This is a genomic window from Falsiroseomonas sp., assembly GCF_051860665.1.
GTDB lineage: Bacteria > Pseudomonadota > Alphaproteobacteria > Acetobacterales > Acetobacteraceae > Falsiroseomonas.
Genome location: NZ_JBHYDM010000014.1, coordinates 1 through 54198 on the forward strand (window position 1 = coordinate 1; position 54198 = coordinate 54198).

Sequence of the window (54198 nt, forward strand, 5' to 3'; positions counted from 1 at the left end):
TGGCGCCCGGCCTGCTGGCCGGCGTCGCGCTCGCCCAGGCCTGGCAGGCCGGCGCCACGCCCATGGGTGGCCTCGCGGCGCTGGCGGGCCTCGCCTCGGCCCTGGCCGGCGGCGCGCTGGCCCTGCGCCAGCTGCGGCGGGCCGCGGCGGCGGAGGCGGCGCGCCGGGCGATCTTCGAACGCGCCGGCATCTCCCTGTGGCTGGAGGACTGGACCGCGGTCGGCGAGGCCGTGCTGGCGCTGAAGCAGGCCGGCATCCACGACATGCGCGCGCATTTCACCCAGCATCCCGAACAGGCGCGCGCGCTGCGCCAGCAGGTGCAGGTGCGCGACGTGAATGCCTTCACCGTGGAGATGATGGGCGCGCCGGGGAAGGAGGCCTTCATCGGCCCGCTCGCCCGCATCCTGCCCAATACCGACAGCACCTTCATCGAATGGCTGGTCGCCTTCGCCGCCGATGCGCCCTTCTTCCGCTCCCAGGCGCATATCATCCGGCCCGACGGCAGCGCGCTGGATACGCTGTTCGTCGCGGAGCTGCCGGACAGCCTGGAGGGATTCCGGGACATCATCGTCTCCTGCATCGACATCACCTCCTTCAAGGCGGCGCAGGCGCGCCTGGTGGCGGCGGAGACCGAGATCGCGCGCGCCGCCCGCATCACCACCATCGGCGCGCTGACCGCCACCATCTCGCATGAGATCAACTCCCCCCTCTCGGCCATCGTCAGCAATGCGGAGGCCAGCCTGCGCTGGCTGCGCCGGCCGGTGCCGGACCTGGCCGAGGCGCAGGCGGCGGTGGCCGATGTCATCGCCGATGCGACGCGCGCCCGCGACGTGGTGGCCCGCACCCGCGCCTTCCTGAGCAATTCGCCGCGCCGTGGCGACCCGATCGACCTGGCGGAGACGGCGCGCCAGGCCATCCTGCTGGTGGAGCGAGAGTTGCGCAGCCTCGGCACCTCGCTGCATTTCAATGCCGAGGCGGGCCTGCCGAAGGTGCTGGCGGATCCCATCCAGATGCAGCAGGTGCTGGTCAACCTCATGGTCAACGGCGCCCAGGCGATGGTGGACTGCGCGGGACCGCGCGACCTGACCGTGACCCTGCGCCGGCAGGCGGGGCATATCCTGGCGGAGGTGCACGACCACGGCATCGGCATCGAGCCGGAGCGCCTGCCGCGCATCTTCGATCCCTTCCACTCGACCAGGGCCGGCGGCATGGGCATGGGCCTCGCCATCTGCCGGAACTGCATCGAGGGCCATGGCGGACGGCTCTGGGCCACCAGCACGCCGGGGGCCGGCACCACCTTCCATTTCACCTTGCCGGCGCCCGGACCCTAGCGCATTGCCCATCCCTCCCCCTTCCGGCGCCAGCGGCGCCCCGCTGGTCGCCATCGTGGACGACGACGATGCCATCCGCGTCGCGCTGTCCCGGCTGCTGCGGTCGCTCGACTACCAGGTGCGCGCCTTCGACAGCGCCGAGGCCTTCCTCTCCGAAGGCGGCGGCACCGCCGCCGGCTGCCTGGTCACCGATGTGCAGATGCCGGGCATGAGCGGGCTGGAATTGCAGCGCGCCGTGCGGCTGCGCTGGCCGGCCCTGCCCGTCATCGTCATCACCGCCTTCCCCGAGGAGGCGGTGCGGGAACAGGCGATGGCCGCCGGCGCGCGGCATTTCCTGAGCAAGCCCTTCGATGCCGGCACCATCGCCCATTGCCTGCAGGAGGTCATGGGCCATGGAGGGTAGCCTGGGCGCGCCGCGACGTGGCACCGGGGCCTGGGGCGGCTGGCCTGGCCGCGCCGGGGAAGGGCTGCGCCGCGCCGCGCCCCTGCTCGGCCTGGCCTGCGCGCCGCCCGGCCTGCTGCTGCTGCAGGACGGGCAGGCGGCGGCCGGCGGCGCGGTGCTGGCGGCGGGCATCGCCCTGAGCTCGGCCGCCGCGCTCTGGGCCGGCGGGCCGAAGGCGAAGTGGCCCAGCTCGAACGGGCCGGAGCCGGACAGCGCTGGCATCTCGATCTGGATCGAGGACTGGACGGAGGTGGGCCGCAGCCTGGCCGAGCTGCACCGCGCCGGGCTCGATATCCCCGCCCATTGCGCCGCGCATCCGGAGCTGGTGGAGCGCCTGCACGCCACCATCCGCATCATCGACGTGAACGATGCGACGCTCGGGCTGATGGGTCTGGCCGACAAGCGCCTGCTGATCGGGCCGCTGCAGCAGGTGGTGCCGGCCTCGGCGCAGACCGTGCCGCGCTGGATCGCGGCCATGGCGCGCGGGGAGCGGGTGTATCGTTCGGAAAGCCGCATCACGCGGGCGGACGGGGAGCAGCGGGACTGCCTGGTCACCGCGCTGCTGCCGCAGCGGCCGGAGGACTGGGCGCGCATCGCGGTCAGCGTGGTCGATATCTCCGACTACAAGGCGGACCAGGCGCGGCTGGCGCGGGTGGAGCGCGAGCTGGCGCGGGCGACGCATGCCGCGACGGTCGGCGTGGTCACCGCCTCCATCGCGCATGAGGTGAAGAACCCGCTGGCGGCGGTGGTGACCAATGGCGAGGCGGCGCTGCGCTGGCTGCGGCGGCCGGAGCCGGATCTCGCCGAGGCCGAGCAGGCGATCGGCGCCGTGGTGGCCGATGCGCTGCGGGCGCGGGACGTGGTGGACCGCACGCGGCTGCTGCTGAGCAATGCGCCGCTGGCGCCGCTGCGCCTGCACCTGGCCGAGGTGGTCCGCGATTCCGCCGCGCTGGTCGATGCCGAACTGCGCGCGGCCGGCGCCCGGCTGTCCATCCACATCGCGCCGGAGACGCCGCATGTGCGGGCGGACCTGTCGCGGCTGCGGCAGATCGTCACCAACCTGCTGGTCAATGCCGCGCAGGCGATGAGCCAGGCGCCGGAGCCGCGCGAGATCACCGTGCGGGCCATGGCGCAGGAAGGCTGGGTGCGGGTGGAGGTCGCCGATACCGGCGCCGGCATCGCCAGCGAATCGCTGGGCCGCATCTTCGAGCCCTTCTACACCACCAAGACCGGCGGCATCGGCGTCGGCCTCGCCATCTGCCGCGCCTCGGTCGAGGCGCATGGCGGGCGGATCTGGGCGACCAATGCGGACCAGGGCGGCGCCGTGATCCACTTCACCCTGCCGGTCGCGCCGTGAGCCAGGGCCTGATCCACCTGGTGGAGGATGACGCCTCGCTCTCTGCGGCGCTGCGCAGCCTGTTCCGCTCCACGGGCCTCGAGGTCCGCAGCTATGCCTCCGGCCGCGCCTTCCTGGCCGCGGTGCCGGCGCCGGAAGTGCCGAGCTGCATCGTGCTGGACGTGCGCCTGCCGGATATGAGCGGGCTCGACCTGCAGGAACAGCTGCAGACGCTGGGCATCCGCCTGCCGGCGATCCTGATGAGCGGGCATGGCGACATCCCGATGTCGGTGCGCGCGATGAAGGCGGGCGCGGTGGACTTCCTGACCAAGCCCTTCCGTGACCACGAGATGCTGGCCGCCGTGGAGCTGGCGCTGGAGCGCGACCGGACGCGGCGGACGACGGAGCACGACCTGGATGCGCTGCGCCTGCGCTACGCCAGCCTGTCGCTGCGGGAGCGGGAGGTGATGGCGCTGGTCGCCGCCGGGCGCATGAACAAGGAAGTGGCTTTCCAGCTCGGCCTCAGCGAGATCACGGTGAAGATCCACCGCGCGGGCGCGATGCGGAAGATGGGCGCGCGGTCGCTGGCGGAGCTGGTGCGCCTGGCCGCGGCGCTGGACGCGCCGCCGGCCGAATGACGCCGCCGCCCTGCGCGGGCGGCGGCGCCATGCCGGATCCCCTGCGAATCAGCCCTTCACGAAGGCCAGCAGGTCGCGGTTCAGGACATCGGCATTCACGGTGAGCATGCCGTGCGAGAAGCCCGGATAGGTCTTCAGCGTGCCGTTCCGCAGCAGCCTGACGCTCAGCCGCGCCGAATTGTCGATCGGCACGATCTGGTCATCCTCGCCATGCAGCACCAGCGTCGGCACGGTGATGGCCTTCAGGTCCTCCGTCTGGTCGGTCTCGGAGAAGGCCTTGATGCCCTCGTAATGCGCCTTGGCGCTGCCCATCATGCCCTGCCGCCACCAGTTCTGGATGACGCCCTGGTGCACGGTGGCGCCCGGCCGGTTGAAGCCGTAGAAGGGGCCTGCGGGCACATCGAGGAACATCTGCGCCCGGTTGTCGGCGACGCCCTTGCGGAAGCCGTCGAAGACCTCGATCGGCAGGCCGCCGGGATAGGCCGCCGTCTTCAGCATGATGGGCGGCACCGCGCTGACCAGCACCGCCTTGGCGACGCGGCCGGCCGGCTGGCCGTGCTTCGCGACATAGCGCGTCACCTCGCCACCGCCGGTGGAATGGCCGATATGCACGGCATTGCGCAGGTCCAGATGCTCCGCGACCGCGAAGGCATCCGCCGCGTAGTGGTCCATGTCATGGCCTTCGCTGACCTGGGCGGAACGGCCATGGCCGCGGCGGTCATGCGCCACAACGCGGAAGCCCTGGCCCAGGAAGAACAGCATCTGCGTGTCCCAGTCGTCGCTGGACAGCGGCCAGCCGTGATGGAACACGATCGGCTGGGCATCCCTGGGGCCCCAGTCCTTGAAGAAGATGTCGACGCCGTCGCGGGTGGTGACATAGGGCATGCTGGTCGGTCCTTCTGGGTTGGGTCTGGTGGTGGCGGCTTCGGGGCTGCGCGGCAGGCCGGCGGAGAGCGCGAGCGCGGCCACGCCCAGGCCGATCGCGTCCCGCCGGGTCGGCAGGAAGACGCTGCCCGGCAGCGGGTCTTCGGCAGGCATTCCGGGTCCTTTCAGTGTCCCCCGGCCAGGCGGGACACCTTCGCGGTGGCGCCTGCCGGGGATCACGCTGCGACCCTAGGCGCCCGCCGCGGGTGCCAACCATTATGCGTGGAGATAGGGGGACCGACCCGAAAGTGAGACGCAGGCCCGCGCCCGCCGGCTTGGCGCGGCACCGCGGCGGCGCATGCGGAAGGCGCGACCCCGCCCTGTGGCGAGGCCGCGCCATCCCGCCAGGTCCCGCGCCGCCGCGAGAGCCGCGGTCAGCCCACCCTGATCTGCTCGATGCCGAAGAAGCGCATGGTCTCGCCGCCCACCGTGATGCTGCCGGAGAAGGTGGCCGGATTGCCCTGCGCATCCGTGAAGGTGACCACGTTGTTGGTCACCACCATCTGCAGGCCGGATCCCTCGACCGTCAGCGCGCCGAGCAGCGCCTCCATCCCCATATTGGCCACGCTCAGGCTGTCGCGGCCCTCGCCGCCCTGGAACTGGTCGTTGCCGTCGCCCGGCGCCCAGATGAAGCTGTCGTCGCCCGCGCCGCCGAAGGCCAGGTCCGCCGCGCCGTCATGCGCGCCGCCATCGAGGAAGTCGTTGCCCTCCTCGCCCTGCAGCTGGTCCGCGCCGGACCCGCCGTTCAGCGTATCCTGGCCGGCGCCGCCGAAGGCCAGGTCGTTGCCCGCGCCGGTGTGGATGAAGTCGTTCCCTTCGCCGCCATAGCCCTGGTCGTCACCTTGGCCGGTGCCGATCACGTCATGGCCGCCCTGGCCGAAGATGACATCGGCCTCCGCCGTGCCCGCCAGGGTATCCGCGCCCTCGCTGCCCTGGGTGAAGGCCCCGCCCACCACCTTGTTCAGCGTGGCCTCGTCGATCTTGCTGGAAGACAGCTTGCCGGAAGACATGACCAATTCCCTCCTCTGGTTTCACCTGGAGGGATTTAGCCATGCGGAGGATCGTTAAGGAAGCAAGATGAGCCTTTCGGCCGCATAGGCCCCGCCTATGCGCGGGCCGGACGCGGGGGTGGCGCAGGGCCCTGCGCATTGCACCCGTAGCCCAGGGCGCGGCGCCGGAAACCTGCGCGTCATCGCGGGGCGGCATCACGGCTCTCCACCGAGGAGCCCGCCCATGCCCCCCATCCCCACCAGCCCGAAGACCGCGGCGCAATACGAGACCGAGCTGGCAGCGCTGCCGGTCGAGGCGCTGGACGTGGCGCAGCCCGGGCTTTTCGAGCTCGGCCTGGCGCCGCGCTACCTGGAACGCCTGCGGCGGGAGGCGCCGGTGCATCGCTGCGCCCAGGGCCTCTACGGCACCTACTGGTCCATCACCCGGGCACGCGACATCGAGGCGGTGGAGCTGGATCACGAGACCTTCTCCTCGGAGCATGCCCATGGCGGCATCACCATCCTCTCGCATCCGGAGGATCCGCAATTCCTGCCCTCCTTCCTCGCCATGGACCCGCCGCGGCACACGGCGCAGCGCCAGGCCGTCGCGCCAGCCTTCACGCCGGATCGCCTGGCCGCCATGGCGCCGCGGCTGCAGGCCTGGGCGGCGGAGATCCTGGACGGGCTGCCGATCGGCGAGACCTTCGACTGGGTCGACCGCGTCTCGGTCGAGCTGACGGCACGCGCCCTCGCCCTGCTGCTGGGCTTCCCTGAGGCGCGGTGCCGCGAGCTGATCCGCTGGTCGCAGGCCATCGTGGCGCTGCCCGGCAGCCCGGGCTTCCCGACGCTGGCGGAGAAGATGCGCGTGCTGCAGGACTGCCTCGACAGCTTCGATGCGATCTGGGAGCAGCGGCTGCGCGCGCCGGAGGGGGAGGACCTGCTGTCCCTGCTCGCCCGCTGCCCGCGGACCCGCGCCATGCCGCGGGCCGAAGTGCAGGGCAATATCCTGCTGCTGATCGTGGCCGGCAACGACACCACGCGCCACAGCCTCAGCGCCAGCGTGCTCGCCTTCGATCGCTTCCCGGGCGAATGGGCGAAGCTGCGCCGGCAGCCCGCGCTCCTCACCGGCCTGGCGCCCGAGATCCTGCGCTGGCAGACGCCGGTCGCCCATATGCGCCGCACCGCCATGCGGGATGTCACGCTCGGTGGCCAGCGGATCCCGAAGGGCGGGAAGGTGATCCTCTGGTATCTCTCGGCCAATCGCGACGCGGCCCTGTTCGCGCAGGCCGATGACTTCATCCTGGATCGCGCCAATGCCCGCCGCCACTTCGCCTTCGGCGCCGGCATCCATCGCTGCCTCGGCGCCCGCCTGGCCGATCTGCAGATCCGCACGCTGTGGCAGGCGGTGCTGGACCGCTTTCCAAGGATCGAGGTGGTGCATCCGCCAGTGCGAACCGCCTCCACCTTCATGCACGGCTTTGCCGAATTGCGCGTCCGCATCGCGGCACGGCACGCGGCATGAGGAATGCGACGGCGGCGCGGCCGCAGCTCCGCGCTGCCGCGCGACGGCACAGGCGTGGATGCGGAAGCGCCCCCCTGGCGCGGGGCGGGCGGCCCCGCCCGCCCGCCTCCACCTCCCACCGCGTCAGCCCGATATCGGCCAGCATGTGGTCGCTGAGGCCCGCCAGTTCCTCCGCCGCCAGGCGCTGCCGGCGCCACTGTTCGATGCGGGCGCGGAGGAGCTGCCAGAGGGACCGGCGCGGGCTGGCGCGGGACAGGGAAAACGGCGCGGGATCGCGCTCGGGTCGACGCATGTGCATGCTGGTCCTGGCCTCATCCGATGGGGAGGAGGCCAGCCTGCGGCCCGGCGCTTGCCGCTTGATGTCAGGCGGCCGCCAAGCCGCTACGTCGGTAGCGGTCGGGCCGGCGTACCCGCGCGGCTCAGTCCCGCGGCGCGGCCTCGGCCCAGAGCAGCAGGGCATCCAGCGCCGGGCACAGCGCCTGGCCCCATTCGGTCAGCCGGTATTCCACCTTGGGCGGCACCTGCGGGTGGACGATGCGGGTCACCACGCCATCCGCCTCAAGTTGCCGCAACTGCTGGATCAGCATCTTCTGGGACACGCCAGGAATCGCGCGCTCCAGATCCGAGAAACGGCGGATCTGCCCGCCGAAAAGCTGAAACAGGATCAGCAGCTTCCAGCGGCCTTCCAGCACGCGGATCACGGTCTGTACGCCTTCCGCCGCGGATTCCGGCGTGTGGACGGGGCGCTTACCTTCGGGTGCGTGCCTTACCTTTTCGTCCGTTCTTGTCATTCCAGCGGCCCATGAACAGCTTGCCCGCACCACGACGAAGCCTGGAGAGAGCCCGTGATCGACGAACTGCCAGCCCCCATCGCCGCCTATATCCGCGCCAATGCCCGGCTGGATGCCGAGGCCATGCTGGCGCCCTTCGCCCCCGATGCCGTTGTGCGCGACGAAGGCGGCAGCCATTCCGGCCCGGCGGCGATCCGCGCCTGGATCGAGGCCGCGACCATCGCCAGCCGGGCGGTGTTTACGCCCGAGGCGTGGCATGCGGAAGGCGGCACCATCGTGGTGGAGGGGCCGACCGCCGGCGACTTCCCCGGCAGCCCGATCCGCTTCACCTTCCGCTTCGAACTGGCCGGCCGGGCGATCTCCGCGCTGGAGATCCGCTGATGGCCCGGGCCCCCGATCCGGCGGAGTTCGAGGGCCGCCGAATCCTGGTCACCGGCGGCAGCAAGGGCACCGGGCGGGCCACGGTGCGGCGCTTCCTGGCCGGCGGCGCCCGGGTGCTGACCGCAGCGCGCCGGCCGCCCGAGGCGGCCGAGGGCGCGCTCTGGGTCGCGGCCGACCTCAGCACCCCGGAAGGTGCGGCGACGCTGGCGGAGGCCGCGATCGCGCGCATGGGCGGCGTCGATGCCCTGGTGCACGTGCTGGGCGGTTCCTCCGCCCCCGGCGGCGGTTTCGCGCAGCTGGGCGAGGCGGAGTGGCGGGCCGAGCTGGAGCTGAACCTGATGCCCGCCGTGCGGCTCGATCGTGCGCTGCTGCCGGGCATGCTGGCGCAGCGACAGGGCGTGGTGATCCATGTCGCCTCCATCCAGAACCGCCTGCCCCTGCCCGAGTCCACCACCGCCTATGCCGCCGCCAAGGCGGCGCTGACCACCTACAGCAAGGCGCTGTCGAAGGAGGTGGGGCCGCAGGGCGTGCGGGTGAATGTCGTCTCCCCCGGCTGGATCCATACGGAGGCGGCAGAGGCGCTGCTGCAGCGCCTTGCCGCGCAGCATGGCGGCAGCATGGCGGCGGCGCGGGAGGGGGTGCTGCAGGCGCTGGGCGGCATCCCACTCGGTCGCCCGGCGGCGCCGGAGGAGGTCGCGGAGCTCATCGCCTTCCTGGCCTCCGACCGGGCCTCGGCGATCCATGGCGCGGACTATGTCATCGATGGCGGCACCATCCCGACGGTCTGATGCGCTGCATCGCCCCCGCCTCTCCCTGCATCGGCCAGCAATTCGCGCGCGCGGGCGCGCATGGGGTGCAGCAGGCGCCAAGCCGCGCCGGCCTCATCGTCCTCGCGAAGCAGAAGGGATTGCCCGGCCAGGCCGGCGATGCCGCCGATCACCGCCTCCTCCCCCAGGTCATCGCCCGCCAGGGACAGGGCCTCCTCCAGGGTGAAGCGGCCTGGGAAGACGCCGAGCCGGCGCAGCAGCCGCCGCTCCGGCTCAGCCAGCCGCGCGATGCTCCAGTCCAGCGCCGCCCGCAGGCTGCGGTGGCGGGGCGGGGCGCTGCGCTGGCCGCTGCCCAGCGACAGCAGATGCGCCGGCAGCCAGGCGCCGACCGCCGCGATGCCGAGGCGGGAGGCACGAAAGGCGGCCCATTCGATGGCCAGCGGCAGGCCATCCAGCTGCCCGCAGATCGCATCGATCATGCGGAGCTCCTCCGCCCCGGCGACCGGTGGCGCGCCCGCCTGGCGCATCCGGTCGAGGAACAACGCCCGGTCGGGGGCCTCGCCGGGCAGCCTCTCCAGCGCCGCGACGCGCCAGACCTGTTCGCCGTCGATGCGCAGGATGCCGCGCCCGGTCACCAGGACCCGGATGCCGGCACAGCGGGTCAGCAGCAGATGCACCAGCCGCGCCGTCTCGGCCACCACGGGGTCGCAGCCATCCAGCAGCAGCAGCGCGCGCCGGCCCGCCAGCGCCGCTGCCAGCGGCTCCGCCTGCCAGGCCGAGCCATCGCCGGCCGGCCGCAGCACCTCCGCCAGCGCCTGCGGCACCTGCCGCGCCTCCGCCAGCAGGGTCAGGTCCACCAGGAAGGGCGGCAGCCCGGCTTCCTGCGCGAAGCCGCGCGCCGCCTCGATCGCCAGGCGCGTCTTGCCGATGCCGGGCGCGCCGGTCAGCGTGACCAGCCGGTGCTGGCGCAGCAGGGCGATGACGCCGGGCAGCGCCTGCTGCCGGCCATGCAGCCCCCCCTCCGCCGGCGGCAGGTTGCCACCCTCAGCCGGCGCGGCCGCGGGACATGGCCGCCAATGCCCGTCGAGTTGGTAGCCGCGGCCGCGCAGGGTCCGCAGCAGCCCGCGCTCCGCGCCGAAGGCATTGCGCAGGGCCAGCACATGCACTTCCAGCGTATTCGCCTCCACGCGGATCCCAGGCCAGGCCGCGCGCATCAGCTCGGCGCGGGAGACGGGCGCGCCGGCGCGGTCCAGCAGCACTTCCAGGATGGCGAAGGCGCGCTGGCCGAGCAGGATGCGCCGGCCATTCGCCCGCAGCTCGCGCCGCGCCAGGTCGATCTCCCAGGGCCCATGCACATGGGTCGCCGGGCCCGACCGGCTCACGCGCCGGCCGTGGCGGCGGGCTGCTGGTGCGGCGCGGATCGCCCCGCGGGGCCCTGCTCCGCCGCGCGCAGCAGGGCGCGCGCCGCCTGCACCTCCGGCCAGTCCGCGCCGCCCTGGATGCGCGCCAGCGCCGCACGCAGCGCCGGCAGCGCCCGCTGCGGCTCGCGCCGATGCAGGCGGCCGAGGCTGCCCGCGATGCGCAATTCCCAGAAGGCCGAGCCCTGCCGCCGCGCCAGGTCGAGCGCCGCCTCCAGCCCGGCCTCCGCGGCGGGCGCCAGCGCGGGGCGCCGCTGCGCCATCAGGCATTCCGCCTGCAGCCGCAGCAGCTCCGGCAGCATCCATCGCTCGCCCTGGCGGTCGGCCGTCGCCGCGGCCTCGGTGAGCAGCATGGCCGCGCGCGCATGATCGCCGCAGGCCAGCAGCGCCGTCGCCTGATGCGCCTGGTAGTAGCCGAGGTAGCAGCAGCGGCCGATGCTGCGCAGCGTGCCCAGCGTCGCTTCCAGCAGCGCCGCGCCGCCCGCCGGGTCGCCGCAGGCGGCCTGCAGCACGGCGCGCAGGCAGCGGATCTGCGCCGAGCCGAAGACGAAGCCGCGCGCATGGCAGAAATCGTCGCCGAGATCGGCGGCGACGCGGGCGGCCTGATGATCGCCGGCATGGATCGCGATGGGCGCCACGCCCAGGATCGCGGCGAACATCACATCGCCGCCGGTGCCGCTGGCGCTCGCGATGTCGAGCGCGGCGCTCGCCGTCCGCCGCGCCTGGTCCAGCTCGCCCCGCTGCCACTGCACCGACGCCAGCATCGCCTCGGTGTAGCCGCGCTGTTCGTAATGCATCCAGGTCAGCGGCCGCCCCTGCGGGCCGCAGGCGGCCAGCCGCCGCGCCGCGTCGAGATGCCGCGCCGCCAAGTGGTAGCGGCCAAGATGCCGATGGACATAGCCCCGCATGTTCTGCGCGACGAGCTGGTGCAGCGGCTGCCCGGTCCGCCGCGCGAGCGCCGCGAAGCGCGCCGCGCTGGCCAGCGCCGCGTCGTGGCGGTCCGAATTGGCCTGCTGGTTCCAGATGGCCCAGATGCCGAAGAGCTGCGCCTCCGAGTCCGGCGCCTGGTCCACCAGCCGCGCGAGCTCCGCCAGCAGCCCGGCGCTGTCCTCCGCCGGGGCGGCGTGGCGCTGCAGGATCAGCGTCAGCGTCGCCAGCAGCCGGATGCGCGTCGCGATGCCGGCGGCCGCGTGATGCGCCAGGGCGCGCTCGACGCGGCGCTGGCAATCCAGCGTCAGGCCCAGATGCAGCCAGACCGGGACGAAATCCGCCACCAGGCGCGCGCCGCGATCCGGATCGCCCCCCGTCCCGAACAGGGTCGCGATCGCCAGGTGCACATTCTCCAGCTCCCGCGCGCCGGCGGCGAGTGGCTCGGGCTGCGGCGCGCCGGCATTCCAGACTGCCTGGATGGCCGCGGCGAACCAGTCGGCGTGGCGCGCGGCCAGCACCCCGGCCTCCCCGTCCTGCTGCAGCCTTTCCCGCGCGAAGGCGCGCGTCGTCTCCAGGAAATGCCAGCGGGACGCGGGGGCGGCGGTGAAGTTCAGCAGCGACTTGCCGACCAGCCCCGCCACCGCCTCCTCCACCGCCTCGGCATCGAAGTCCGCATCGGCGGCGATGGCGCGGGCGGCCTCCAGGGTGAAGCCGCCGGCGAAGGCGGCCAGGCGGCGGAACACCAGCTGTTCCACGGGCGTCAGGAGATCGTGGCTCCATTCCAGCGTGGCGCGCAGCGTGGCGTGGCGGGGCGGCATGCAGCGGCGGTCCGCCTCCAGCAGGTGCAGCCGGCCATCCAGCCGCGCCGCCACCTCCCGCACCTCCAGCGTGCCGGCGCGGGCCGCGGCCAGCTCGATCGCGAGTGGAATGCCGTCCAGCTGCCGGCAGATCCGCGCGATGGCGGGCATCTCCTCGTCCCGCGCCGCTGCGCCCAGCATCGCCATGCGCGCGAGGAACAGCGCCACCGCGCCATGCCGGCGGATCGCCGCCGCATCCTCCTCCGCCAGCCGCGGCACATCGAGCGAGGGGACCCGGAAGGCGCGCTCATCCCGCGCGCGCAGCACCTCGCGGCTGGTGGCCAGGATGCGCAGGCCGGGACAGCGGCGCAGCAGCGTCTCCGCCAGCTCCGTCGCGGCGCCGATGACATGCTCGCAATTGTCGAGCAGCAGCAGGCAGTCCCGCGACTCCAGCAGGGACGCAACGTCGCCTGCCGTCACCTCGTGGCCGGTGAAGCCCTGGCCGAGGCTGCGCGCCACGGCCTGCGGCACCAGCCCTTCGTCGCTCAGCGAGGCAAGCTCGACCAGCCAGCAGCCGTCGCGGAAGCCGGGCGCGACCTGGCGCGCCACTTCGATGGCGAGCCGCGTCTTGCCGATGCCGCCGGCACCGATGAGGGTGACAAGGCGATGCTCCGCCAGCAGCCGCGCCACCTGGTCCAGCGGCTCCTCCCGCGCGATCAGCCGCGAGGTGGCCAGGGGCAGGTTGCCGGGCGGCGCGGCCGGGCCGGGTGCCGCCTCGGCCGCCGCGGTGGCGGTCCAGTCGCCGAGCAGGCGGTAGCCGCGGCCATAGGTCGTCTCCAGCAGGGCACGCTGCGCGCCCAGCGCCTTGCGCAGCGCCGCCACATGGACCTGCAGCGTATTGTCGCTGATCGCGGCCGCGCCCCAAACGGCGGCCATCACCGCATCCTTGCCGACCAGCTGCCCGGCCTGCCGCGCCAGGACCAGAAGGATGTCGAAGGCCGGTGCCGGCATTGCCACGGCGCGACCATCGATGCGCAGCTGGCGGGCCGCCGCATCCACGAGGAGGTTGCCGAAGCGGAGCATCAGCCGCCTGTAGCGATGCGACGACCGCGACAAAAGCCCCGCCGCCCGGGATTGCTGCGCAAGCTCGTCTCTCCTTGCCCTGGGCCGCCACGGCAGCGGCAGGCCTCCGCCGCTATCCTGGCCGCGCCGGCGGCCGCGTGTCCTGGTGAGGGCGCCAAAAACATCCGAATCTCACGATTCCGCGACGCCTGGGCGGCCAGGGCCGGCGGGCCGCGGGAGCGGGCGGAACATGCGCGGCCGGCATTGCCGCGCCGAACAAAGAAATGCAAAATTTTCCAAAGGGAGAGGCCCCGCCATGGCGGAGACCGCGACAGCCTTGGCCTTCGGCCCCTTCCACCTGGACCCGTTCCACCGGGCCCTGAGCGAAGGCGGCCGCGCGCTGCCGATCCGCGGCCGAGCCTTCGACCTGCTGCTGGCGCTGGTGGAGCGGCGCGACCGCGTGGTCGGCAAGGACGAGCTGATGGCGCTGGTCTGGCCCGGCCGCGTGGTGGAGGAAGGCAACCTCACCGTCCATGTCGCGGCCCTGCGCAGGCTGCTGGGCCGTGACAGCATCGCGACCCTGTCCGGCCGCGGCTACCGCTTCGTCGCGCCCGTCACCCTGCTGCCGGCGTCAGCGCCGCAGACGCCGGCCGAGGCCGCCCTGGCCGCGCCGCCAAGGGCGGCCCTGCCGCAACCACTGACGCGGCTGGTCGGCCGGACGGCCGAGCTCGACCGGCTGGCGGCGCAGCTGGGCGAGGCGCGGCTGGTCACCGTGGTGGGGGCGGGCGGCGTGGGCAAGACGCGGCTGGCCCTCGCCGCCGCGGAGCGTGCCGCCGAGCAGGCGGCGGCCGATGCCTGGCTGGCCGATCTCGGTCCGCTGGAGGATCCGCGCATGGTTGCGCCCGCCATCGCCGCCGCGCTGGGCCTCGATCCCGGCGGCGGGGATGCGCTGGGCGCCGTGCTGGCCTGCCTCGGCAGCCGGCACGGGCTGCTCCTGCTCGATGGTTGCGAGCACCTGCTGCGCGCCGCGGCCGATGCCGCGGAGGCGATCCTGCGCGCCTGCCCCGGCATGGCGATCCTGGCCACGAGCCGGGAGCCGCTGCGCGCGGAGGGGGAGCGGCTGCACCGGCTGCAGCCGCTGGACACGGCGGCCGCCGACTGCGTCCTCACCGCAGCCGAACTCGCGGACTACCCGGCCAGCGCGCTGTTCCTGGACCGCGCCGCGGCGGCGCTCGGCGGCTTCGCGCCCGAGGATGCGGAGGCCGCCGAAGTGATGCGGATCTGCCGGCGGCTGGATGGTCTCCCGCTGGCCATCGAACTCGCCGCGCCGGCGCTGCGGGCGATGCCCCTGGCCGAACTCGGCGCGCGGCTCGACCGGCATTTCGGCCCGCTCACCGCCGGGCGGCGCACCGCCCTGGCGCGGCAGCAGACGCTGCGGGCCACCATCGGCTGGAGCCTCGGCCTGCTGGAGCCCGCGGAACGCGCGCTGCTGCTGCGCCTTTCGGTCTTCGCCGGCAACTGGACCGCGGAGGCTGCCGCCTTCGTCGCCGGCGACCTGGCCGGCCATGCGGAGGAGATCGCCGGCCTGATCGCCGCGCTGGTGGACAAGTCCCTGGTGCAGGCCGACCTCGGCGGGGCGCAGGCGCGCTACCGGCTGCTGGACGCGACGCGCTACTACGCCGCCGAGCAATTGCCCGCGCCCGAGCTGGCGGCGGCGCGCGCCAGCCTGCTGCACTGGCTGCTGCAGGCCTATGAAAGCGCCGAGGCCGATTGGCCCTTCCTGCCCGATGACGACTGGTTCGCGATCCATGCGCCGCAGATCGAGACCCTTCGCGCCGCCCTGGCCTGGGCCTTCGGGCCGGGCGGCGATGCGCGGCAGGGCGTGCTGCTGGCCAGCCTGACCGAGCATGTCTGGGGCGAGCTCTCGCTGAAGGGCGAGTTGCGCGACTGGTTCGACCTGGCGATCGCCCATATCGATGCGACGACGCCGCCCGATGTGGCGGGCCGGCTCTGGCTCGGCCGCTGCGGCTGGCTCGCCCTGCGCGGGTCGGAGGCGCTGGAGGCCGCGCGCCGTGCCGTCGCGCTGTTCCGCGCCGCCGGCAGCCGCATCGATCTGGGGCGGGCGCTGTGGCGCCAGGCCTGGCAGCATGTGCTGGCCGGCGATGTCGTGGACGCCACGCCGCTGCTGGAGGAGGCGGAGGCGCTGCTGCGCGGCGGCCGGCCGAACAAGGCGCTCGTCTCCTGCCTCCGCGTCCGCTCCACCGCCTGGCTGCGCGCCGGGCAGCCCGCCGCGGCCGCCGCCGCGCTGGAGGAGGCCTTGGCGCTGGCCCGGCAGCTGCGCAGCCCGCGCGACGTGGCGCTGACGCTGGGCGGCCTGGCGGAGCTGCATTGCGCCGCCGGACGCATGGCGGAGGCGATCGCGGTGGCGCAGGCGGCGCTGGCCTCGCTCGGGCCGGGCCAGGCGCGCTCCGCCTGGGTGCAGCATATCGGCGGGGCCGAGGCCTCCTACCGCCTCGCGCTGGGCGATGTCGCGCAGGCCCGCCCCATCGTGGCGGAACGCCTGGCGGTCGCGCGGATGATGGGCCTGCCGCATGAGGTCGCGGCCAATCTGGAAAGAGCGGCGCTGATCGCGGCGATGGAGGGGCGGCTGGACAGCGCCGCGCGGCTGCATGGCCATGTCGAGCGGAACCATGCGCCGCGCGGCATCCTGCGCAGCTTCGGCTCCCAGGCCGTGCAGGACCGGCTGCAGGCTCTGCTGCATGCGCGGCTGGCACCGGCGGAACTGGCGCGGCTTGCGGCGCAGGGTGCCAGCCTGGACGAGGCGGCGATGGTGGCGGAGGCCGGCGGCATCCTGCGGCCGGCCTGACGCGGCGCCCCCACCGCTTCAGAATTCTTCAGCTTCGCACCAAGGATTGCCGCGCCGGCCCCTGCCATCCTGCCTTCGTCGGAACCCTGCACGCCAACGAAGGAAAACCAGATGTTCGCACAGCTTCGCATCGCCCTCACGGGCACCCTGCTCGCCACCGGCCTGGCCGCCGCCGATGCCGCGGCGCAGTCCTATCCGATCAGCCGCTGCAGCGGCGAGAATTGCGAGATCGACTACGGCCCGATGGGCCAGGCCACGCTGGTCGGCGGCGGCCGCGTGATGGTCTCCATGCCGGACGGCATGTCCGTCCGCATCGTGCACCTGGACACGATCTTCTCGCAGCAGCCGCGCCCCGGCTTCATCCCGATGTCGCTCGGCTCGGGCGAGGAGAGCAGCATCATCTACGTGCCGGCCGCGATGCTCGAGATGGCGCGGCGCGCCATGGCCGGCCCCGCCGCGCGCTGACCGCCGCCTGCGTCACCCGCCCCACAGCCAAGGATCCCCGCCATGACCACCACACGCCGCGACGTGCTGGCCGCCAGCGCCGCCGCCAGCCTGACCACCGCCGCCCAGGCGCAGACCACCCGGACCGCCGCGATGCCGCCGGCGCGGAACGTGGTGCTGGTGCACGGCGCCTTCGCCGATGGCTCCGGCTGGCGCCCGGTGTATGAGATGCTGAGCGCGCGCGGCTATCGCGTCAGCATCGTGCAGAATCCGCTGACCTCGCTGGCCGATGACGTCGCCGCCACGCGCCGCGTGCTGGACCGGCAGGATGGCCCGACCGTGCTGGTCGGCCATTCCTGGGGCGGCACCGTCATCACCGAGGCGGGCGTGCATCCGCATGTCGCGAGCCTGGTCTATGTCTCCGCCCTTTCCCCCGATGCCGGGGAAACCACGGCCCAGCAATATGAGGGCTTCGCGCCGCAGGCTGACTTCGTCATCGACACCACGCCCGATGGCTTCGGCTTCATCCGCGCCGACAAGTTCAAGGCCGGCTTCGCGGCCGATACGACCGACGCCGACGCCGCCTTCCTGCGGGATTCGCAGGTGCCCATCGCCATGTCGGCCTTCGGCACGCGGCTGACCCAGGCCGCCTGGCGCAGCAAGCCGAGCTGGGCCCTGATCGCGACCGACGACAAGGCCTTCGACCTGCGCATGCTGCGCCACATGGCCAACCGCATCGGCGCGCGGGTGACCGAGGTGCCAGCCAGCCACGCCGTCTTCTACACCCAGGCGCAGGTCACCGCCGGCGTGATCGAGGCCGCGGCGCGGCAGGCGGCGCTCTGACGAAGCACGGCCGCGCGGCGCGCGCCGGGCGATGACGATGGCAATCATCGCGGCGGCTCCCTGAAACGCGCCGGTAACGCGGCCGCAGCATATGCCGCAGCCAGCCGCCCCGGCGCCGCCCATGGCGGCCGGAGAAGCCAGGTCAGGATCCCGATGATGCTGCAGATGTTCGACGATCCGCCCCCGGGCGCCCCTGCCGCCGCCTGGTCGCCGCGCGTCCTGGTGGTGGACGATGATCCGGACATGCGCCGGATGGTCATAAACTTCCTGCTCGACAACGGCCTGCGCGCGACAGCCACGGTCGACCGGCAGGAGGTGGAGCGCCAGGTGGCACGGGAGGACCTGGCGCTGGTCGTGCTCGACCTGCGGCTCGGCGCGCAGAGCGGCCTGACGCTGCTGCGCGAGATCCGGGCGCGTTCCGACATTCCCGTCATCATCATCACCGGGGAGCGGCGGGACGAGGTGGATCGCGTGATCGGCCTGGAGCTGGGCGCCGACGACTATGTCACCAAGCCCTTCAGCCCGCGCGAGCTGCTGGCCCGCATCCGTGCCGTGCTGCGCCGCCAGGCGGCACATCCGAGGCCGAGCCGCGAGGCGATCCGGCACCGTTTCGCGGGCTGGATGCTGGACCGCCGCCTGCGGCGCCTGACCGCGCCCCACGGGGCGGAGGTGCGCCTGACCAAGGGCGAATTCGCGCTGCTCTGCGCCTTCCTCGATGCACCCGGCCGCCCGCTGGCGCGTGAGCATCTGCTGCAGGCCACGCGCGTGCATGAGGATGTCTTCGACCGCAGCATCGATGTGCAGGTCCTGCGGCTGCGCCGCAAGCTGGATGCGGGACGCCCCGCCAGCATGATCCGGACGGAGCGCGGCGTCGGCTATACCTTCGATGTCGCGGTCGAGCGCATCTGATGGCCGCGCGGCCGGCGATCCTGGCTGGCCTGCTTGTCCTCTGCGCCCTGGTGAAGCTGGGCGCGGCGGTCCTTCCCGCGCCCCGGGACCATCCCATCGGCATCCTGCCGCCCCTGGCGCTGGTCGACGAAGGCCGGCGCGCCCTGGGCGAAAGGCTCTTCGCCGATCCGCGGCTTTCCGGCGACGGCACAAGGTCCTGCGCCGGCTGCCATGACCTGCGCAGCAATGGCGCCAGCGCAAGGCGGCGCGACCTGGCCCCGGACGGAACCGAACTGCCGCTGAACACGGCGACCGTCTTCAATGCCGCGCTCAACTTCCGCCTGGGCTGGGAGGGGCGCGCGCGCAGCCTGGAGGCGCAGACCGAGGCGCTGCTGCGCAACCCCGCCATCATGGGCGCGGATCCCGAGGTGGTGCTGCGCCGCCTTTCGGCCGACCCGGCACTGGCGGCCGAATTCCGCGCGATCTATCGCCGCGAGCCGGACGCGCCGGCGCTGATCGACGCCCTCTCCACCTTCCAGCGCAGCCTGGTGACGCCGCGCAGCCGCTTCGATCTCTGGCTCGGCGGCGTGGAAGAGGCGATCACGCCGGCGGAGCGCGAAGGCTATCTGCTGTTCCGCTCCATCGGCTGCGCCGCCTGCCACCAGGGCGTGAACATCGGCGGCAATCTGTTCCAGTACCACGGCATCTTCCACGCGCTGGCGGCGCCGGAGCCGCGGATGCTGCGCGTGCCGAGCCTGCGCAACGTGGCGGTGACCGCGCCCTACTTCCACGACGGCAGCGCCGCGACGCTGGAGGATGCGGTGCGCGGCATGGGGCTCGCCCAGCTCAACCTGGTCATGGAGGAGGCGCAGGTCGCCGCCATCGTCGCCTTCCTGCGCAGCCTGACCGGCAGCTATCGCGGCGCCCCGGTCACGGCGCCACCATGAGGCGCGGCGGCCTGCCCTGGATGGGCGCCGCGCTCGTGCTGCTCACCTGGCTGCTGGCGCGCGGCTTCGCGGTGGACCATCGCGCCTTCGACGCCGCCATGCAGGCGCTGGATGAGATCGAGATGGCGGAGAGCGCGATCCGGCGCGACCTGCTGGCGGCGCGCGCCGGGCTGCTGCGCGACTACGATCCGCTGGTCGCCGCCCTGCGCCGGGTCGAGGCGGCGCGGCGCGCCTTGCAGGACGGGACGGCACCAGGCCTGCTGGAGCGGCTGCAGGCCTGGCACGAACGGCAGGAGGAGCTGGTCGAATCGATCAAGAGCGCCAATGCCCTGCTGCAGAATTCGCTGGCGCAGTTCGGCCGCCTCTCCATCCTGCTCTCCGCCCCCACAGACGGCACCCTGCCCGTCCCGGGTGCCGGGCGGCTGGGCGCGGCCATGCTGCACCTGACGCTCGATACCTCCCCCGCCGTGCTGCAGGAGGTGCGGCGCAGCCTGACGGATCTGCATCACGCACCGGCCTCCGGTGCCACCGTGGTGCCGGTCGCCGCGCTGATTGCGCATGGCTGGCTGCTGCATGACCTGCTGCCGCGCATCGATGCCCTGCTGCGCGCGCTGCATGCCCATGCCGGGGCGCCGGTGCGCCAGGCCATCGCCGCGGCGGTCGCGGCGGACCGCGCCGCGGCGGAATCGCAGGCGCGGCGCTACCGGCTGCTGCTCTATGCCTGCGCTGTGCTGCTGCTGGCGGGACTCGTGCTGCTCGGCATGCGGCTGCGCGCGCGGGCCGAGGCGATGCGGCGCCATGCGGCATTCCAGCAGATGCTGGCCCGGCTCTCCACGCGGTTGATCGGCACGCGGGCCGAGGAGACCGGGGCCGGCCTCGACCAGGCGCTGGAGGAAATCGCCCGGCGGCTGGGCGCGCAGTGCGCCTATCTGCTCGTCGAAGCGCGCCCTGCCGTCACGCATCTCTGGGATGCGGAGGGCCTGACGCGGGCGGAGGGATGGCGGGCAGCCGTCCTCGCGCTTGCCGCCGGCCAGGCGGCCTCGCCCGACGGATTGCTGTGCCTGCATCCCGGGCATCCGGATCTGCGCCGGCTTCCCGGCCATCCGCAGGCTTGGCTCGCCGCGCTGCGCCGGACGGAGGATGGGGTCCTCGCGATCCTGGGCTGCGAGATGACCCGCCCGGGCCGGATGCCGACGGCGCCGGAGCTGGCGCCGCTCGGCCTCGCGCTCGACGCGCTGCTCAACCTCGTCACGCGCGGCAAGCTGGAGCAGGAACGCGCCAGGCTCGCGGCAAGGGAGGCGGAGTCGCGGCAGATGCGGATCCTCGGCACCTTCGCCAGCGGCATCGCGCACAACTTCAACAATATCATCGGCGCCATCCTGGGCTTTGCGGAACTGGCGATGGCCGAAGGCTCCGCGTCGCGCATCGCCGATATCCGGCGCGCAGCCGAACGCGCGCGCGACCTGGTCGCCGATATCCTTGCCTTCGGCGGACCATCGCAGACACCGCAACAGGCGATCGAGCTGCGCGCCCTGCTGCGGGAGACCGAGGCGCTGCTTCGCGCGATGCTGCCCGAGACGGTGCAGCTGGCCTTCGCACTGATGCCCGACGCGGCGATGGTCTGGGGCGATGCGGCGCGGCTGCAGCAGGTGGTGGTCAACCTGTGCCGCAATGCCGCCCAGGCGATGGAGGGGCGCGGCAGGGTGGGCGTGCAGCTGTCCGCGCAGACGTTGCACGAGGAGCGCAGGCTGACGCTGGGCTTGCTGCGGCCCGACCACTATCTCCTCATCCGCGTGCGGGACGAAGGCGCCGGCATGGATGCGGCAACGCGGTCGCGCATCTTCGAGCCTTTCTTCACCACGCGGCAGGCCGGCCACGGCCTCGGCCTCGCCACGGTGCGGGAGATCGTGCTGGGGCATGGCGGGGGCATCGCGGTGCACAGCGCGCCCGGGGCGGGAAGCTGCTTCGAGGTGTGGCTTCCGCGCGCGATCGCGGCGGAGATCGCCAGTCACGACCTGCCGCGCGGCGAGGGCGAGCCGGTGCTGCTGCTGCATGCCGATGACCGCCTGCCGCGCGAGGAGGAACTGCTCGCCGAGCTGGGGTATGAGCCGCATGGCGTCTCCAGCCTCGCCGCCGCGCTCGACGTCCTGCGCGGCGCCACCGATGGTTTCGCGGCCGCCCTTCTGCTCGAAGGGAAAGCCGAGATGGCGCGCAGCCTGCGCCGCGCCGCGCCCGGCCTGCCCATCCTCCTCGCCAGCGCATCGCCGGTGCCCGGCTTCGACGGCATCGGCTGGCCGCTGCAGCCCGAAGACCTCGCCCGCCGCCTGCAGCAGTCCCTGCGCCGGGCCGCCCCGCTGACGTGTTGCGACCGTAGGCAGCCAGGGTCGCCCTGACATCGGGCGATCATGCAGGGCGTGGAAAAGGGCCGGCGCCAGGATGAGGAGCTGACCATGAACAAGATCACCCGCCACATCGCCGCTGCCACGCCGGGGCTGTCGCTGCCTCACGGCCGGCGCCGCATCACGAGCGCGGGAATCCGGCGTGATGGGTTGCGCCCGTAACACGCGCGCTCGACGGCGTGGCGCGCCACCCATAGCTCACGCTTATCGCGATAAGCATCCGCCTTTCCCGATCGCCTTCCTGCCTGTGCGTTTCGACGGAACCAGATGGAGATCCAGATCATGAGTCATTCCACGGCACGCGAGGACGCCGATTCTGCGCGCCGCGCGCGCGACAACCAGGCCCGCCTGAAGGCCCAGCCGAAACCCCGCTACGACGTCATCGTCTGCGGCGCCGGCTCCTCCGGCGCCGTGATCGCACGGCGGCTGGCCGAGAATCCGGAGGTCGATGTGCTGCTGCTCGAGGCCGGCTTGCATGATGAGTCGGAATCGGTCCTGAACCCCGCCTTATGGCCAACCAATCTCGGCTCGGAGCGCGACTGGGGATTCCAGGCGCAGCCCAATCCGCACCTGGGCGGTCGGCAGCTGCCGCTGTCGATGGGCAAGGGCCTCGGCGGTGGCTCGAGCATCAATGTCACGGTCTGGGCGCGCGGGCATCGCAGCGACTGGGACCACTTCGCGGCGGAGGCCGGCGATGACGCATGGGGCTACGACAATGTCCTGAAGATCTATCGCCGGATCGAGGACTGGCAGGGCGCGCCGGACCCGCAGTATCGCGGCACCGGCGGTCCGGTCTGGGTGCAGCCCGCCGCGGATCCGAGCCCGATCGCGCTGGCCATGCTGCAGGCCGCGGGAGAGATCGGCGTGCCGGTCTACGAGCATCCCAACGGCCGCATGATGGAAAGCGAGGGCGGCGCCGCCATCAGTGACACGCTGGTCCGCGACGGTCGCCGGCAGTCCCTCTATCGCGCCTATCTGCATCCCTGGCTGGATCGGCCGAACCTGACCGTTCTGACGGGCGCCCTGGTGCGGCGCGTGCTGTTCGAAGGACGGCGTGCCACCGGCGTGGAATTCCTGCGCGGCGGGCAGGTGCTGACGGTGCAGGCGGGGCGCGAGGTCGTGCTCTCGATGGGCGCCATCCAGACGCCGAAGGTGCTGATGCATTCCGGCATCGGCGATCGGGCTGAGCTGGGGCGCGTCGGCATTCCCTTCCGCCAGCACCTGCCCGGCGTCGGCCGCAACTTCCAGGACCATGTCTCCTTCGGCTGCACCTGGGAATATGCGGAGCCGATCGCCCCGCGGAACAGCGGCAGCGAGGCCACCATGTACTGGAAGAGCCGGCCCGATCTGGAGGCGCCGGACCTGCTGTTCTGCCAGGTGGAGTTCCCGGTACCGAGCGAGGCGACGGCGGCGCGTGGGGTTCCGGCGCATGGCTGGACCATGTTCGCGGGCCTCGCCCATCCGGCCAGCCGTGGCCGCATGCGGCTGCAGGGCAGCGACCCGCAGGCGCCGCTGGCCATCGAGGCCGACTTCCTGTCCGAACCGGCGGATATGACGACGGCCAAGGCCTGCATCGAGCTGTGCCGCGCGCTGGGCAATGCACCCGCCTTCCGCCCCTTCGTGCGTGGGGAGGTGATGCCGGGCGCGCTGCAGGATGCGGCGCTGGAGCTCTATATCCGCGAGGCCGCCGTGACCTACTGGCACCAGAGCGGCACGGCTAAGATGGGGCGCGACGACATGGCGGTCGTCGATTCCGCGCTGCGGGTCCATGGCGTGGAAGGTCTGCGGGTCGCGGATGGGTCGGTCATGCCGCGGGTGACGACCGGCAATACGCAGGCGCCCTGCGCGATCATCGGCGAGATTGCGGCCGAGAAGATCAGGCAGGCGCACGGCATGTAGCGGCCCGGCGAGGGGCCAGCCTTCGCTCAGCCGTCGCCGTTATCGCCGATGGCGTCGCGCAACTGCTGCAGGCAACGGTTCAGGCGCGCGAGCTTCTCCGGCGCTGCGCCGGAGGCCGCCTGCAGCGCCGTGGTGAGGCCGACGGAGCGAGACTGCACACCGCGACCGCGCGGGGTCAGCGAGACGACCACCTGGCGCGCATTCGCGGCATCGCGGGCGCGACGCACCAGCCCGGCGGCTTTCCAGGCGTTGGAGCAGAGGTGTCAGCGTGCTCGATTCCAGGGAGAGCCGGTCCGCGATACCTCCCACCGTCTGGCGATCCTGCTGCCATAGAACGTTGAGCACCAGGTATTGCGGATAGGTGACGCCCAGCCTGTCCAGCAGCGGCTTGTAGAGGCGCTGGATCGCGAGGCCCAGCGAATAGACCGTGAAGCAGAGGTGGTCGTCCAGGGGCACCACCGCCCTCGCCTGCCTTTTCATATCCGCCGTCCTGCCCCGCATGATGCGACCCGGCGCCGGATGCTTATCGCGAAAGGCAAGCCTGGCCCAGGCTCGCGCAGCGGTGGGGGGGGGGGAGAATGGTGGGCGCTGTAGGGCTCGAACCTACGACCCGCTGATTAAGAGTCAGCTGCTCTACCAACTGAGCTAAGCGCCCGCGCCAGAACTTGGCGAGGACGGCCGTTTAAGCGGCGGCGGGGGGTTTGTCCAGCCCGCCCGGACCAAAAGCGCACACAAAGCCGCCATGTCCCCAGGTCATTGCTGGTCGCGGGCCGCCACCAGTTCCGCATCCCGGTGCACATGGGCGGACATCAGCAGCCCGAAGCCCACCATCGCCGTCAGCATCGCGGACCCGCCATGGCTGATCAGCGGCAGCGGCACGCCGCCGACAGGGATCGCCCCCGTCACCATGGCGATATTGACGAAGACATACATGAAGAAGTTGGTCGCCAGCCCCACCGCCAGCAGCCGCCCGAACTGATGCCGGCTGCGCAGCGCCACCAGGAAGCCGAAGGCGATGACGCAGGCCAGCAGGCCCAGCACGCTCAGTGCGCCGACCAGGCCGAATTCCTCGGCCAGCATGGTGAAGATGAAGTCCGTCTGCTTCTCCGGCAGGAAGTTCAGGTGGCCCTGCGTGCCCTGCAGGAAGCCCTTGCCCCAGAAGCCGCCCGATCCCAGCGCGATCTTGGACTGGATGATATTGTAGCCCGCCCCCAGCGGATCGCTCTCGGGGTCCAGGAAGGTGGTGATGCGGGCGCGCTGGTAGTCGTGCAGGTGGTCATAGGCGATGGGGGCGGCGACCGCGACGCCGCCCAGCACGATGGCGAATTTCCACAGCCGGACGCCGGCGGCGAAGAAGACGGCGCCGCCCACCATCATGGTGATCAGCGCCGTGCCCAGGTTCGGCTGCTTCAGGATCAGCCCCGCGGGCAGCAGTACCGCCAGGATGGGCGGAATCAGGAACAGCGGATTGCCCATCTGCTCCCAGGACGCCTTGTGGAACCAGGAGGCAAGTGCCACCACCAGCAGGATCTTCATCAACTCGGACGGCTGCAGTTGGAAGCCGCCCAGGTCCAGCCAACGCTGCGCCCCGCCGCCCACCTGGCCATGCAACGCCACCATCACCAGCAGGCCGATGCCGGCCGCATAGCCCAGCCAGGCGAAGCGCGCGATCAGCCGGATATCCACCAGCGCGATGGAGAGCATCAGCACCAGCCCGAAGCCGAAGCGGATCGCATGCTTGGCCGCATAGGGCTCCGGCCCGCCGCCGCCCGCCGAATAGAGCGCGACATAGCCCACCGCCCCCACGGCGCAGAGCATCAGGACGAAGATCCAGGGGATCTGCCACAGCTTCTCCAGCACCCCCGTGCCGCGTTCCCGCAGCAGCAGCCGCCGTTCGAATCTCACGGCCGTGACCCGCCGGGCGGCCGCGCTTCCGCAACGCGTGCCCCGAAATTGCCGCCCGGCCCCGGCCGCAATTGCTGGAAAGCCTCCACCAGCACGTCGCGCGCCAGCGGCGCCGCCGCGGCGGAGCCGGAACTGCCATGCTCGACGATCACGGAGACCGCGAAGACCGGGTTGTCATAGGGTGCGAAGGCCACGAAGAGCGCATGCGGGCGCCATTCTCGCGGCACCTGCTCCACCCGGAAGCCCCGCTCGCGCTGTTCGCGCGTCACGCGGCGCACCTGGGTCGTGCCGGTCTTGCCCGCCATGGCGCCGAATTCGGTCGGCAGGCGGGCTGCCCGCGCGGTGCCGCCCTGCTCGTTCACCACCGACCACATCGCCTCCCGCACCAGGCGCAGGTCGCGCTCGGGGATGCCGAGGCTCGGCCAGTCCTCCGCCCGTACGCCGCGCACCAGCCGCCCGCCGATGCTGCGCGTGAGGTGCGGCTGCACGGCGCGGCCGGTGGCCAGGCGGGCGGTCATGGTGGCCAGTTGCAGTGGCGTCAGCTGGTAGAAGCCCTGGCCGATGCCATGCACCACCGTATCGCCCAGCGCCCAGGGCCGGCCCTGCTGCTGCCGCCACTCGCGGGTCGGCATCAGCCCGGCGCGGATGCCCGGCAACTCGATATCCAGCGGCACGCCCAGGCCGAAGCGCCGGCCCATGGCTGCGATCTTGTCGATGCCGACCCGCTTGGCCATTTCGTAGAAATAGACGTCGCAGGACAGTTTCAGCGCGGTCCGCATGTCCATCGCGCCGTGGCCGGAGCGGTTCCAGCAATGGAAGCGGGTCTCGCCGAGGTCCATGTGCCCGGGGCAATAGACCCGCTCCCCCGGCGTCACCACCCGCGCCTCCAGCGCCGCGAGCGCCACCACCATCTTGAAGGTGGAGCCCGGGGCATAGAGGCCGTTGGTCGCCTTGTTGATCAGCGGCGTCGCGCGATTGCGGGTCCATTCCCGCCATTGGGCGGGGGAGACGCCGGAATTGAACAGGTTGGGGTCGAAGGAGGGCTGGGTGGCCATGGCCAGAACCTCCCCGTTCCGCGCATCCATCAGGACGACGGAGGTGCCCTCCTCGATCTTGCCGCGCAGCGTCTTGGTGAGGGCGGCATCCACCGAAAGCTGCACATCCTGGCCCTGCACGCCCTCCCGCCGGTCCAGCTCGCGGATGATGCGGCCGACCGCATTCACCTCCATCTGCACCGCCCCGGCGCGGCCGCGCAGCACAAGGTCGTGGTGCCGCTCGATGCCCGAGCGGCCGACGCGGATGCCCGGCAGTTCCAGCAGTGGGTCGCCATCCATGTCGCGCTCGGCCGGCGGCGCGACATAGCCCACGATATGCGCCAGGTGCTCCGCCTCGGGGTAGATGCGGGTGGTGCCGACATCGACGCTGATGCCCGGCAGGTCCGGCGCATTGAGCTCGATCCGCGCCATCTCCTCCCAGGTCAGGAAGTCCCGCACCGTCACCGGCACGAAGCGCCGGCGGCGGCGCACGTCGCGCTCGACGCGAGCGCGTTCCTGGTCGGTCATCGGCACGATGCGGCTGAAGGTCTCCAGCGTGGCGCCGACATCGGTGGTCTGCTCGGCGGTCAGCAGGGCGCGCCAGTTCAACTGGTTGCCGGCGATGACATGGCCGTTGCGGTCCAGCACACGTCCCCTCGGCGGGGCCAGGAGGCGGGCGGAGAGGCGGTTCTCCTCGGCCAGCGTCGCATAGCGCTCGCCCTCATCCACCTGCAGCCGGTGCAGCCGATGCGCCAGGAAGCCCAGCAGCCCCATCTGCCCCAGGCCGAGCGCCAGGGCACGCCGGCTGAAGATGCCGCGGACCCGCTCCTCCTCCCGCTGCTTGCGGCTCATCCTTTCAGGCCCTCAAACGGCGGGCGCGCGCTCCGCGCGCTTGCCTTCGCGCCGGTGCACTGGCGCGCCTGGCGGGACTGTCGGTCTGGGCGCGGGCCGCAGGTGGGCGCAACGGACCCTGGCGGTGAGCACGCCCAAAAGCCCTCCCCCCCACCTATGGGGGGGAGGGTTGGGTGGGGGGGGTGCGCCAGCACGGGACTGCCCTCGCCCGCCATCACGGCGTCTCCTCCGCCCGGCGCATCACGCCGTGGATGCGGCTGAGGACGAAGGCGAAGGCGGGGTAGAGCCCCGCGGTCAGCGCCGCCTGGTGCAGCGCGGGGGCCGCGGCCGGCAGGTTCCAGGCCAGCAGCGCGGTGAGCAGCCAGCCCAGCGCCGCGGCGGCCGCGGAGAAGGCGCAGAAGGCCAGCCAGACGAACATGAAGCTCTGCCGCACCAGGAAGCGCCGCCAGGCGACCGCCAGGGCATGCGCCACCAGCAGCGTCACCACCCCCGTGCCCAGCGGCGCCAGGGTCAGCAGGTCCTGCAGCAGGCCAAGCAGGAACACCGCCGGCGGCGGCATGGCGCCGGGGCGGAAGACGGACCAGAAGACGATGCAGGGCAGCGCCGCCGCCGGCACCAGCCCCGGCACGCCCGAAGGCCCCGCCGCCAGCACCAGCAGCAGCACCGTGCCCGTGGCCGGAAAGGCGGCCCGCGCGATATCGTCGAGCCGTCGCAGCAGCCCGGGCGATGGCTCTGGGCGTCCGACCACGGGGGCGCGGGCGTTCAGCGCCGCGGGCGCGGCTCGGGCCGCGCAATGGCCTCGGGCGGCAGGATCCCGCCCAGGCCGAAGTCGAACAGCCGCACCACGTCCAGCCGATCCGCCCGCGCAAAAAGCTCCACCTCCGCCACGCCGCCCTCGGTCCAGCGCACCACGCCGACCGGCAGCCCGGCCGGGAAGGCGACGCCCTCCGCGCTGGTCACCACCCGCTCGCCCTCCGCCGGGCGGCTGCCCTCGGACCAGTGCTGCAGCCGCGGCCGGGCGCCATTGGTGCCCACCATCATCGCCCGCACCCGGCTGCCCTCCAGAGTCACCGGGATACGGCTGTTCATGTCGGTGGCCAGCAGCACGCGGGCGGAGCGCGTGCCCACCTCCGTCACCCGCCCCACGAAGCCGCGCTCATCGAGCGCGATCTGGCCGCGGCGGACCTGCATCTCGGGCGGGATGGAGAGCAGCACCGCGCGGGCATAGACGCCGCCGCCATCGGCCACCACGCGGGCAGTGTGGAAGGCCGGCGCCCGTTCCGGCACGAAATCCAGGTGCCGGCGCAGCTGGGCATTCTCCGTCTCCAGCGCCAGGGCGGCGGCCTGCCAGCGGCGCAGCCGCTCATTCTCCTCGCGCAGCCGGGCATTCTCCTCCCGCAGCACCAGCAGCTGGTGGAAATCCTCCACCGCATCGCGCACCGCGCGGGCAGGCTCGGCGAAGGCGGCGTAGAAGGGGGCCAGGGCATCGGCCAGTGCGATGCGCGCGCGCTCCGCCAGCAGCGCATCCGCCTTGCCCAGAAGCATGGTGCCAAAGGCGGCCGCGATCAGCACCGGCAGGGAAAGCCGTGCCAGGGCCTGGCGGAGTGGAATGCTGAGTCGGATCAAGCGCCTCTCCCCCCGGCTGTTGGGCCTAAGCCCCTATCAGTACATGGAAGTCAGCACGTGGCGAAGCCGCTTCATTTCCTCAAGGGCCCGCCCGGTGCCGAGTGCGACGCAGGACAGCGCCTCCTCCGCCACCACCACCGGCAGCCCCGTCGCATCCCGCAGCACGCCGTCCAGACGGTGCAGAAGCGCGCCGCCGCCGGTCAGCACGATGCCCTTGTCGACGATATCGGCGGCGAGCTCGGGCGGCGTGTTCTCCAGCGCCACCCGCACCGCCTCGACGATCTGGATCACCGGCTCATACAGGCTTTCGGCGATCTGGCGCTGGCTGACGATGACCTCGCGCGGCACGCCGTTCATCAGGTCGCGGCCCTTCACCTCGGTCATCGGGCCTTCCTCGCCCTCCTCCGGGGCGGCGGCGGCGCCGATCTCCATCTTGATGCGCTCGGCCGTGCTCTCGCCGATCAGCAGGTTATGGTTGCGGCGGATATAGGAGATGATGGCCTCGTCCATCTTGTCGCCGCCGACGCGCACGCTGCGGGCATAAACGATGCCGCCGAGCGAGATCACCGCCACTTCCGTGGTGCCGCCGCCGATATCCACGACCATGGAGCCGGAGGGCTCCGTCACCGGCAGGCCGGCGCCGATCGCTGCCGCCATCGGCTCCTCGATCAGCAGCACCTTGCGGGCGCCGGCGCTCTCCGCCGATTCCTGGATGGCGCGGCGCTCGACGGCGGTCGATCCCGAGGGGACACAGACAATGATCATGGGGGAGGCGAAGGACCGCCGGTTATGCACCTTGCGGATGAAGTGCTTGATCATCTCCTCCGCCACCTCGAAGTCGGCGATCACGCCGTCCCGCAGCGGGCGGATGGCGGCGATATTGCCGGGGGTGCGGCCGAGCATGAGCTTGGCCTCCTCCCCCACCGCCAGGACCTGCTTCTTGCCGCGGTGGTCGGAGATGGCGACGACAGAGGGCTCGTTCAGCACGATGCCCCGACCCTTCACATAGACCAGCGTATTCGCGGTGCCGAGGTCGATGGCCATGTCGGCCGAGAGGAAGCCGAACAGGCGGGAGAACATGCAGCCGGAGCCTTCCGAAGGTCGAAGATGCCACCGCGCAGGCCCGGCCGTTCCGGGCCAGCACCAGGCGGAACCGCCTGGATCTGGCCCCGTCCGGTCCGACGCTTCCGCGGGGTGGCGCGAGGCGCTTCCGATACCCCTCCCCCGCCCCGACCTCAAGCCCCGTGACGCGAAGGGCGGTGCAGGGCGGCCATTCCCCTGGCGAAGACGGCGGGCCCGCCCCATCTGCCGAAGGATCCGGTCGCACGAAACCGGAATGGTGCCGTGAACCCGGATGCAGGATCCGCGTTAGGGCAGCAGGATCGAACCCCAGAGAGGAGCCCCCCATGCGCCACCTTCCCATGTTGCTGCTGGCCGCCGCCACCCTGGCCGCCTGCGGCCAGACCACCGGCGACCGTGCCGTCTCGGGCGGCCTGCTCGGCGCCGGTGCCGGCGCCGCCATCGGCTCGCTTTCGGGCAGCGCCGGCACCGGCGCGCTGATCGGTGGCGCCGCGGGCGCCGCGGGTGGCGCGCTGACCAGCCCGGGCACGGTGAACCTCGGCCGCCCGGCCTGGCGCTGAGGCGCCGCCGCGCCGGTCCACGCCTGCACCTGTGACCGGCACGGCTGATTGACGCGACCGCAGCCGCCCGCGAAGCTTCCGGCCCAGCCCGGAGGCCAAGCGGTGCGGCGATTCCTTCTTCTGTCCGGCCTTCTTATTCTGGGAGGCTGTGCGACCCAGTCCGGCACGCAGCCGGCTGCGACGGCCGGGCCGGCCGCCATGGGCACGCCCGATGCGGGCCGCGGACTCGCCAAGGACTCCACCGAGGCCGTGGCGCCGGCCGCCCGAAGCCCGGAATTCAGCAGCCTGGAGCGGCTGCCCATGGCCCTGGCGGAGCTGCCCCGGGTCTCGCTGGTCGAGGACCAGACGCCCGGCATCATGGGCGGCGCCATTGCCGCCTATCGCGGCCCGGCCTTCTCCATCACGGTCTTCCTGTTCCGCCGCAGTGCCGAGCCGGTACCGCCGGGCCCGGATTCGCTGCCCATCCTCTCCGAGCTCATCTCGTCCTCGGCCGCGGCCCGCCAGGCCGCGACCAGGGTCTTCGGCCCGACGCAGGAATCGCGCCTGGTGCGGATGCAGATCCGCGGCGGCGTCGTCCTCTGCCAGCAGCACACTTATCGAGCCGGCCCGAATGAGGTGCACGACTTCCATTGCGTCACCAGCCAGGACGGCCGCCTGCTGAAGCTGTGGATGACCTTCAGCCTGCAGCCCGGGGAACATGAGCGGGCGCAGCGCGGGGTGGCGGCGACGCTGGCCCTGATCCAGGGCCACCTGTCCGGCCCGCCCGCCGCCACGACGCGGACCTGACCCGCTCAGCTCCGCCGCAGCATCCGCCGCAGCGCGGCCCGGCCGCCACTGGCCTTCTGGCCCCGCTCCCGCCCCGGCTTTCGCCGAACCTCCAGCCGCGCCCCGTCCGGCGCGCGCAGCAATTGCAGCGTGCGGTCGTGATAGACATCGAGGCCCGGCCGGTGGCCGATCGAGATCAGCGCGCTGCCGTCCAGCTCCTCCCGGAACAGCCGCATCATCTGGTCCTGGTTCTCCTCGTCCAGCGCCGCCGTCGCCTCGTCCAGGAAGACCCAGCGCGGCTTGTGCAGCAGCAGGCGGGCGAAGGCCAGGCGCTGCTGCTCGCCGAGCGACAGAACGCGGTCCCAGCGCTCCTCCTCCTCCAGCCGCGCCACCAGGTGGGGCAGGCCGCAGCGCTCCAGCGCCGCCAGCTGCTCCGCCTCCGGGAAGTGGTCGGTGGCGGCCGGGTAGGTCAGCGCGGCGCGCAGCGTGCCGAGCGGGATATAGGGCCGCTGCGGCATGAACTGCATGTGCTCCCGCGGCGGAATCCGGATCTGGCCCGAGCCCCAGGGCCAGAGGCCGGCGATGGCGCGGAACAGGGTGGACTTGCCGGTGCCGCTCTCACCCACGATCAGCACCTTCTCCCCCGCCTTGATCTCCGCATTGGCGCCCTGGATCACGACATTGCCGTCGGAATGCGCAACCTGCAGATTCCGGAAGGACAGCAGCTCCGGCTCCTCACCCGGCTTCTGCTCCACCACGTCGATGCGGGTCTGGCTGGCCATGGCTTCCGCCATGTCGAAGGTATCCTCCAGGTCCACCACGCGCTCCACATGGCTGCGCCAATCGGCCAGCTTCGGGAAATTGTCGACGAACCAGTTCAGCCCGCGCGTCACCTCGAGGAAAGCGGAGGTGATCTGCATCAGAACGCCCAGCGTGATGGCCCCGGCGAAGTAGCGCGGGCTGGCGACCAGGATGGGGATGACGCCGGCGGCCATGCCATAGACGCTGGTCAGCCACATCAACCGCCGCTCCCGGTCATAAAGCTCCTTCATCACGGAGACGACGCGGCCGAAGGCGCGCTGCAGGCCGCGATCCTCATCGGCCTCGCCGCGGATCAGGGCGATGCCCTCGCTGTTCTCGCGCATGCGGATCAGGGCGAAGCGATGGTCGCTCTCGGCCTCGTTGCGGCGGATATTGATGCCGACCATCGGCCCGCCGATCCACATGGTGGCGATCGAGCCGAAGGTCGCATAGAGCAGCGCGCACCAGACCATGTAGCCCGGGATCTCGAACTCCGTGCCGCTATAGGACATCCGCAACGGGCCCGAGAGCGACCACAGGATGCCGAGGAAGCTGGCCAGGGTCAGGATGGCGCTGAGCAGGCCGATGGAAAGGTCCACGGCCATGGCCGTGGCCCAGCGCGTATTCTCGCTGATCCGCTGGTCCGGATTGTCCGCCGCGCCGGGCAGGAAGTTCAACTGGTAGTGCCGGCCATGCTCCAGCCAGCGGCGCTGCAGCCGGTGCACCAGCCAGCGCCGCCAGCCCAGCATCAGCGCCTGCCGCGCCCAGAGCTGGCCCACCGCGGCCACCATGGCCAGGCCGGTCAGCAGCGCGAACATCCACATCTGGCCGTAGAAGGCCGGGCTGTCGCGGTTCTCCAGCGCGTTGAAGAAATCGCGGTTCCAGAGGTTGAAGCGCACCTGCACGCCGATCTGGAAGATCGTCAGCGCCAGCACGGCGGCCGTGAGAAGCCAGGCCCGCCGGCGATCGCCGGGGGAGGTGTAGTAGCCACGGGCCAGGCGCCAGAAGCGGCGCATGAGGCCCTCCTGCGGCGGGAGGTCGATGGCCGCAGGGATCTGGTCGGACATGGCGGCTCAGCGTTGCGGCTGCGCGGCGGGCGCAGGCGGGGGGGAAGAGGCAGGGGTCTCGGCCGGCTGTACCGGGCGCAGCGCCTCGGCGGTCTCGCCGATCCGCTCGGCGGCCAGGGCCCGCCCGGCCTCACCCGCGAAGCCACGGCCCTCGGCGGCGAGGCGGGCGCCGGCGCGCAGCAGCGCGCGCAGCGGCTCCGCCGCGCCGGGCGGCAGCACCACCACCGTGCCATCCTCCAGCACCGCGCCGGCCAATTGGCCCTGCGGCGCGAAATAGGGCGCCTTCACGGTGCCGGAGACGGACAGGGCCTGGGATCGTTCGGAGGGCGCGCCGCCGAGGCGCCAGTAGAAGCGTTCGACCACGCCCGGCTCCGCCTCCTGGGATGCGGCGAAGGCGAGCATGGTGATGACCGGCGCCTGGCGGGCGCGGATGCCCCAGACGATCAGCGGTTGGCCGGGTTCCGCCGCGCGGCGGACCGCGGCGGCCATGTCGGGCGGAAAGACCACTTGCGGGCCCTCCCGGAACATCAGGGCATCCGTCTCTCCGGCCGGATTGACCAGGTAGCGTTCCACCGTGCCGGTGAAGGCTGGCAGCTGGGTCGGGTCGAACCAGAAATGCGCCCGTGGCGGCGGGCTGGCGGGCGCGGCCGGCGCCGGCACCTGCGCCAGGGCGGGCCCGGCGCCGAGAATCAGGGCCAGGGCCAGCCCCGCCATGGCACGCATTGCGCGCGATCCTCTGCTGGGGTCAGTTGCTGCGGAAGGCGCCGAAGACCAGGCTCAGCAGGAAGAGCACGATGAAGATCGCAAACAGGATCTTGGCGATGCCGGCGGAGGCCGAGGCGATGCCGCCGAAGCCGAAGAGGCCGGCGACCAGCGCGACCACGAGGAAGACGAGGGTCCAGTAAAGCATTGCGATCTCCGGCTTCTGACTGCGCCGGGTGAACGCCAGCCGGCCGGATCGGTTCCGGCACAAACCCTGCAGCGCGCCGCCTTTTTCTGGCGCGCCGAGACCTTCAGACGGGGTCGAGATGCACCCCGCGGGTCACCGCCTGGTAGGTGGCGATGGCCAGCGTCGTCGGCTCGAAGGGCTTGGTGATGATGAAGGCAGGCTCCAGGTCCTGCCCGGTCAGCAGCCGCTCCGGATAGGCGGTGACGAAAATCACCGGCGCCTGGTGGGTGCGCATGATGCGCGCGACGGCGGAAGTGCCATCGCCCCCCGCGCCCAGGTTCACATCCGCCAGCACCAGGGAGGGACGCTCCGCCGCCGCGATCGCCACGGCCTCGTCCTCGGAGGCGGCGATGCCCACCACCTCATGGCCCGCGGCCTCCACCAGCTGCTGCAGGTCCAGCGCGATGATCGGCTCGTCCTCGATGATCAGCACGCGCGCCACGGCGCCGGCGCGCAGGTGGTTTCGCGCCGCGGCCAGGTGCGCCGCCGCCTGCTCCACCGCCAGCCCGAGGGCCAGTGCCGCCTGGTCCGTCTCCAGCTCCTCGAGCGAGGTCAGCAGCAGCAGCATGCGCTGGGTGCGGTCCAGCGCCGCGCCGGGGGCTTCCTCCGGATCCGGCGCATCGGATGCGATGCGGCAGATCGCGCGGTAGAGCGCCAGCCGACCCGCCATCCCGGCATCCCGCCCGCCGCCCACCGGCGCCAGGCCGCCCCGCAGCGCCTCACCCACCAGGCCGTCCCCCCGCGACTGGGAGCCGGTCAGGGCCCGGGCAAAGCGGCGTGCATAGGGCAAGGCGCCGATCAGCGCCGCGCGATCGATCTCGCTCATCGCCTTGTCATCTCCCAAAGGGGCGGCGCGCGCTGCCGCATGGCTACCAGACTTGATATGCAGTGCGGTGTGGACGAACAAGAGAACTCCGGCGCCTTGCGCGCCGTAATCGCGCAGTTGTTGCCGGAACTGCGCGCCGCCGCCCGGATGCTCACGCGTTCGAGAGCCGAAGCCGACGATCTGGTGCAGGAAACCGTTCTGCGGATGCTGCGCGGCCTGTCCAGCTTCGTGGCGCCGCCCGAGCTGGCGCATGACCCGCGCGCGGCCCTGCGGCCCTGGGGGCTGACGGTGCTGCGCAACACCTTCCGAGAGGGCTGGCGCCGGGCGCGGCGGGAGCGCGACCATGCCGAGGCCAATCCGCCGGAGGAAACCGCGACCCGGCAATCCGACCAGGAAAGTGCGCATGAGGTGCGCGACCTGAGCCGCGCCATCGCCCAGCTGCCGCCCGCGATGCGGGAGGCGCTGATGCTGGTGGCGGCGCAGGGCCTGACGATGGAGGCCGCAGCGGAGATCTGCCGCGTGCCGGTCGGCACCATGAAGGCCCGGCTTTCGCGTGCCCGGGCGACCCTTTCGCGCGCTCTCGCCCCTGTGAACGGGTAACGCGTCCGCGATGCAACCATCCCAACGGCCCGTTCATTCAGTGGGCATAGAGGATGGAGCAAACAATGCCGAACGAATTCCATGGCCAGGTCATCGCGCTGCTGCCCCGCCTGCGGGTCCAGGCCCTGGCGCTGACGCGGAATCGTGCCGCCGCCGACGACCTCGTGCAGGATGCCGTGGCCAATGCCCTGGCCGCGCAGAACAGCTTCACCCCGGGCACCAATTTCGCCGCCTGGATGCACCGCATCCTGCGCAACCGCTTCATCAGCACCCTGCGCAAGCAGCGCGAGACCACGGATATCGAGGATGTGCCGGCGGGCGCCTTCGCGGTCAGCGCCACGCATGAGGATCGGCTGATTCTGAAGGAACTCGGCAATGCGGTGAACCGCCTGCCGGCCGACCAGCGCGAGGCGCTGTTCATGGTGGTGCTGCAGGGCATGTCCTATGAGGATGTGGCCGAGGCGACGGGCTGCGCCGTGGGCACGGCCAAGAGCCGCGTCTTCCGCGCCCGCCGCCAGCTGCAGACCTGGCTGACCGGCGAGGAATCCGCCGAGGCGACCACCGAGGAGCAGCGGAGCGAGCGGGAGCGGGTCAGCGGCCGTGGCGCCCAGCGCGCCTCCGGCTCCTCGGTTGACCGTGGCGCCCGCCGTTCTGGGGTTGGCGAACACCATCTGCTGGCTTAAGTCGAAGCTGCAAGGTGCTGCGCGGGACAGGGGTCACGCTCAGCACCGGCTTCGGCGATGGACATGGACAGCAGCGACAGCAGCAAGCCGGCGCCCCCTCCCAAGGCCACCAAGCGCAAGGGAGAGCGCGCGGGCAGCGACGCCTTCGATCTCTGGCTGCAGCGTGGCCTGCACCAGCTGTACGACAACGTCGCGGCGGAACCCATTCCGCCCGAGCTGATGCGGCTTATCGAGGAGGATCGGACACGGCGCGGCAGATAGGCGGTGCCGGTCCGGTATGATCCAAAGCCCTTCATGAAGGACGCCCCAAGGCGCTTGTGGAGACTGCCCCGCCCCCAGGCCAGCCTGCGGGGCCGTCTTCTATGCCTTCTTCTTGTCGCGTCCTTCCCGGTGGTGCTGCTGGTCCTGGCCGGCGCCTTTGCCGGCTACCGCGCGACCATCCGCCAGGCTCAGCTGGATGTGGCGCTGGAGCGGGACCTGGTCATGTCGTCCTTCGCCGCCCGCGTCGCCGCGGCGGAAGGGGCGCTGCGCGGCGTCACCGCCGGCTGGCCCGAAATCGCCAATGCCTGCGGCGACTGGGTGCGGAACGCCGCGCCGGATGGGGTGATGCTGGAGGTGGAATGCCCCAATCTCCCCTCTCCCACCCTTTCGGGCCTCGCGCCGGAGCTGCGCGCGCGGGTGGCGGGCGCGACCGATTCGTTGATGCTGGCCGGCTCCGCCGGCGTGATCTCCCTGCTGCGCTCCCTGCCGGCGAGCCCCCGCCTGCCCGCCGGGCGGCTGATCCTGGCCCGGGTGGCCCCGCCCCCGCTGCCCGCCGGTCTCTCCGCCTGGGTGCTGGATGCGGAGAATCGCAGCTGGGCGCTCGGCCGCTCCGGCGAGCAGCTCGGCCCCAGCGCGCCCGCCGCCGCGGCCGATGGCAGCCCCACCATCACCCATCTGGCGGCGACGGAGCTGGTCGCGGCGCGGGGACAGCTCTCGTCCCAGGCGATGCTGGTGGTGGCGCGCCCGATGGCGCCGATCCGCGCCGGCGCCAGCCTGGTCGCCACCCAGCGCCTGGCGGAGGTGGGGGCGCTGCTGGCGCTGAGCATCCTGGCCGTGGTGCTGGGCGCCAATTACACGGTCACGCGGCCGCTGTCCCGGCTGCGCCGCGCCGTGGGACAATGGAATGCCGGGGCCGCGCCCTTCGAGATTCCGGGGGAAGCGGGCATGCCGGACGAGATCCGCGACCTTGCCGTCAGCTTCCAGGCCGGCGCCACGGCGCTGGCCGAGCGTGAGCGGGACCTGCAGGCCGCGATCGAGCGGGCCGAGATCCTGGCCGCCGAGGTGCATCACCGGGTGAAGAACAACCTGCAGATCGTCAGTAGCCTGCTGGCGCTGCAGGCACAGCGCGTCACCGATGGCCAGGCACGCGTGGAATTCGAGGCGGCGCGGGACCGGATCGGCGCGCTGGCGACGCTGCACCGGCATATGTATGCGCATCATGACCCGGAGGCGATCGACCTCGGCGCCTTCATCGAGGAGCTGGGCGTGCAGCTTTTCGCCGCCATCGGCGACAAGCCGGGCCGGCGCATCGCGCTCGATGTGACGGCGCCGGCGCTGCGCATCTCCTCAGACCAGGCGGTCCCGCTGGCGCTGATCATCACGGAGGCGGTCTCGGCCGCGCTGAAGCAGGGTTTTCCCACGGGGCGGGGCGGCCGCATCTCCATCACCGTCACGGCGGATGACCGACGCGCCAGCCTGGCCATCGAGGATGACGGGCTGGTGCCGCGGCCGGATGATCAGCTGCGCGCCCTGCTGCTGCGCGGCCTGGCGCGGCAGCTGGGCGCCGAGCTGAAGCGGGAGGAGGCGGGGCTGGCGCTGGACTTCCCCCTGCGCGCCCCCACCCCCCGCCCGCCGCCGGCCCTCAGGCCGAAAGCGCCGCCGGCTGCGTGATGTCGCCGGGCGCGGTGCGCGCCCGCTTCACCAGTAGCTTGTTCAGGGCATGCACATAGGCCCGCGCGCTGGCGACGATGGTGTCGGTATCCGCCCCCTGCCCGTCCACCAGCTTGCCCGCCTCTTCCAGCCGGACGGTGACGCGGGCCTGGGCATCCGTGCCGCCGGTGACGGACTGCACGGCATAGAGCTTCAGGTTCACCTCATGCGGGAAGGCCTGGCGCAGTGCGGCGAAGGTGGCGTCCACCCCGCCATCGCCGCCGGCCACGCCTTCCCGCTGCTCGCCATCCACTTCCAGCGCGATGGAGGCGATGGGGCGGGTATGCATGCCGGTGGAGACCGAAAGGCCGACCAGCTTGATGCGGTCATTGGCGCGGACGACCTCGTCATCCACCAGCGCCACGATGTCCTCGTCGTAGACAACCTTCTTGCGGTCGGCCAGGTCCTTGAACCGCTTGAAGGCGTCGTTCATCGCATTGTCGCCGACCTCATAGCCCAGCGCCTTCAGCTTGTCCTTGAAGGCCGCGCGACCCGAGTGCTTGCCCAGGACCAGGGACGACTTGGTCCAGCCGACGCTTTCGGGGGTCATGATCTCGTAGGTCGAGGAATCCTTCAGCATGCCGTCCTGGTGGATGCCGGATTCATGGGCGAAGGCGTTCCGGCCGACGATGGCCTTGTTGGGCTGCACGTCGAAGCCGGTGATGGTGGCCAGCAGGCGGGAGGTGCGCAGAATATTGGGCGTCTTCACGCCGTTGGTCACGGGGATCGCGTCGTGGCGCGTGCGCAGCGCCATGGCGATCTCCTCCAGGCTCGCATTGCCGGCGCGCTCGCCGATGCCGTTGATGGTGCATTCCACCTGGCGGGCGCCGGCGCGGATGGCGGCGATGGTGTTCGCCACGGCCAGGCCCAGGTCGTTGTGGTTGTGCGTGGACAGGATCACGCGGTCCGCCCCTGGCACCCGCTCCCGCACCGTGTTGAAGATGCGGAACATGTCCTCGGGCACGGCATAGCCGACGGTGTCCGGGATATTGATGGTGGTGGCGCCGGCCTTGATCGCGGCCTCGACGCAGCGGCAGAGGAAGTCCATCTCGGTCCGCGTGCCGTCCTCGGCCGACCACTCGACGTCGTCGGTGGCGTTGCGCGCCATGGTGACGGAGGCGGTGACCATCTCCAGAACCGCCTCCGGCTCCATCCGCAGCTTCACCCGCATATGCAGGGGGCTGGTGGAGACGAAGGTGTGGATGCGGCCGCGGGCGGCGTCCTTGATGGCCTCGGCGGCCTTCTGGATATCACCGGCCGAGGTGCGGGCCAGGCCGCAGACCACGGGGCCGTCCTTGGCGAAGCGGCGGGCGATGGACTGCACGCTTTCGAAGTCGCCGGGGCTGGCGATGGGGAAGCCGGCCTCCAGCACATCGGCGCCCAGCTCGGCCAGGGCCTCGGCCATGCGCAGCTTCTCCTCCAGGTTCATGGAGAAGCCGGGGGACTGCTCGCCGTCGCGCAGCGTGGTGTCGAAGACGATGACGCGGTCGGGGTCCATCGTGCCGAAGGACGGATGATTGATGGCCATGGGGGCGTTCCTTGGGTTCTGATTCGTCATGCCATGCGCGAGGGCAAAGCTGCCCCCGGGGTCCCCTGAGCGATACCAGCCGTTACCGACCGGAGCTTACGCCCAGGGGTGGCTAAGTCGAAGGAGAAGGAGCGCGCGCGGAAGCCGGCCTGCCCGGAGGGCGGCGGTCAGCTCGATACGGGCGGCGCGGGGTGTCATGGCTTTGGCCACGCTACCGGCGCGAAACCGATCGCGCAAGCACCCTGTCACGGAACAACGCCGGGGTCAGGCTCCCGGTCCAGGTCGTGGAGGCCACGGCCGAAACCCCAGGGCGCGCCCTCACCCAGCCGCGTCAGCAGCCCCTGCTTCGCTTCCTCGGTCGCTTCCAGCAGCACCGGGATGAGGTCCAGGGTCAGGATCAGCGCCTGGACGGCATCCACGCCGCAGCAGTAGCGCCGATGGGTTTCGGAAAGCCCCGTGATGGCATAGCGGCAGCGCCAGGTGGTGCGATCCTCCTCGACGAAGGGGATGCCGAGCGCCACGCGGCCGCGCGGCATGCCATCGACCTCCAGCCGCACGGTCAGCAGGCTGCCGGGCCTGGTGTCCTTCGCCGGGCGCGCCTTCGCGGGACGTTGCGCCATGCGTCATTCCCTCCGCGGCGGGCACTGGCCTGCGGCCCGATCCCGGACCACCATGGCGAAAATCATGCCGGAGGAACAGCGCATGGCGTTCAAGGTGGTGCTCGGCCGCAGGTTGCCCGAAGCCGGGATGGCGGTCTTTGCCGCGCGGCCGGAGCTGGATCTGGTGGTGCTGGACAATCCGCCGCCGGCCGAGTGGCACGCGGCCATCGCAGAGGCCCATGGCACGCTGTGCTGGCTGGAGAAGATGGACCGCCCTGCCCTGGCGGCCGCGAAGCAGCTGCGCGTCGTCTCCCGCATCGGCGTCGGCTACGACACCGTGGATGTGCCGGCCTGTTCGGAGCGCGGCGTGGCGGTGATGGTGGCGAACGGCTCCAACGACCTCTCGGTGGCCGAGCACGCCATGATGCTGCTGCTGGCGGTGGCGCGGCGGGCGGTGGATATCCACAACCACGTCGCCGGCGGCGGCTGGTGGCCTCCCGGCGGGCTGCGCATGGTGGATTTGGCGGGCAAGCGCGCTTTGGTGGTGGGCTATGGCCGGATCGGCACGCGGGTCGCGCAATACCTCAAGGCCTTCCGGATGGATGTGGCGGTGCTGGATCCCGGCTTCTCGCCGCACCGCATCGCCGCCGACGGTTTCCGGCCCGCACGCGACCTGCATGCGGCGCTGGGCGAGGCCGATGTGGTGACGCTGCATTGCCCCCTGTCGCCCGCCACGCATCACCTGATGAACGCCGCCGCCTTCGCCGCCATGAAGCCGGGCGCCATCCTGGTGAACACCGCCCGTGGTCCGGTGGTGCAGCAGGAGGCGCTGGTACAGGCACTGCGGTCCGGGCACCTGATGGGCGCCGGCCTGGATGTCCTGGAGGTGGAGCCCGCCACCCCGGGCAATCCGCTGCTGACCCTGCCGAACGTGGTGATCAGCCCCCATTCCGCGGCAAGCACGGAGGAGGGGATGAACCGCATGGCCCGGATCTCCGCCCAGAACATCCTGGACGTGCTGGATGGCCGGGCCGATCCCTCGATGATGGTGAATCCGGAGATCCTGCAGGCGCCGGCACGGTGATGGCGCCGCGCCCTAAGCCGTGGTCACGATCGTCGCGCGAATAGCTCGCGCGACTGCGTGATCGCGTCGTGATGCGCGTCCGCCCAGTCCAGGACCGCCTTCATCGGGCTCAGGAAGGTAAGCCCCATGGTGGTCAGGGCATATTCGACCTGCGGCGGGTTGGATTCACGCACCGTGCGGCTGATGAAGCCATCCTCCTCAAGGCGTCGCAGGGTGCGTGACAAGACCTGCTTGGAAATGTCGCCGATCTTCCGATGCAGGGCGTTGAACCGCAACGATGACTCGGCGAGATGACCCAGCACCAGGAGGCTCCAACGGTCGCCGATGCGGTCGATGACATCCCGCACGACGCAAGGCTGATTCAGATCCGTGCCTTCCGGCGGGAGGAGTCTGAGCGACGGCGTCGCGGCTGCCATGGTGTTGCCTCTCCAGGTCATCCCGGCCTGACCAGGTCGGTTCCATGTAACTCCTTGTGAACGCAAGCACAAGAACCCAGACTAGGTCACAACTCCAGACCAGGTTCTTGCTGGCTGTGGGCCAAAGGCCGAGCGCCAAGACCGCGCCACTCCCCATCCGAAGGATATTTTCGTGCCTGTGAAAAAGAAGATCGTCGTGATCGGCGGCACCGGCTACGCCGGATCGGCCATCGTCAGGGAGGCCGCACGGCGCGGCCATGCGGTGACGTCGCTCAGCCGATCCATCCCCGACGCCAAGGTGGAGGGGGTCAGCTACGCGACCGCCGATGCGATGGATGGCGCCATCGTCCTGGGCGAGGCGGATGTCGTGGTCGGCGCGCTGTCGCCGCGTGGCGACAATGTCGGCCGATTGGCTGCGGCCTATGAACGCCTTGCCGCGCTGGCCCAGGGGCAAGGCGCGCGCCTGGTCCTGGTGGGCGGCTTTTCCTGCCTGCGCGCCGCGGATGGTGCGCCCCGCATGATCGAGAGCGTCGGCTTCCCGCCCGAAGTGCCGGAAGCGATCGTCCTGGAAGCCAAGGAGAACATGGTCGTTCTCAACAGGCTGCTGGCCGACACCTCGGGCCTCGATTGGTTGTTCGTGTCCCCGGCGATGGACTTCTCGGCGTGGATGCCCGGCGAGGATCTGGGGCGTTATCGCGTCGGCGGGGAGGTGGCGCTGTTCGATGAGAAGGGCCGGTCCGCCATCAGCGGGATCGACTATGCCCGCGCGGTGCTGGACGAGATCGAGCAGCCGAGCGTTCACCGCGCCCAGATCGGCGTCGCCTACTGACGGGCCGGATCGCCGCAGGCTGAGGTGGCCGGCCGGGGTCGGAGGGATGCCCGACCCGGGCGCAGCATTCCTCTGCCAGCCGTCGGCTCACCCGCAGCCCAGGCTCTCCACCACCCCGCCCCGCACCACGCCGCCGACGCGGTCCACCCGATAATCCCGCGTCGCCGGCTGGTCGGGCGCCAGCAGGCGGATGCTGCGGATGCCCGGCATGGCGGCCAGCGCGCTGCGCACCTCCGCCTCCGGCCGCCCGACCAGCGCCGGCAGGGCATCCGCATGGTCGGCGCAGCGGGCGCCGGCGGGACCTTCGGAGAGCCCCGGGGGCGGCAGGGCGCGGTCGCTGCGCGGCATCGGGGCCATGGCGGGCTCCGTCGCGCAGCCGGCGAGGAGCAGGAGGAGAGCCAGGCGCCTCATGCCGGGGGGTGTTCCTTCCACCAATGCCGCGCGATATCGGCGCGGCGCGTCACCCAGACCTCGTCCCGGTGCTGCGCCACATGCGCCAGGAAGCGGCGCAGTGCCGCGGCGCGGCCGGGGCGGCCGACCAGGCGGCAATGCAGCCCGACCGACATCATCTTCGGCGCCCCGGCCCGGCCCTCCGCCAGCAGCAGGTCGAAGGCGTCGGTCAGGTGGCGCTCGAAGCCGTCCGGGCCGGGAAAACCGGGCGGCACGGCGAACTTCATGTCGTTGTTGTCGAGGGTATAGGGGATGACGAGGTGCGGCTTGCCCTCCGCCGTCACGTAATGCGGCAGGTCGTCGTCATAGGCGTCGCTGTCGTAGAGGAAACCGCCATGCCGGGCGACCAGGCTGCGGGTGCGCGGCGAGATGCGCCCCGTGTACCAGCCGACCGGCGGCGCGCCGGTCAGGCGGGTGATGGTCTCGACGCAGCGGGCAATCTCGGCGGCCTCGGTCGCCTCGTCCGTATTGTGGTAGTCGATCCAGCGCCAGGCATGGCTGGCCACCTCGTGCCCGGCCGCGGCGAAGGCGCGGGCGGCGTCGGGGTTCAGCTCCAGCGCCCGGCCGACACCATAGACGGTCAGCGGGAAGCCCTGCTCGGCAAACAGCCGCAGCACCCGCCAGACCCCGGCCCGCGCGCCGTAGTCGAACTGGCTTTCCACCGTGCGGTTGCGCTCGCCCAGGATGGGCGTGCCGCCGGGCACCTCGTGCAGATAAAGCTCGCTGCCCGCATCGCCATTCAGGACGGTATTCTCGCCGCCCTCCTCGTAGTTCAGCACGAAGGACAGGGCGAGTTTTTGTCCATCCGGCCAGCGCGGGTCGGGCGGGTTCGCGCCGTAGCCGGCGAAGTCGCGGGGATAGTCGGTCTCGGCGGCGAGTTTCGTCATGCGCGCAGGGTCGGCTGTGCGGCGCAGCACGGTCAAGAGGCTGCGGGCAGGCGCAGCAGGGCGACGAGGCCCGGCCCCTCCCCCTCCAGATCCACCGCCCCGCCATAGAGGTCCGCCGTCTCCGCCACGATGGCCAGGCCCAGCCCATGGCCGGGCACCGCCTCATCCAGCCGGCGCCCGCGCGCCAGGGCCGCCGCCCGCGCCTCGGGATCCATGCCCGGCCCGTCATCGGCGATGCGGATCAGCAGGCGCCCGGCCTCGGCCCGCGCCTCCACCCGCACCTGGCCGCGGGCCCATTTGCAGGCATTGTCCATCAGATTGCCGGCCATCTCCTCCAGGTCGCCGCGGTCGCCGGCGAAATCGGGCGCGCCTTCGGCCGCAATCTCCAGCCGCAGCGCGCGGTCCCGATGCGCGGCGCGCAGCACCAGGGCCAGGTCCTCCAGCACCGGGGCCACGGCGCAGCGGGCGCCAGGCAGGCCAGCGGTGGCAGCGGTGCGGGCGCGGCTGAGATGGCGGCGGATCTGCGCCTCCATCCGCCCGACCAGCGCCGCCACCTGCGCATCCTGCCCGGCCGCATTGCGCAGCGCGGCGAGCGGCGTCTGCAGCGCATGCGCCAGATCCCCGGCATGGCGGCGGGCGCGTTCCAGCATCGCCTGCTTGTGGTCGAGCAGCGCGTTCAGGCTGGCGACCAGCGGCGCCACCTCGGCATGCGGCGCGGGCGGCATGCGCGGCAGCTCGCCACGCCGCACCGCATCCAGCTGCCGCTGCAGCCTGCCCAGCGGCGCCAGGCCGAAGCCGATCTGCACAAGCGAGGCCGCCAGCAGCGCGCCCCCCAGGACGAGCAGCGAGATCACCAACGGCCGCGCCAGCTCCGCCCGCGCCGCCGCGATCTCGGCCCGTGGCACGGCGACCGTGGCCGTCAGCAGCTCCGCGGAGCCGGGCGAGGTGAAGTCCCGCCGGATCGCCCAAAGCGCCTCGCCGGCCGGGCCGGCCTCTCCCAGGATTTCGGCATCGAAGAGGGAGCGGGAGCGCAAAAGCACCTCCGCGCCGGAGGTCACCTGCCAGTACCAGCCGGACAGCGGCTGCTCGAAGCGCGGCTCGGCGGGGGGTGCCTCCAGCATCACCTGGCCGGTGCTGTCATCCACCTCCACCCGCGCCATCAGCGCCAGCAGGGCGGTGTCCATCTGCTGGGTGAAGCCGCGTTCCACCGCGCGGGTCAGCAGCCGGTCGATGGCGAGGCCCGCGCCGAACAGCGCCGCCAGGATCGCGGCCGCCCCCAGCAGGGCCAGCCGCGCGCGCAGCGAATGGCGCATTAGGGCGCCGCCAGCATCCAGCCCTGGCCGCGCAGCGTCTCGATCCGGCAGGGCGCGACCTTGCGGCGCAGGCGGCTGACCAGCACCTCCATGGCATTGAAGTCGCGGTCCGCATCGCCGTCATAGATCTGCTCGGACAGTTCCGTGCGGCTGACGGTGCGGCCGGCCTGGTGCAGCAGGTAGGACAGGATGCGGCCCTCATAGGCCGTCAGCTTCAGCGGCAGGCCGTCCAGGGTGAAGCTGCCCGCCTGCGGGTCATGCGCCAGGGGGCCGCATGCCAGCACCGGCGCGGCATGGCCGGCGGCGCGGCGGATCAGCGCGCGCAGGCGCAGCACCACCTCCTCCATCCGGAAGGGCTTCGTCAGGTAGTCATCGGCGCCGGCGCGGAAGCCGGCGACCTTGTCACCCCAGGCGTCGCGCGCCGTCAGCACCAGCACGGGCATGGCGCGGCCCGCCGCGCGCCAGCCGGCGAGCACCGCCAGCCCGTCCCGCTTCGGCAGGCCGAGGTCCAGCACCACGGCGGCATAGGGATTCTCGGCGCCGAGGAAGGCGGCCTCCTCCCCATCCATGGCGTGGTCCACCGCGAAACCCGCCTCGCGCAGCGCGGCCAGGATCTGGGCGGCCAGCGTCGCGTCGTCCTCGGCCAGCAGCAGCCTCATTTCCGCGCCGCGATCATGCCGCTGCCCTCCACCAGCAGCATGGCGCCATCCAGCGCGGAGACTCGGATGCGCAGCACGTCATTGGCGGGCGTCAGCCAGCGGAGTTCGTAGGCCACGGCCGTTCTCTCGTCCTCCCGCCCCGGCACCACGCGGGCCTCGATCATGCGGCCATGGTAGCGCGCGGCCACCAGCGCCACCGCCTGGGGCAGCGGCAGCAGCGGCTGGGCGGCGGGGCCCGCCAAGGGCAGGACCAGCAAGGCGAGGATCGCGCGGCGCATCACGTCCCTCTATTGGAAGATGGGGCCTGAACCCAGCCTGAACGGCGCGGTTCCGGCTGGGTTCAGGTGGGGTGTGGGAGAAGGCGGCCATGCCGGGACGCATCCCGGCGGCACCCGAGAGGAGAGCCTCATGCAGACCATCCATTTCCGTCGCGCCGCGCTCGGCCTGGCCCTGGCCGCCGGCCTCGCCGCGCCGGCCCTGGCCCAGGCCCCCACACCGCCGGCCGCCACCCAGACGCCGATCGGCGCCATCGCCCCTGGCGGCATCGCCATCGAGGGCGAGGTGACCGACGTCTTCGGCAACCGCTTCGTGCTGCAGGACGGCACCGGCCGCGTGCTGGTGGAGGCCGGGCCGGATTGGTACCACCGCCTCGACATCCGCCAGGGCGAGCGCCTGCGCGTGACCGGCCGCCCGGATGGCCGCAGCTTCGACGCCTACACCATCCGCCGCGAGGATGGCCGCGAGATCACCATCCGCCGGGCCGAGGGCAGCCCCCCCTGGGCCGGGCGTGAGGGCCGGGAGGCGCGCGAACGCCGCGGCGAGCGCCAGCACCGGGAGCGCCGCCAGGAGCGCCAGGAGGGCGGCATCGAGGAGGCCGAGGCGCGCCGCGTGGCCGAGGCCGCCGGCTACCGGATCCGCGGCGATGTGGAGCGCAAGCGCAACCACTGGGAGATCGAGGCCTTCAACCCGCGCAATGAGCGGGTGGAGCTGCATATCGACCTGGCCGGCCGCATCACGCGGGAGGAGTGGGAGCGGGATTGATCGTTCCGCGACGCGTGACGGGCACCGCCACCTCATTCCGGCGCAGCGCCGGGATGGTCCAGGGCGGATCGTAGAACCAGGCGGTGGCATCGCCCGCCGCCTGCCAGCCGGTATCGCCCAGCGCGGCACGCAGCCTTGCCTGGGCATCGGCCACCGATTGCGGGCTGGTGCTGCCGGTGAAGCGCAGCACGGCATAGGTCTCGGCCGGCACCTCCACCACGCGCACTTGCGGGTCGTTCGGCACCGGCGGGTCGCGCAGGGCGGCGGGCAGGAAGAAGCGGATGCGGTGGCCGTTCACGGTGGCGGATTGGGCGACCGGCGCGGTCATCGCGATCCGCACCGGCTGTTGGGCCACCGGCGCCGTCATGGCGATGCGTGCGCTGCCGCGATTGCCTCCAAAGATATAGCCGGCGAGCAGCCGGAAACCCTGTTCGCGGCTGGCTGTCTCATCCGCCGCGATCTCCGTCTCCGCCGCCAAACGCGGGGCGTAGCGGCGGATGTCCAGGCCATTGGCCTGTTCCAGCAGCTCGAAGGCGGGCTCTTCCGTGCCCGACCTCACCCCCACCACCGAACAGGCGCCGAGCAGCAGGGCGGAGGCGCCGGCGAGGAGGCGATTGCGCATGGGATGCTCCGACCAGGGCCCTGCATGTGGCGCGCCGGACGGCTCAGGCAAGCGCGGCGAGGCAGGCGGCCGGGCTGGTAAGCGGCGTGCCGCGCCGGCAGAGCGCGGCGGCGGGCGCCATGCTGGCCTGGGCAAGGGCCACGCAGGTGGCGCCTTCGGCAAAGGCGGCGTCCGCGGCAGCAGCGATCATCCGTGCATAGCCTGCCGCATCACCGGCCCGAAAGGCGGCCCAGGCATCAGGGACGAGGCGGGTTTCGCAATCCGGGCCGAACAGGGCGCTGGTGGGGGCGAGCGTGGTCTCGACGGCGCAGAGGGCGACCACGCGGCCGCCGCTGCGTCGCGCGGCCTCGGCCAGGGCGGCATCGGCGCGCCGCAGCGGGATGGATGCGCGGGCCTGGGCCAGAGCAGGGCCGAGGGTGGAGCAGGTGAGGAGGACGGCCTGGATGCCGGGGGTGGCGAGCGCCTCGATCGCGGCCGCGGTGCGGGCGGCGATGGCGGGGGTCAGGCCGCCGGCGGCTTCGGCCTCGGCGAGGAGGTCGGGGCGCACCGCATGGGTCAGCGCCACATCCGGCGGGCAGGCGGCGTCGAAGAGGGCGATGTTGCTGGCGGCTGTGTGGAGGCAGGCGATGCGCCGGGTCATTTCGGCGCAAGCTCCCGCATCAGCTCCATCGAATAGGGCCGGAAGCCGGCCTGCCGGTAGATGCGCTCGGCGCGGTCATTGCCCCAGAGCACGCCGATCAGCAGGTCCCGGATGCCCGCCTGTCGGGCATGGTCCTCGGCGGCCGCGAGCATGGCCCGAAAGACGCCTTGCCCCCGCCAGGCCTCCTGCACGAAGGCGTCGGCGACATAGGCATGGCGGCGCCGGTCGGCGCGGATATAGGCGGGGGCGGTCTCGTAGGTCAGGAAGAGATGGCCGATCACCGCGCCATCGGCGACCGCCACCAGCGGCAAGCCCTCGCTCTCGGCAACCCGCGCCAGAACCTCGTCGAGGGTGGCGGCGGCATCGGCGGCACCCGTCGCGCGGTTGCCGGCGATGGCATCCTCGAAGCGGTTGGCCGCCTGCACATTCTGCAGCAGCACGGGCCGGTCGGCCGCCTCCGCGCGGCGTATCGCGAAGGCGGCCATGGCTTGCTGCCTTAGTTCTTGGCCTTGTCGACCAGCTGGTTGGTCTTGATCCAGGGCATCATGCCGCGGAGCTTCTCGCCGACTTCCTCGATGGGGTGCTCGGCCAGGCGGCGGCGGGTGGCCTTGAAGGAGGCCTGGTTCACCTTGTTCTCCAGCATCCAGTCGCGCGCGAACTTGCCCGTCTGGATGTCGTTCAGCACGCGCTTCATCTCGGCCTTGGTCTCGGAGGTGATGATGCGCGGGCCGGTGACATACTCGCCATACTCGGCGGTGTTGCTGATCGAGTAGTTCATGTTCGCGATGCCGCCCTCATAGATCAGGTCGACGATCAGCTTCACCTCGTGCAGGCACTCGAAATAGGCCATCTCGGGGGCGTAGCCGGCTTCCACCAGCGTCTCGAAGCCTGCCTTGATCAGCTCGACTAGGCCGCCGCAGAGCACCACCTGCTCGCCGAACAGGTCGGTCTCGCATTCCTCCTTGAAGGTCGTCTCGATCACGCCCGAACGGCCGCCGCCGATGGCGGAGGCGTAGGACAGCGCGATTTCCAGCGCATTGCCCGAGGGGTTCTGGTGGACGGCCACCAGGCAGGGCACGCCGCCGCCCTTCTGGTATTCGCCGCGCACGGTGTGGCCGGGGCCCTTCGGCGCGATCATGAAGACGTCGATATCGGCGCGCGGGTCGAGCAGGTTGAAGTGCACGTTCAGGCCATGCGCGAAGGCCAGCGCGGCGCCGGGCTTCAGGTTGGCGTGCAGGTGGTCGCGGTACAGGTCGCCCTGCAGTTCGTCCGGGGTCAGCACCATGACCACATCGGCCCACTTGGCCGCATCGGCCGGGGTCATCACCTTGAAGCCGGCGGCCTCGGCCTTCTTCCAGGACCCGCCCTGGCGCGCGCCGATGACGACGTCGGTGACGCCGCTGTCGCGCATGTTCTGGGCATGGGCATGGCCCTGGCTGCCGAAGCCGATGACCGCGACCTTCTTGGCCTTGATCAGATTCACATCCGCATCGCGGTCATAATACACACGCATCGTCGCAGCTTCCTTCGGTTGCCCCGGTTGGGGGCGCTATTGCCCCTGATCGGGGCGGTGATGCACCACTTCGTGGATGAAACCAAGCTTGCGCGCCACCGGCGCGCTGAGCACGAAGGGGTAGAGGTCCGGCGTGCCCATGCAGCGGTTCATCGCATTCATGGCAATGGTCAGCGGCGTCCAGGCATTGAGGATCTCCTCCATGCCCGCCCTGTAGGGGCTGAAGTCCAGCTCCGTCTCCAGCACACCCTGCTTGTCCAGCACGGGGTTGATCTTCATGCCGAAGCTGGTCGCCATCTCCAGGCTGTCCACCATGTGCAGGTAATGGGCGAAGCACTCCGCCCAATCCTCATGCGGATGCGCCGCGGCATAGGCGGAAATGAATTCGCCGCGCCAGTCGTCGTTCGGCGGCCTGGCGTAATGCGCCTGCAGGGCCGCGGCGTAATCGGTGCTCTCGTCGCCGAAAAGGGCACGAAAATCCTCGGTGCGGCCGGCACGTTCCACGAGGACGAGAAAGTACCAATGCCCGATCTCGTGCCGCATATGGCCGAGCAAGGTCCGAAAAGGCTCGTTCAGCCGGGTGCGGCGCGCCTCGCGCTCGGCATCGTCGGCCTCGGCGAGGGCGATGGTGATATGGCCATCGTCATGGCCGGTCATGGTGGGCGGCTGGCCGTCGAGGTCGGCGAGGAAGGAGAAGCGCAGCTCCGGCCCGGCATGCGGCAGGCGGAGACGGTCCAGCGTATAGATCAGCCGGCGCTTGGCCGCCTCCATCCGCCGCCACAGCGGCAGATTCTCGGGCACCGAGAGGTCCGGGACCATCTCGTTCAACCGGCAGGCGGGGCAGTAGTCCTCGGCGTCGTCCTCGGCCAGGAACCAGTTGCAGGCCTCCTTCGCCACATTGGCGCAGGGCTTCTTCCGGCCGCCGTCGAGCATTGCCAGCCCGTCATCCGGATCGAAGGCCGTCAGCCGCCCGGCCTCCGGCAGGAAGCCGAGCGCCCTTCCGCACTGTTCGCAGGCGGTGTTCTCGAAATGCAGCAGGTTGCCGCAATTCTGGCAGGCGAAGAGGCGCATGGCATGGGCTCCGGAAACGGTTCGCCATGCGAACGGCGGGGAGGCCAGCAAAGTTTCAGACCGTCAGCGCGGAGCTGCCCCGCACGATGGCCACCGCGCCGGTGCGGCTGACCTCCGCCAGGCCGATCGGGCGCATCAGCGCGCAGAAGGCATCGATCTTCTCGGCATTGCCGGTCATCTCGAAGACGAAGCTTTCGGTCGTCGCATCCACCACCCGGGCACGGAAGGCATCGGCCAGGCGCAGCGCTTCCACCCGATGGTCGCCGGAGCCGACCACCTTCACCAGCGCCAGCTCGCGCACGAGGTGCGGCCCGGCCAGGGTCAGGTCGGAGACCTTGTGCACCGGCACCAGCCGGTCGAGCTGCGCCTTGATCTGCTCGATCACCATCCCGGTGCCGGAGGTGACGACGGTGATGCGCGACAGGCGCCGATCCTCGTCCACCGGGGCGACGGTCAGGCTTTCGATATTGTAGCCGCGGCCGGAAAACAGGCCGATGACGCGCGCGAGCACGCCGGCTTCATTCTCCACCAGCACCGCGATGGTCGCGGAGCGAAAGATTTCCGAGTTGTCAGACATGGGATTCGGCAGTTCAGCAGGAGGGGGTCGAAGGGCGGCGGCGGGTTGAGGCGGAAGGTTCAGACCAGAACCTTGCCCTCATCCGTCACGCCGGCGACGCCACCCTCCTGCCCCGGGCCCAGGATCATCTCGTTATGCGCAGCGCCCGAGGGGATCATCGGGAAGCAGTTCTCGTCCTTGGCCACGGCGATATCGGCGATGACGGGCCGGTCCGTCGCCAGCATCTCGCGGATGACGTCGTCGAGCTGGCTTTCCTCGGTGGCGCGCAGGCCGACGCCGTGGAAGGATTCGGCCAGCTTCACGAAGTCCGGCAGCGCGGCGGAATAGCTTTCCGAATAGCGGCCGCCATGCAGCAGCTCCTGCCACTGCCGCACCATGCCCATGTATTCGTTGTTCAGGATGAACACCTTCACCGGCAGGCGGTACTGGCAGAGCGTCGCCATCTCCTGGATGTTCATCAGGATGGAGGCCTCACCGGCGATGTCGATGACCAGCGCGTCGGGATGCGCGATCTGCACGCCCATCGCCGCCGGCAGGCCGTAGCCCATGGTGCCGAGGCCGCCCGAGGTCATCCAGCGGTTCGGCTTCTCGAAGCCGAAATACTGGGCCGCCCACATCTGGTGCTGGCCGACCTCCGTGGTGATGAAGGTGTCGCGGCCGGAGTCGCGGGTGATCTCATACAGCCGCTTCACCGCATGCTGCGGCTTGATGATCTTGCCCTGCTGGACGTACTGTAGGCAGTTCTTGCCGCGCCAGAGGTCGATCTGGCGCCACCAGGCGGCCAGGGCCTCGCGCTTCGGCGGCTGGCTGTCCTCCTGCCAGACCTGGATCATCGCGGCCAGGATCTGCCCGGCATCGCCGACGATCGGCACCTCCACCTTGACGTTCTTGTTGATGGAGGAGGGGTCGATGTCGGCGTGGATCTTCTTCGCGTTGGGGGCGAAGTGGGACAGCTTGCCGGTCACCCGGTCATCGAAGCGCGCGCCCATGTTCAGCATGACGTCGCAGCCATGCATCACGAGGTTCGCCTCGTAGGTGCCGTGCATGCCCAGCATGCCGATGAATTGCGGGTCCTGCGACGGGAAGGCGCCGAGGCCCATCAGCGTATTGGTCACCGGGAAGCCGGTCAGCCGCGCGAATTCGCCCAGCAGGCGGGAGGCTTCGGGGCCGGAATTGATCACGCCGCCGCCGGCATAGATCACCGGCCGCTCCGCCTGCTTCAGCAGCGCCACCGCCTTGCGCACCTGGCCCATGTCCGGCGCCGTCACCGGGCGGTAGGAGCGGTGCGGCTGGGCAGCCGGCGGCGCCTCCGTATAGGGCGCCTTATTGATCAGGATGTCCTTCGGCAGGTCGATGACGACAGGACCAGGCCGCCCGCTGCGGGCGACGTGGAACGCCTCGTGCACCACGCGGGCCAGGTCCTCCGACCGCTTCACCAGGTAGTTGTGCTTGGTGGCAGGGCGGGTGATGCCGGTGGTGTCGGCTTCCTGGAAGGCGTCGTTGCCGATCAGATGCGTCGGCACCTGGCCGGTCAGGCAGACCAGCGGGATGCTGTCCATCAGCGCATCCAGCAGCCCGGTCACCGCATTGGTGGCGCCGGGGCCGGAGGTGACCAGCACGCAGCCCACCTTGCCGGTGGAGCGCGCATAGCCCTCCGCCGCATGCACCGCGGCCTGCTCATGCCGCACCAGGATGTGGCGGATGGCGTTCTGCTGGAAGATCGCGTCGTAGATCGGCAGCACGGCGCCGCCGGGATAGCCGAAGATGACCTCGACGCCCTGGTCCTTCAGCGCACGAAGGACGACCTCGGCGCCCGACATCGTCAGGGGCTGCGTCGCGGCTTGCGGGCTGGTGGCGGACATGGGGCGGGGAGCTTTCCTGTATCTGGCGCTTGGCCCGAGGCTCTTCCGCGGGCCTGGGTCACTTAACCCCCGTGCTGCGCCGCGTCAACGACAGGATCAACAAACATCATCAGATCACCCAAAAATCTTTCCGAAAGTTGCGAGAGTCCATCACTGCGCGCATGGATGCTATGCGTGAGGGCGGCGAGCGGGTGGTGCCGGAACCAGGTGGCCTGCCGCTTGGTGTATTGCCCGGTGTTGAGGATGGCCCGCGCGGAGGCGGCCTCCAGCGTCATCCGCCCGGCCAGATGCGCCAGCAGCTCGGGCACCCCATGCGCGCGCATGGCCGGCAGCGCCGGGTCCAGCCGCTGTTCCGCAAGGGCGGCCACCTCCGCCAGCGCCCCCTGCCCCAGCATGGCCTGCCAGCGCGCCGCGATGGCCGCGCGCAGCGCCTCCCGCGGCGGGTCCAGCAGGATGGCGGCGAAGCGCCAGGGGGCGGGGCCGGTGCCGGTTTCGGCCTGCCAGGCACGCAGGCCGCGGCCGGTGCCGGTCGCGACCTCGAAGGCGCGGGTCACCCGCTGGGTGTCGCTGGGGCGCAGGGTCGCGGCGGTCTCGGGGTCAATCGCCGCCAGCCGCGCATGCAGCGCGGCGGGGCCCTCCGCCTCCGCCAGCCGGCGTGCCTCGGCCCGCGCCGCGGCGGGGACGGGCGGGATGGCGGACAGCCCCTCGGTCAGCGAGAGGAAATAGAGGCCGGTGCCGCCGCAGAGGATCGGTACCCGCCCCGCGGCCCGGGCC

The 54198-nt window shown here is 71.7% G+C and carries 55 protein-coding genes, 1 tRNA gene and 1 pseudogene (1 of these 57 only partly in view); 23 read left to right on the plus strand and 34 right to left on the minus strand.

The features are described 5' to 3' along the window. From ACTIF1_RS15265 to ACTIF1_RS15280, 4 genes are all read left to right on the plus strand, one after another. Positions 1–1331 (plus strand): sensor histidine kinase (locus ACTIF1_RS15265; RefSeq protein ID WP_439597299.1); only part of this gene is annotated, 1331 nt, incomplete at its 5' end. Between the two features lie 4 nt (positions 1332–1335). Further along, the gene (locus ACTIF1_RS15270) at positions 1336–1734 is read left to right on the plus strand and encodes a response regulator transcription factor (protein ID WP_439597300.1); all 399 of its coding nucleotides are present in this window, start codon (positions 1336–1338) and stop codon (positions 1732–1734) included. Next, on the plus strand, positions 1724–3130 hold the full coding sequence (locus tag ACTIF1_RS15275) for a sensor histidine kinase (RefSeq protein WP_439597301.1): 1407 nt from the start codon (positions 1724–1726) through the stop codon (positions 3128–3130). Before ACTIF1_RS15270 ends, ACTIF1_RS15275 begins: the two co-directional genes overlap by 11 nt. Continuing rightward, entirely contained in the window at positions 3127–3747 is a 621-nt protein-coding gene (locus ACTIF1_RS15280) for a response regulator transcription factor (protein ID WP_439597302.1), read from the plus strand. The genes ACTIF1_RS15275 and ACTIF1_RS15280 overlap by 4 nt, the downstream gene beginning before the upstream one ends. Positions 3748–3795: 48 nt before the next feature. Here the strand turns inward: ACTIF1_RS15280 and ACTIF1_RS15285 are convergent, their stop codons facing one another. Both ACTIF1_RS15285 and ACTIF1_RS15290 read right to left on the minus strand, forming a co-directional pair. Next, positions 3796–4632, minus strand: coding sequence for an alpha/beta fold hydrolase (locus tag ACTIF1_RS15285; protein ID WP_439597418.1), 837 nt, complete (start codon positions 4630–4632; stop codon positions 3796–3798). Positions 4633–5045: 413 nt separating this feature from the next. Next, positions 5046–5681: a calcium-binding protein gene (locus ACTIF1_RS15290; protein ID WP_439597303.1), complete on the minus strand. Its 636-nt coding sequence runs from the start codon at positions 5679–5681 to the stop codon at positions 5046–5048. Positions 5682–5904: 223 nt separating this feature from the next. Between ACTIF1_RS15290 and ACTIF1_RS15295 the strand changes: the two genes are divergently transcribed. After that, the gene (locus ACTIF1_RS15295) at positions 5905–7182 is read left to right on the plus strand and encodes a cytochrome P450 (protein ID WP_439597304.1); all 1278 of its coding nucleotides are present in this window, start codon (positions 5905–5907) and stop codon (positions 7180–7182) included. On the opposite strand, the gene ACTIF1_RS15300 is transcribed toward ACTIF1_RS15295, so the two are convergent. Together ACTIF1_RS15300 and ACTIF1_RS15305 are read right to left on the minus strand one after the other, a co-directional pair. After that, entirely contained in the window at positions 7127–7642 is a 516-nt protein-coding gene (locus ACTIF1_RS15300) for a DUF1127 domain-containing protein (protein WP_439597305.1), read from the minus strand. The two genes, ACTIF1_RS15295 and ACTIF1_RS15300, sit on opposite strands and share 56 nt — an antisense overlap. Then, on the minus strand, positions 7602–7883 hold the full coding sequence (locus ACTIF1_RS15305) for a winged helix-turn-helix transcriptional regulator (RefSeq protein ID WP_439597306.1): 282 nt from the start codon (positions 7881–7883) through the stop codon (positions 7602–7604). The genes ACTIF1_RS15300 and ACTIF1_RS15305 overlap by 41 nt, the downstream gene beginning before the upstream one ends. Positions 7884–8027: 144 nt before the next feature. Between ACTIF1_RS15305 and ACTIF1_RS15310 the strand changes: the two genes are divergently transcribed. After that, positions 8028–8354 carry a nuclear transport factor 2 family protein gene (locus tag ACTIF1_RS15310; protein WP_439597307.1) on the plus strand — a complete coding sequence of 109 codons (327 nt, stop codon included), beginning with the start codon at positions 8028–8030 and terminating at the stop codon, positions 8352–8354. Then, complete coding sequence (locus ACTIF1_RS15315; RefSeq protein ID WP_439597308.1) at positions 8354–9142, plus strand: SDR family oxidoreductase; 789 nt, start codon at positions 8354–8356, stop codon at positions 9140–9142. Before ACTIF1_RS15310 ends, ACTIF1_RS15315 begins: the two co-directional genes overlap by 1 nt. Here the strand turns inward: ACTIF1_RS15315 and ACTIF1_RS15320 are convergent. Beyond that, a complete protein-coding gene (locus tag ACTIF1_RS15320; RefSeq protein WP_439597309.1) occupies positions 9106–10503 on the minus strand; it encodes an ATP-binding protein in 1398 nt (465 codons plus the stop codon). The genes ACTIF1_RS15315 and ACTIF1_RS15320 overlap by 37 nt on opposite strands. Next, positions 10500–13349 (minus strand): ATP-binding protein, encoded by a 2850-nt coding sequence (locus ACTIF1_RS15325; RefSeq protein WP_439597310.1) that lies wholly within the window; start codon positions 13347–13349, stop codon positions 10500–10502. Before ACTIF1_RS15325 ends, ACTIF1_RS15320 begins: the two co-directional genes overlap by 4 nt. A 295-nt stretch (positions 13350–13644) precedes the next feature. Here ACTIF1_RS15325 and ACTIF1_RS15330 point away from each other — a divergent pair, with 295 nt between their 5' ends. The 7 genes from ACTIF1_RS15330 (at position 13645) to ACTIF1_RS15360 (ending at position 23614) form a co-directional block, all read left to right on the plus strand. Further along, positions 13645–16194: an ATP-binding protein gene (locus ACTIF1_RS15330; protein WP_439597311.1), complete on the plus strand. Its 2550-nt coding sequence runs from the start codon at positions 13645–13647 to the stop codon at positions 16192–16194. 111 nt (positions 16195–16305) lie between these two features. Further along, positions 16306–16659, plus strand: coding sequence for a hypothetical protein (locus ACTIF1_RS15335; RefSeq protein ID WP_439597312.1), 354 nt, complete (start codon positions 16306–16308; stop codon positions 16657–16659). Positions 16660–16701: 42 nt separating this feature from the next. Beyond that, the gene (locus ACTIF1_RS15340) at positions 16702–17481 is read left to right on the plus strand and encodes an alpha/beta fold hydrolase (protein WP_439597313.1); all 780 of its coding nucleotides are present in this window, start codon (positions 16702–16704) and stop codon (positions 17479–17481) included. Positions 17482–17634: 153 nt separating this feature from the next. Further along, positions 17635–18390 (plus strand): response regulator, encoded by a 756-nt coding sequence (locus ACTIF1_RS15345; protein WP_439597314.1) that lies wholly within the window; start codon positions 17635–17637, stop codon positions 18388–18390. After that, a complete protein-coding gene (locus ACTIF1_RS15350; RefSeq protein ID WP_439597315.1) occupies positions 18390–19316 on the plus strand; it encodes a cytochrome-c peroxidase in 927 nt (308 codons plus the stop codon). The genes ACTIF1_RS15345 and ACTIF1_RS15350 overlap by 1 nt, the downstream gene beginning before the upstream one ends. Next, positions 19313–21709: a two-component system VirA-like sensor kinase gene (locus ACTIF1_RS15355; RefSeq protein WP_439597316.1), complete on the plus strand. Its 2397-nt coding sequence runs from the start codon at positions 19313–19315 to the stop codon at positions 21707–21709. Before ACTIF1_RS15350 ends, ACTIF1_RS15355 begins: the two co-directional genes overlap by 4 nt. Positions 21710–21997: 288 nt before the next feature. After that, a complete protein-coding gene (locus ACTIF1_RS15360; RefSeq protein ID WP_439597317.1) occupies positions 21998–23614 on the plus strand; it encodes a GMC family oxidoreductase in 1617 nt (538 codons plus the stop codon). A 26-nt stretch (positions 23615–23640) separates the two neighbouring features. Here ACTIF1_RS15360 and ACTIF1_RS15365 read toward each other — a convergent pair whose 3' ends face one another. From ACTIF1_RS15365 to ACTIF1_RS15400, 8 genes and pseudogenes are all read right to left on the minus strand, one after another. Continuing rightward, entirely contained in the window at positions 23641–23841 is a 201-nt protein-coding gene (locus tag ACTIF1_RS15365; RefSeq protein WP_439597423.1) for a hypothetical protein, read from the minus strand. Positions 23842–23911: 70 nt separating this feature from the next. Next, a pseudogene (locus ACTIF1_RS15370) lies at positions 23912–24115 on the minus strand (hypothetical protein); the annotation flags it as partial. 78 nt (positions 24116–24193) lie between these two features. After that, positions 24194–24269 (minus strand) — tRNA-Lys (locus ACTIF1_RS15375). A gap of 98 nt (positions 24270–24367) precedes the next feature. After that, positions 24368–25519: a rod shape-determining protein RodA gene (rodA, locus tag ACTIF1_RS15380; RefSeq protein ID WP_439597318.1), complete on the minus strand. Its 1152-nt coding sequence runs from the start codon at positions 25517–25519 to the stop codon at positions 24368–24370. Beyond that, positions 25516–27405 (minus strand): penicillin-binding protein 2, encoded by a 1890-nt coding sequence (gene mrdA / locus ACTIF1_RS15385; RefSeq protein WP_439597319.1) that lies wholly within the window; start codon positions 27403–27405, stop codon positions 25516–25518. The genes rodA and mrdA overlap by 4 nt, the downstream gene beginning before the upstream one ends. Before the next feature lie 214 nt (positions 27406–27619). Next, complete coding sequence (locus ACTIF1_RS15390; RefSeq protein WP_439597320.1) at positions 27620–28153, minus strand: rod shape-determining protein MreD; 534 nt, start codon at positions 28151–28153, stop codon at positions 27620–27622. Positions 28154–28167: 14 nt separating this feature from the next. Next, the gene (gene mreC / locus ACTIF1_RS15395; RefSeq protein WP_439597321.1) at positions 28168–29031 is read right to left on the minus strand and encodes a rod shape-determining protein MreC; all 864 of its coding nucleotides are present in this window, start codon (positions 29029–29031) and stop codon (positions 28168–28170) included. A 36-nt stretch (positions 29032–29067) separates the two neighbouring features. After that, positions 29068–30111 (minus strand): rod shape-determining protein, encoded by a 1044-nt coding sequence (locus ACTIF1_RS15400; protein ID WP_439597322.1) that lies wholly within the window; start codon positions 30109–30111, stop codon positions 29068–29070. A 326-nt stretch (positions 30112–30437) separates the two neighbouring features. Between ACTIF1_RS15400 and ACTIF1_RS15405 the strand changes: the two genes are divergently transcribed. Together ACTIF1_RS15405 and ACTIF1_RS15410 are read left to right on the plus strand one after the other, a co-directional pair. After that, positions 30438–30671 (plus strand): YMGG-like glycine zipper-containing protein, encoded by a 234-nt coding sequence (locus ACTIF1_RS15405; protein WP_439597323.1) that lies wholly within the window; start codon positions 30438–30440, stop codon positions 30669–30671. 198 nt (positions 30672–30869) lie between these two features. Then, a complete protein-coding gene (locus ACTIF1_RS15410; protein WP_439597324.1) occupies positions 30870–31457 on the plus strand; it encodes a hypothetical protein in 588 nt (195 codons plus the stop codon). Positions 31458–31462: 5 nt separating this feature from the next. On the opposite strand, the gene ACTIF1_RS15415 is transcribed toward ACTIF1_RS15410, so the two are convergent. From ACTIF1_RS15415 to ACTIF1_RS15430, 4 genes are all read right to left on the minus strand, one after another. After that, positions 31463–33304 (minus strand): ABC transporter ATP-binding protein/permease, encoded by a 1842-nt coding sequence (locus tag ACTIF1_RS15415; protein WP_439597325.1) that lies wholly within the window; start codon positions 33302–33304, stop codon positions 31463–31465. Between the two features lie 6 nt (positions 33305–33310). Then, entirely contained in the window at positions 33311–34027 is a 717-nt protein-coding gene (locus ACTIF1_RS15420) for a hypothetical protein (protein WP_439597326.1), read from the minus strand. Positions 34028–34049: 22 nt separating this feature from the next. Beyond that, positions 34050–34214, minus strand: a complete 165-nt coding sequence (locus ACTIF1_RS15425; protein ID WP_439597327.1) for a DUF1328 domain-containing protein — start codon at positions 34212–34214, stop codon at positions 34050–34052. A gap of 103 nt (positions 34215–34317) precedes the next feature. Next, positions 34318–35079, minus strand: coding sequence for a PhyR family response regulator anti-anti-sigma factor (locus ACTIF1_RS15430; RefSeq protein ID WP_439597328.1), 762 nt, complete (start codon positions 35077–35079; stop codon positions 34318–34320). A 57-nt stretch (positions 35080–35136) separates the two neighbouring features. Here ACTIF1_RS15430 and ACTIF1_RS15435 point away from each other — a divergent pair, with 57 nt between their 5' ends. From ACTIF1_RS15435 to ACTIF1_RS15450, 4 genes are all read left to right on the plus strand, one after another. Further along, entirely contained in the window at positions 35137–35679 is a 543-nt protein-coding gene (locus ACTIF1_RS15435) for a sigma-70 family RNA polymerase sigma factor (RefSeq protein WP_439597419.1), read from the plus strand. Positions 35680–35744: 65 nt separating this feature from the next. Beyond that, positions 35745–36362, plus strand: a complete 618-nt coding sequence (locus tag ACTIF1_RS15440; RefSeq protein ID WP_439597329.1) for a sigma-70 family RNA polymerase sigma factor — start codon at positions 35745–35747, stop codon at positions 36360–36362. 63 nt (positions 36363–36425) lie between these two features. Then, a complete protein-coding gene (locus ACTIF1_RS15445; protein ID WP_439597420.1) occupies positions 36426–36623 on the plus strand; it encodes a hypothetical protein in 198 nt (65 codons plus the stop codon). 129 nt (positions 36624–36752) lie between these two features. Continuing rightward, complete coding sequence (locus tag ACTIF1_RS15450; RefSeq protein ID WP_439597330.1) at positions 36753–38294, plus strand: sensor histidine kinase; 1542 nt, start codon at positions 36753–36755, stop codon at positions 38292–38294. On the opposite strand, the gene ACTIF1_RS15455 is transcribed toward ACTIF1_RS15450, so the two are convergent. Further along, positions 38266–39861 (minus strand): 2-isopropylmalate synthase, encoded by a 1596-nt coding sequence (locus ACTIF1_RS15455; protein ID WP_439597331.1) that lies wholly within the window; start codon positions 39859–39861, stop codon positions 38266–38268. The two genes, ACTIF1_RS15450 and ACTIF1_RS15455, sit on opposite strands and share 29 nt — an antisense overlap. Positions 39862–40106: 245 nt before the next feature. Further along, positions 40107–40481, minus strand: a complete 375-nt coding sequence (locus ACTIF1_RS15460; RefSeq protein ID WP_439597332.1) for a DUF6968 family protein — start codon at positions 40479–40481, stop codon at positions 40107–40109. 82 nt (positions 40482–40563) lie between these two features. Between ACTIF1_RS15460 and ACTIF1_RS15465 the strand changes: the two genes are divergently transcribed. Further along, on the plus strand, positions 40564–41544 hold the full coding sequence (locus ACTIF1_RS15465; RefSeq protein ID WP_439597333.1) for an NAD(P)-dependent oxidoreductase: 981 nt from the start codon (positions 40564–40566) through the stop codon (positions 41542–41544). 23 nt (positions 41545–41567) lie between these two features. Here ACTIF1_RS15465 and ACTIF1_RS15470 read toward each other — a convergent pair whose 3' ends face one another. After that, entirely contained in the window at positions 41568–41960 is a 393-nt protein-coding gene (locus ACTIF1_RS15470) for a winged helix-turn-helix transcriptional regulator (protein ID WP_439597334.1), read from the minus strand. 196 nt (positions 41961–42156) lie between these two features. Between ACTIF1_RS15470 and ACTIF1_RS15475 the strand changes: the two genes are divergently transcribed. Continuing rightward, entirely contained in the window at positions 42157–42789 is a 633-nt protein-coding gene (locus ACTIF1_RS15475; RefSeq protein WP_439597335.1) for an NAD(P)-dependent oxidoreductase, read from the plus strand. An 87-nt stretch (positions 42790–42876) separates the two neighbouring features. Here the strand turns inward: ACTIF1_RS15475 and ACTIF1_RS15480 are convergent, their stop codons facing one another. Genes ACTIF1_RS15480 through ACTIF1_RS15500 form a run of 5 tightly spaced genes read right to left on the minus strand, consistent with a single transcriptional unit; the run spans position 42877 to position 46376 of the window. After that, complete coding sequence (locus ACTIF1_RS15480; RefSeq protein ID WP_439597336.1) at positions 42877–43200, minus strand: hypothetical protein; 324 nt, start codon at positions 43198–43200, stop codon at positions 42877–42879. Beyond that, entirely contained in the window at positions 43197–44126 is a 930-nt protein-coding gene (gene puuE, locus ACTIF1_RS15485) for an allantoinase PuuE (protein WP_439597421.1), read from the minus strand. Before puuE ends, ACTIF1_RS15480 begins: the two co-directional genes overlap by 4 nt. A 32-nt stretch (positions 44127–44158) precedes the next feature. Continuing rightward, on the minus strand, positions 44159–45439 hold the full coding sequence (locus ACTIF1_RS15490) for a sensor histidine kinase (protein WP_439597337.1): 1281 nt from the start codon (positions 45437–45439) through the stop codon (positions 44159–44161). Beyond that, on the minus strand, positions 45439–46098 hold the full coding sequence (locus ACTIF1_RS15495; protein WP_439597338.1) for a response regulator transcription factor: 660 nt from the start codon (positions 46096–46098) through the stop codon (positions 45439–45441). Before ACTIF1_RS15495 ends, ACTIF1_RS15490 begins: the two co-directional genes overlap by 1 nt. Further along, complete coding sequence (locus tag ACTIF1_RS15500; RefSeq protein WP_439597339.1) at positions 46095–46376, minus strand: hypothetical protein; 282 nt, start codon at positions 46374–46376, stop codon at positions 46095–46097. Before ACTIF1_RS15500 ends, ACTIF1_RS15495 begins: the two co-directional genes overlap by 4 nt. 130 nt (positions 46377–46506) lie before the next feature. Between ACTIF1_RS15500 and ACTIF1_RS15505 the strand changes: the two genes are divergently transcribed. Then, positions 46507–47139: an OB-fold nucleic acid binding domain-containing protein gene (locus ACTIF1_RS15505; protein ID WP_439597340.1), complete on the plus strand. Its 633-nt coding sequence runs from the start codon at positions 46507–46509 to the stop codon at positions 47137–47139. Here ACTIF1_RS15505 and ACTIF1_RS15510 read toward each other — a convergent pair. From ACTIF1_RS15510 to miaA, 8 genes are all read right to left on the minus strand, one after another. After that, positions 47111–47761, minus strand: coding sequence for an SOUL family heme-binding protein (locus ACTIF1_RS15510; protein ID WP_439597341.1), 651 nt, complete (start codon positions 47759–47761; stop codon positions 47111–47113). The two genes, ACTIF1_RS15505 and ACTIF1_RS15510, sit on opposite strands and share 29 nt — an antisense overlap. Before the next feature lie 43 nt (positions 47762–47804). Then, entirely contained in the window at positions 47805–48401 is a 597-nt protein-coding gene (locus ACTIF1_RS15515; protein ID WP_439597342.1) for a hypothetical protein, read from the minus strand. Further along, on the minus strand, positions 48398–48886 hold the full coding sequence (locus tag ACTIF1_RS15520; protein ID WP_439597343.1) for a GNAT family N-acetyltransferase: 489 nt from the start codon (positions 48884–48886) through the stop codon (positions 48398–48400). The genes ACTIF1_RS15515 and ACTIF1_RS15520 overlap by 4 nt, the downstream gene beginning before the upstream one ends. An 11-nt stretch (positions 48887–48897) precedes the next feature. Beyond that, positions 48898–49914: a ketol-acid reductoisomerase gene (gene ilvC / locus ACTIF1_RS15525; RefSeq protein ID WP_439597344.1), complete on the minus strand. Its 1017-nt coding sequence runs from the start codon at positions 49912–49914 to the stop codon at positions 48898–48900. Positions 49915–49950: 36 nt separating this feature from the next. Continuing rightward, positions 49951–50985: a zinc-binding metallopeptidase family protein gene (locus tag ACTIF1_RS15530; RefSeq protein ID WP_439597345.1), complete on the minus strand. Its 1035-nt coding sequence runs from the start codon at positions 50983–50985 to the stop codon at positions 49951–49953. Between the two features lie 55 nt (positions 50986–51040). Then, positions 51041–51562 carry an acetolactate synthase small subunit gene (gene ilvN, locus ACTIF1_RS15535; RefSeq protein WP_439597346.1) on the minus strand — a complete coding sequence of 174 codons (522 nt, stop codon included), beginning with the start codon at positions 51560–51562 and terminating at the stop codon, positions 51041–51043. Positions 51563–51621: 59 nt separating this feature from the next. Beyond that, positions 51622–53424 carry an acetolactate synthase 3 large subunit gene (locus ACTIF1_RS15540; protein WP_439597347.1) on the minus strand — a complete coding sequence of 601 codons (1803 nt, stop codon included), beginning with the start codon at positions 53422–53424 and terminating at the stop codon, positions 51622–51624. A 62-nt stretch (positions 53425–53486) separates the two neighbouring features. After that, positions 53487–54198: the 3' portion of a tRNA (adenosine(37)-N6)-dimethylallyltransferase MiaA gene (gene miaA / locus ACTIF1_RS15545; RefSeq protein WP_439597348.1), read on the minus strand. 269 nt of this gene lie beyond the right edge of the window; the window shows 712 of its 981 coding nt (coding positions 270–981); the start codon falls outside the window, past its right edge; the stop codon is at positions 53487–53489.

What these genes read in the sequence shown, in the direction of transcription:
- ACTIF1_RS15515 (WP_439597342.1), bottom strand. Translation starts at nt 48,401, where the DNA reads ATGACCCGGCGCATCGCCTGCCTCCACACAGCCGCCAGCAACATCGCC.
- ilvC (WP_439597344.1), bottom strand. Translation starts at nt 49,914, where the DNA reads ATGCGTGTGTATTATGACCGCGATGCGGATGTGAATCTGATCAAGGCC.
- ACTIF1_RS15505 (WP_439597340.1), top strand. Translation starts at nt 46,507, where the DNA reads ATGCAGACCATCCATTTCCGTCGCGCCGCGCTCGGCCTGGCCCTGGCC.
- ACTIF1_RS15275 (WP_439597301.1), top strand. Translation starts at nt 1,724, where the DNA reads ATGGAGGGTAGCCTGGGCGCGCCGCGACGTGGCACCGGGGCCTGGGGC.
- ACTIF1_RS15470 (WP_439597334.1), bottom strand. Translation starts at nt 41,960, where the DNA reads ATGGCAGCCGCGACGCCGTCGCTCAGACTCCTCCCGCCGGAAGGCACG.
- ACTIF1_RS15520 (WP_439597343.1), bottom strand. Translation starts at nt 48,886, where the DNA reads ATGGCCGCCTTCGCGATACGCCGCGCGGAGGCGGCCGACCGGCCCGTG.
- ACTIF1_RS15445 (WP_439597420.1), top strand. Translation starts at nt 36,426, where the DNA reads ATGGACAGCAGCGACAGCAGCAAGCCGGCGCCCCCTCCCAAGGCCACC.
- ACTIF1_RS15325 (WP_439597310.1), bottom strand. Translation starts at nt 13,349, where the DNA reads ATGCTCCGCTTCGGCAACCTCCTCGTGGATGCGGCGGCCCGCCAGCTG.
- ACTIF1_RS15440 (WP_439597329.1), top strand. Translation starts at nt 35,745, where the DNA reads ATGCCGAACGAATTCCATGGCCAGGTCATCGCGCTGCTGCCCCGCCTG.
- ACTIF1_RS15295 (WP_439597304.1), top strand. Translation starts at nt 5,905, where the DNA reads ATGCCCCCCATCCCCACCAGCCCGAAGACCGCGGCGCAATACGAGACC.
- ACTIF1_RS15405 (WP_439597323.1), top strand. Translation starts at nt 30,438, where the DNA reads ATGCGCCACCTTCCCATGTTGCTGCTGGCCGCCGCCACCCTGGCCGCC.
- ACTIF1_RS15355 (WP_439597316.1), top strand. Translation starts at nt 19,313, where the DNA reads ATGAGGCGCGGCGGCCTGCCCTGGATGGGCGCCGCGCTCGTGCTGCTC.
- ACTIF1_RS15350 (WP_439597315.1), top strand. Translation starts at nt 18,390, where the DNA reads ATGGCCGCGCGGCCGGCGATCCTGGCTGGCCTGCTTGTCCTCTGCGCC.
- ACTIF1_RS15300 (WP_439597305.1), bottom strand. Translation starts at nt 7,642, where the DNA reads ATGCCCTGCTGCTCTGGGCCGAGGCCGCGCCGCGGGACTGAGCCGCGC.
- ACTIF1_RS15490 (WP_439597337.1), bottom strand. Translation starts at nt 45,439, where the DNA reads ATGCGCCATTCGCTGCGCGCGCGGCTGGCCCTGCTGGGGGCGGCCGCG.
- ACTIF1_RS15315 (WP_439597308.1), top strand. Translation starts at nt 8,354, where the DNA reads ATGGCCCGGGCCCCCGATCCGGCGGAGTTCGAGGGCCGCCGAATCCTG.
- ACTIF1_RS15340 (WP_439597313.1), top strand. Translation starts at nt 16,702, where the DNA reads ATGACCACCACACGCCGCGACGTGCTGGCCGCCAGCGCCGCCGCCAGC.
- ACTIF1_RS15290 (WP_439597303.1), bottom strand. Translation starts at nt 5,681, where the DNA reads ATGTCTTCCGGCAAGCTGTCTTCCAGCAAGATCGACGAGGCCACGCTG.
- puuE (WP_439597421.1), bottom strand. Translation starts at nt 44,126, where the DNA reads ATGACGAAACTCGCCGCCGAGACCGACTATCCCCGCGACTTCGCCGGC.
- ACTIF1_RS15415 (WP_439597325.1), bottom strand. Translation starts at nt 33,304, where the DNA reads ATGTCCGACCAGATCCCTGCGGCCATCGACCTCCCGCCGCAGGAGGGC.
- ACTIF1_RS15455 (WP_439597331.1), bottom strand. Translation starts at nt 39,861, where the DNA reads ATGGCCATCAATCATCCGTCCTTCGGCACGATGGACCCCGACCGCGTC.
- ACTIF1_RS15345 (WP_439597314.1), top strand. Translation starts at nt 17,635, where the DNA reads ATGATGCTGCAGATGTTCGACGATCCGCCCCCGGGCGCCCCTGCCGCC.
- ACTIF1_RS15430 (WP_439597328.1), bottom strand. Translation starts at nt 35,079, where the DNA reads ATGAGCGAGATCGATCGCGCGGCGCTGATCGGCGCCTTGCCCTATGCA.
- ACTIF1_RS15500 (WP_439597339.1), bottom strand. Translation starts at nt 46,376, where the DNA reads ATGCGCCGCGCGATCCTCGCCTTGCTGGTCCTGCCCTTGGCGGGCCCC.
- ACTIF1_RS15435 (WP_439597419.1), top strand. Translation starts at nt 35,137, where the DNA reads ATGCAGTGCGGTGTGGACGAACAAGAGAACTCCGGCGCCTTGCGCGCC.
- ACTIF1_RS15330 (WP_439597311.1), top strand. Translation starts at nt 13,645, where the DNA reads ATGGCGGAGACCGCGACAGCCTTGGCCTTCGGCCCCTTCCACCTGGAC.
- ACTIF1_RS15400 (WP_439597322.1), bottom strand. Translation starts at nt 30,111, where the DNA reads ATGTTCTCCCGCCTGTTCGGCTTCCTCTCGGCCGACATGGCCATCGAC.
- ACTIF1_RS15480 (WP_439597336.1), bottom strand. Translation starts at nt 43,200, where the DNA reads ATGAGGCGCCTGGCTCTCCTCCTGCTCCTCGCCGGCTGCGCGACGGAG.
- ACTIF1_RS15420 (WP_439597326.1), bottom strand. Translation starts at nt 34,027, where the DNA reads ATGCGTGCCATGGCGGGGCTGGCCCTGGCCCTGATTCTCGGCGCCGGG.
- ACTIF1_RS15530 (WP_439597345.1), bottom strand. Translation starts at nt 50,985, where the DNA reads ATGCGCCTCTTCGCCTGCCAGAATTGCGGCAACCTGCTGCATTTCGAG.
- ACTIF1_RS15540 (WP_439597347.1), bottom strand. Translation starts at nt 53,424, where the DNA reads ATGTCCGCCACCAGCCCGCAAGCCGCGACGCAGCCCCTGACGATGTCG.
- ACTIF1_RS15410 (WP_439597324.1), top strand. Translation starts at nt 30,870, where the DNA reads ATGGGCACGCCCGATGCGGGCCGCGGACTCGCCAAGGACTCCACCGAG.
- ACTIF1_RS15495 (WP_439597338.1), bottom strand. Translation starts at nt 46,098, where the DNA reads ATGAGGCTGCTGCTGGCCGAGGACGACGCGACGCTGGCCGCCCAGATC.
- ACTIF1_RS15510 (WP_439597341.1), bottom strand. Translation starts at nt 47,761, where the DNA reads ATGCGCAATCGCCTCCTCGCCGGCGCCTCCGCCCTGCTGCTCGGCGCC.
- ACTIF1_RS15285 (WP_439597418.1), bottom strand. Translation starts at nt 4,632, where the DNA reads ATGCCCTATGTCACCACCCGCGACGGCGTCGACATCTTCTTCAAGGAC.
- ACTIF1_RS15465 (WP_439597333.1), top strand. Translation starts at nt 40,564, where the DNA reads ATGGCGTTCAAGGTGGTGCTCGGCCGCAGGTTGCCCGAAGCCGGGATG.
- ACTIF1_RS15360 (WP_439597317.1), top strand. Translation starts at nt 21,998, where the DNA reads ATGAGTCATTCCACGGCACGCGAGGACGCCGATTCTGCGCGCCGCGCG.
- ilvN (WP_439597346.1), bottom strand. Translation starts at nt 51,562, where the DNA reads ATGTCTGACAACTCGGAAATCTTTCGCTCCGCGACCATCGCGGTGCTG.
- ACTIF1_RS15425 (WP_439597327.1), bottom strand. Translation starts at nt 34,214, where the DNA reads ATGCTTTACTGGACCCTCGTCTTCCTCGTGGTCGCGCTGGTCGCCGGC.
- ACTIF1_RS15460 (WP_439597332.1), bottom strand. Translation starts at nt 40,481, where the DNA reads ATGGCGCAACGTCCCGCGAAGGCGCGCCCGGCGAAGGACACCAGGCCC.
- mrdA (WP_439597319.1), bottom strand. Translation starts at nt 27,405, where the DNA reads ATGAGCCGCAAGCAGCGGGAGGAGGAGCGGGTCCGCGGCATCTTCAGC.
- ACTIF1_RS15335 (WP_439597312.1), top strand. Translation starts at nt 16,306, where the DNA reads ATGTTCGCACAGCTTCGCATCGCCCTCACGGGCACCCTGCTCGCCACC.